This window comes from Streptomyces sp. NPDC008125, from assembly GCF_042957125.1.
In the GTDB taxonomy this organism is placed as follows: domain Bacteria; phylum Actinomycetota; class Actinomycetes; order Streptomycetales; family Streptomycetaceae; genus Streptomyces.
Genome location: NZ_JBIBHR010000010.1, coordinates 228,112 through 284,820 on the forward strand (window position 1 = coordinate 228,112; position 56,709 = coordinate 284,820).

The 56,709-nt window shown below is 71.6% G+C and carries 45 protein-coding genes (1 of these 45 only partly in view); 21 read left to right on the forward strand and 24 right to left on the reverse strand.

Annotated features, from left to right (window positions below; all coding sequences use genetic code 11):
* A protein-coding gene (locus ACFZAX_RS19190) for a DUF4191 domain-containing protein (RefSeq protein ID WP_327175343.1) crosses the window boundary here: on the forward strand, positions 1-368 show its 3' portion. Its footprint begins 340 nt before the window's first position; the window shows 368 of its 708 coding nt (coding positions 341-708); its start codon lies beyond the left edge, outside the window; the stop codon is at positions 366-368.
* Between the two features lie 339 nt (positions 369-707).
* Here ACFZAX_RS19190 and ACFZAX_RS19195 read toward each other — a convergent pair whose 3' ends face one another.
* Positions 708-1,175 (reverse strand): RDD family protein, encoded by a 468-nt coding sequence (locus ACFZAX_RS19195; protein ID WP_390962854.1) that lies wholly within the window; start codon positions 1,173-1,175, stop codon positions 708-710.
* A 220-nt stretch (positions 1,176-1,395) separates the two neighbouring features.
* Here ACFZAX_RS19195 and glnA (ACFZAX_RS19200) point away from each other — a divergent pair, with 220 nt between their 5' ends.
* Positions 1,396-2,805 (forward strand): type I glutamate--ammonia ligase, encoded by a 1,410-nt coding sequence (glnA, locus tag ACFZAX_RS19200; protein ID WP_390962856.1) that lies wholly within the window; start codon positions 1,396-1,398, stop codon positions 2,803-2,805.
* Positions 2,806-2,919: 114 nt separating this feature from the next.
* On the opposite strand, the gene ACFZAX_RS19205 is transcribed toward glnA (ACFZAX_RS19200), so the two are convergent.
* Both ACFZAX_RS19205 and ACFZAX_RS19210 read right to left on the reverse strand, forming a co-directional pair.
* Positions 2,920-3,723: a hypothetical protein gene (locus tag ACFZAX_RS19205; RefSeq protein ID WP_390962858.1), complete on the reverse strand. Its 804-nt coding sequence runs from the start codon at positions 3,721-3,723 to the stop codon at positions 2,920-2,922.
* A gap of 115 nt (positions 3,724-3,838) precedes the next feature.
* Complete coding sequence (locus ACFZAX_RS19210; RefSeq protein ID WP_390962860.1) at positions 3,839-4,150, reverse strand: hypothetical protein; 312 nt, start codon at positions 4,148-4,150, stop codon at positions 3,839-3,841.
* A gap of 132 nt (positions 4,151-4,282) precedes the next feature.
* On the opposite strand from ACFZAX_RS19210, the gene ACFZAX_RS19215 reads away from it, so the two are divergent.
* Entirely contained in the window at positions 4,283-4,648 is a 366-nt protein-coding gene (locus ACFZAX_RS19215; RefSeq protein ID WP_390962862.1) for an ArsC/Spx/MgsR family protein, read from the forward strand.
* Between the two features lie 406 nt (positions 4,649-5,054).
* Here the strand turns inward: ACFZAX_RS19215 and ACFZAX_RS19220 are convergent, their stop codons facing one another.
* Positions 5,055-5,975 carry a Gfo/Idh/MocA family oxidoreductase gene (locus ACFZAX_RS19220; RefSeq protein ID WP_390962864.1) on the reverse strand — a complete coding sequence of 307 codons (921 nt, stop codon included), beginning with the start codon at positions 5,973-5,975 and terminating at the stop codon, positions 5,055-5,057.
* A 278-nt stretch (positions 5,976-6,253) separates the two neighbouring features.
* Here ACFZAX_RS19220 and glnII point away from each other — a divergent pair, with 278 nt between their 5' ends.
* Complete coding sequence (gene glnII, locus ACFZAX_RS19225; protein WP_390962866.1) at positions 6,254-7,273, forward strand: glutamine synthetase; 1,020 nt, start codon at positions 6,254-6,256, stop codon at positions 7,271-7,273.
* Between the two features lie 126 nt (positions 7,274-7,399).
* Here the strand turns inward: glnII and ACFZAX_RS19230 are convergent, their stop codons facing one another.
* A complete protein-coding gene (locus tag ACFZAX_RS19230) occupies positions 7,400-7,693 on the reverse strand; it encodes a hypothetical protein (protein WP_390962868.1) in 294 nt (97 codons plus the stop codon).
* 113 nt (positions 7,694-7,806) lie between these two features.
* Here ACFZAX_RS19230 and ACFZAX_RS19235 point away from each other — a divergent pair, with 113 nt between their 5' ends.
* The 5 genes from ACFZAX_RS19235 to ACFZAX_RS19255 all read left to right on the forward strand — a co-directional run bounded on the left by ACFZAX_RS19235 (position 7,807) and on the right by ACFZAX_RS19255 (position 12,708).
* On the forward strand, positions 7,807-8,715 hold the full coding sequence (locus ACFZAX_RS19235) for a DUF6891 domain-containing protein (RefSeq protein WP_390962870.1): 909 nt from the start codon (positions 7,807-7,809) through the stop codon (positions 8,713-8,715).
* A 329-nt stretch (positions 8,716-9,044) separates the two neighbouring features.
* A complete protein-coding gene (locus tag ACFZAX_RS19240; protein ID WP_390962872.1) occupies positions 9,045-9,704 on the forward strand; it encodes a winged helix-turn-helix domain-containing protein in 660 nt (219 codons plus the stop codon).
* 164 nt (positions 9,705-9,868) lie between these two features.
* Entirely contained in the window at positions 9,869-10,810 is a 942-nt protein-coding gene (locus ACFZAX_RS19245) for a metal-dependent hydrolase (protein ID WP_390962874.1), read from the forward strand.
* A gap of 3 nt (positions 10,811-10,813) precedes the next feature.
* Positions 10,814-11,935 (forward strand): 2Fe-2S iron-sulfur cluster-binding protein, encoded by a 1,122-nt coding sequence (locus ACFZAX_RS19250; RefSeq protein WP_390962876.1) that lies wholly within the window; start codon positions 10,814-10,816, stop codon positions 11,933-11,935.
* Between the two features lie 50 nt (positions 11,936-11,985).
* Positions 11,986-12,708: a TetR family transcriptional regulator gene (locus ACFZAX_RS19255; protein WP_390962878.1), complete on the forward strand. Its 723-nt coding sequence runs from the start codon at positions 11,986-11,988 to the stop codon at positions 12,706-12,708.
* Between the two features lie 30 nt (positions 12,709-12,738).
* On the opposite strand, the gene ACFZAX_RS19260 is transcribed toward ACFZAX_RS19255, so the two are convergent.
* The 9 genes from ACFZAX_RS19260 to ACFZAX_RS19300 form a co-directional block, all read right to left on the reverse strand.
* On the reverse strand, positions 12,739-13,089 hold the full coding sequence (locus tag ACFZAX_RS19260; RefSeq protein ID WP_390962880.1) for a 5-carboxymethyl-2-hydroxymuconate Delta-isomerase: 351 nt from the start codon (positions 13,087-13,089) through the stop codon (positions 12,739-12,741).
* Positions 13,090-13,199: 110 nt separating this feature from the next.
* On the reverse strand, positions 13,200-15,275 hold the full coding sequence (locus tag ACFZAX_RS19265) for an NB-ARC domain-containing protein (RefSeq protein ID WP_390963034.1): 2,076 nt from the start codon (positions 15,273-15,275) through the stop codon (positions 13,200-13,202).
* A gap of 203 nt (positions 15,276-15,478) precedes the next feature.
* The gene (gene pulA / locus ACFZAX_RS19270) at positions 15,479-20,788 is read right to left on the reverse strand and encodes a pullulanase-type alpha-1,6-glucosidase (RefSeq protein WP_390962882.1); all 5,310 of its coding nucleotides are present in this window, start codon (positions 20,786-20,788) and stop codon (positions 15,479-15,481) included.
* Positions 20,789-20,900: 112 nt separating this feature from the next.
* The gene (locus ACFZAX_RS19275; protein ID WP_390962884.1) at positions 20,901-22,634 is read right to left on the reverse strand and encodes a carbohydrate-binding module family 20 domain-containing protein; all 1,734 of its coding nucleotides are present in this window, start codon (positions 22,632-22,634) and stop codon (positions 20,901-20,903) included.
* 493 nt (positions 22,635-23,127) lie between these two features.
* Positions 23,128-24,213, reverse strand: coding sequence for a substrate-binding domain-containing protein (locus tag ACFZAX_RS19280; protein ID WP_390962886.1), 1,086 nt, complete (start codon positions 24,211-24,213; stop codon positions 23,128-23,130).
* Positions 24,198-25,874: an alpha-amylase family glycosyl hydrolase gene (locus tag ACFZAX_RS19285; protein ID WP_390962888.1), complete on the reverse strand. Its 1,677-nt coding sequence runs from the start codon at positions 25,872-25,874 to the stop codon at positions 24,198-24,200. The genes ACFZAX_RS19280 and ACFZAX_RS19285 overlap by 16 nt, the downstream gene beginning before the upstream one ends.
* Before the next feature lie 142 nt (positions 25,875-26,016).
* Positions 26,017-26,895: an ABC transporter permease subunit gene (locus ACFZAX_RS19290; RefSeq protein WP_390962890.1), complete on the reverse strand. Its 879-nt coding sequence runs from the start codon at positions 26,893-26,895 to the stop codon at positions 26,017-26,019.
* A complete protein-coding gene (locus ACFZAX_RS19295; protein WP_328722079.1) occupies positions 26,892-27,905 on the reverse strand; it encodes a sugar ABC transporter permease in 1,014 nt (337 codons plus the stop codon). Before ACFZAX_RS19295 ends, ACFZAX_RS19290 begins: the two co-directional genes overlap by 4 nt.
* Before the next feature lie 19 nt (positions 27,906-27,924).
* Positions 27,925-29,199, reverse strand: coding sequence for an extracellular solute-binding protein (locus ACFZAX_RS19300; RefSeq protein WP_390962892.1), 1,275 nt, complete (start codon positions 29,197-29,199; stop codon positions 27,925-27,927).
* Positions 29,200-29,571: 372 nt separating this feature from the next.
* Between ACFZAX_RS19300 and ACFZAX_RS19305 the strand changes: the two genes are divergently transcribed.
* Together ACFZAX_RS19305 and ACFZAX_RS19310 are read left to right on the forward strand one after the other, a co-directional pair.
* Positions 29,572-30,594, forward strand: coding sequence for a substrate-binding domain-containing protein (locus tag ACFZAX_RS19305; protein WP_390962893.1), 1,023 nt, complete (start codon positions 29,572-29,574; stop codon positions 30,592-30,594).
* Positions 30,595-30,703: 109 nt separating this feature from the next.
* Positions 30,704-31,750: a phosphatase PAP2 family protein gene (locus tag ACFZAX_RS19310; RefSeq protein WP_390962895.1), complete on the forward strand. Its 1,047-nt coding sequence runs from the start codon at positions 30,704-30,706 to the stop codon at positions 31,748-31,750.
* A 136-nt stretch (positions 31,751-31,886) separates the two neighbouring features.
* On the opposite strand, the gene ACFZAX_RS19315 is transcribed toward ACFZAX_RS19310, so the two are convergent.
* The 4 genes from ACFZAX_RS19315 to ACFZAX_RS19330 all read right to left on the reverse strand — a co-directional run bounded on the left by ACFZAX_RS19315 (position 31,887) and on the right by ACFZAX_RS19330 (position 38,681).
* Positions 31,887-34,898, reverse strand: coding sequence for a bifunctional [glutamine synthetase] adenylyltransferase/[glutamine synthetase]-adenylyl-L-tyrosine phosphorylase (locus ACFZAX_RS19315; RefSeq protein WP_390962897.1), 3,012 nt, complete (start codon positions 34,896-34,898; stop codon positions 31,887-31,889).
* A gap of 224 nt (positions 34,899-35,122) precedes the next feature.
* Complete coding sequence (locus ACFZAX_RS19320) at positions 35,123-35,941, reverse strand: isocitrate lyase/phosphoenolpyruvate mutase family protein (protein ID WP_390962899.1); 819 nt, start codon at positions 35,939-35,941, stop codon at positions 35,123-35,125.
* Between the two features lie 146 nt (positions 35,942-36,087).
* Positions 36,088-36,909, reverse strand: coding sequence for a putative protein N(5)-glutamine methyltransferase (locus ACFZAX_RS19325; protein ID WP_390962901.1), 822 nt, complete (start codon positions 36,907-36,909; stop codon positions 36,088-36,090).
* A 272-nt stretch (positions 36,910-37,181) separates the two neighbouring features.
* Positions 37,182-38,681, reverse strand: a complete 1,500-nt coding sequence (locus ACFZAX_RS19330) for an MFS transporter (protein WP_390963036.1) — start codon at positions 38,679-38,681, stop codon at positions 37,182-37,184.
* Between the two features lie 320 nt (positions 38,682-39,001).
* On the opposite strand from ACFZAX_RS19330, the gene ACFZAX_RS19335 reads away from it, so the two are divergent.
* The gene (locus ACFZAX_RS19335) at positions 39,002-39,592 is read left to right on the forward strand and encodes a TetR family transcriptional regulator (protein ID WP_390962903.1); all 591 of its coding nucleotides are present in this window, start codon (positions 39,002-39,004) and stop codon (positions 39,590-39,592) included.
* A 13-nt stretch (positions 39,593-39,605) separates the two neighbouring features.
* Here ACFZAX_RS19335 and ACFZAX_RS19340 read toward each other — a convergent pair whose 3' ends face one another.
* Positions 39,606-39,980, reverse strand: a complete 375-nt coding sequence (locus ACFZAX_RS19340; RefSeq protein ID WP_390962905.1) for a DUF2568 domain-containing protein — start codon at positions 39,978-39,980, stop codon at positions 39,606-39,608.
* A gap of 369 nt (positions 39,981-40,349) precedes the next feature.
* Here ACFZAX_RS19340 and ACFZAX_RS19345 point away from each other — a divergent pair, with 369 nt between their 5' ends.
* Complete coding sequence (locus ACFZAX_RS19345; RefSeq protein WP_390962907.1) at positions 40,350-40,739, forward strand: hypothetical protein; 390 nt, start codon at positions 40,350-40,352, stop codon at positions 40,737-40,739.
* Positions 40,740-41,343: 604 nt separating this feature from the next.
* Complete coding sequence (locus ACFZAX_RS19350; protein WP_390962909.1) at positions 41,344-41,778, forward strand: pentapeptide repeat-containing protein; 435 nt, start codon at positions 41,344-41,346, stop codon at positions 41,776-41,778.
* Between the two features lie 264 nt (positions 41,779-42,042).
* Here the strand turns inward: ACFZAX_RS19350 and glnA (ACFZAX_RS19355) are convergent, their stop codons facing one another.
* A complete protein-coding gene (gene glnA / locus ACFZAX_RS19355) occupies positions 42,043-43,404 on the reverse strand; it encodes a type I glutamate--ammonia ligase (protein WP_266703648.1) in 1,362 nt (453 codons plus the stop codon).
* A gap of 243 nt (positions 43,405-43,647) precedes the next feature.
* On the opposite strand from glnA (ACFZAX_RS19355), the gene ACFZAX_RS19360 reads away from it, so the two are divergent.
* The 4 genes from ACFZAX_RS19360 to ACFZAX_RS19375 all read left to right on the forward strand — a co-directional run bounded on the left by ACFZAX_RS19360 (position 43,648) and on the right by ACFZAX_RS19375 (position 47,668).
* Positions 43,648-44,349 carry a DUF3105 domain-containing protein gene (locus tag ACFZAX_RS19360; RefSeq protein WP_390962912.1) on the forward strand — a complete coding sequence of 234 codons (702 nt, stop codon included), beginning with the start codon at positions 43,648-43,650 and terminating at the stop codon, positions 44,347-44,349.
* A complete protein-coding gene (locus ACFZAX_RS19365) occupies positions 44,346-45,185 on the forward strand; it encodes a DUF305 domain-containing protein (RefSeq protein ID WP_390962914.1) in 840 nt (279 codons plus the stop codon). Before ACFZAX_RS19360 ends, ACFZAX_RS19365 begins: the two co-directional genes overlap by 4 nt.
* A 194-nt stretch (positions 45,186-45,379) precedes the next feature.
* Complete coding sequence (locus tag ACFZAX_RS19370) at positions 45,380-45,805, forward strand: CBS domain-containing protein (protein ID WP_390962916.1); 426 nt, start codon at positions 45,380-45,382, stop codon at positions 45,803-45,805.
* Positions 45,806-45,898: 93 nt separating this feature from the next.
* On the forward strand, positions 45,899-47,668 hold the full coding sequence (locus ACFZAX_RS19375; RefSeq protein ID WP_390962917.1) for an NAD+ synthase: 1,770 nt from the start codon (positions 45,899-45,901) through the stop codon (positions 47,666-47,668).
* A gap of 127 nt (positions 47,669-47,795) precedes the next feature.
* Here the strand turns inward: ACFZAX_RS19375 and ACFZAX_RS19380 are convergent, their stop codons facing one another.
* The 4 genes from ACFZAX_RS19380 to ACFZAX_RS19395 all read right to left on the reverse strand — a co-directional run bounded on the left by ACFZAX_RS19380 (position 47,796) and on the right by ACFZAX_RS19395 (position 53,350).
* A complete protein-coding gene (locus tag ACFZAX_RS19380) occupies positions 47,796-49,019 on the reverse strand; it encodes an MFS transporter (RefSeq protein ID WP_390962919.1) in 1,224 nt (407 codons plus the stop codon).
* Positions 49,020-49,371: 352 nt separating this feature from the next.
* Complete coding sequence (locus tag ACFZAX_RS19385) at positions 49,372-50,397, reverse strand: endonuclease/exonuclease/phosphatase family protein (protein ID WP_390962921.1); 1,026 nt, start codon at positions 50,395-50,397, stop codon at positions 49,372-49,374.
* A gap of 243 nt (positions 50,398-50,640) precedes the next feature.
* A complete protein-coding gene (locus tag ACFZAX_RS19390; RefSeq protein WP_390962923.1) occupies positions 50,641-51,501 on the reverse strand; it encodes a TetR/AcrR family transcriptional regulator C-terminal ligand-binding domain-containing protein in 861 nt (286 codons plus the stop codon).
* 238 nt (positions 51,502-51,739) lie between these two features.
* A complete protein-coding gene (locus tag ACFZAX_RS19395) occupies positions 51,740-53,350 on the reverse strand; it encodes a DHA2 family efflux MFS transporter permease subunit (protein WP_390962925.1) in 1,611 nt (536 codons plus the stop codon).
* A 218-nt stretch (positions 53,351-53,568) separates the two neighbouring features.
* Between ACFZAX_RS19395 and panB the strand changes: the two genes are divergently transcribed.
* From panB to ACFZAX_RS19410, 3 genes are all read left to right on the forward strand, one after another.
* A complete protein-coding gene (gene panB, locus ACFZAX_RS19400) occupies positions 53,569-54,459 on the forward strand; it encodes a 3-methyl-2-oxobutanoate hydroxymethyltransferase (RefSeq protein ID WP_390962927.1) in 891 nt (296 codons plus the stop codon).
* Positions 54,460-54,717: 258 nt separating this feature from the next.
* Positions 54,718-55,737: an ATP-binding cassette domain-containing protein gene (locus ACFZAX_RS19405; protein ID WP_390962929.1), complete on the forward strand. Its 1,020-nt coding sequence runs from the start codon at positions 54,718-54,720 to the stop codon at positions 55,735-55,737.
* Positions 55,734-56,582: an ABC transporter permease gene (locus ACFZAX_RS19410; RefSeq protein WP_390962932.1), complete on the forward strand. Its 849-nt coding sequence runs from the start codon at positions 55,734-55,736 to the stop codon at positions 56,580-56,582. Before ACFZAX_RS19405 ends, ACFZAX_RS19410 begins: the two co-directional genes overlap by 4 nt.
* Positions 56,583-56,709 lie beyond the last annotated feature (127 nt).

Genomic DNA, 56,709 nt, shown 5'->3' on the forward strand with positions numbered 1-56,709 from the left:
CGGCGGTCGCGATGAACCGCAGCCAGGACGTCGTCCACCGCGCGGTCGGCAAGGCCGGCATCGTGCTGGTGGCCGAGGGCAACCCGAACCGGGTGAAGAGCCTGCTGGCCGCCGAGAAGAAGCGGATGGCACGCATCGTCGTCGACGTCCCCGTGCACGACATCATCGTGGGCGACGGCGAGGGCCAGGTGCCGCTGAAGAAGGTGCGCACCAAGATGCTGAAGTACCCGCGCATCCTCAGCGGTCCGCAGGTCACGGCGGCCAACGACCGCCTGCGGGCGATGGGCGACCTGATGAGCAACATGCCCCTGCCGAAGGGTCCCATGCCCAAGGGCATGCGGATGCCGCGCGGCGGAAAGATGCGCTGACCAGCACCTCGCAGCACTCTCGGTTCCACTTTTCTCGCCGCGCGGGCGCGGCACACCGGATCGCACGGTCCGCGCCCAGACGTCACACCTCACATCAAGGGGCGGCCCCGACCCGACCGGTCGGGGCCGCCCCTCTTCGCATGGCAGGTGGTGCGGGCACGGGCCCGCGGGGCCGGTCACACCCCCGCACACCTCCGGCGTCCACATGGTGAACGGGCCGGGTCAGCGTACGGATGTGGTTGTCCGGATGGCGGAACGCTCCCGGTCCTTCTTCCGGGGCCGGCGGGAGCAGCCCGGGCCCCGGGGTGCCAAGGGTTACGCCGGGGGCTCCCAGGGAGGTCAGAAGCGGACCTGGACGGACCGGGAGAGCCGGTCGTGCAGTCCGCGCCCGTCGCGGTCCCAGATGAGAGCCGGGATCACCAGGACCAGCAGCAGGCTCCGCACGAGGACGCGCACCAGACCGGACCGGCCGCCGTCCTGGGAGACGACCCGCAGGCGCAGCAGGCGCTTGCCGGGAGTGAATCCGAGCGTGCCGACGGTGAGGAGGCTCATGACCAGGAAAACGAGCAACGCCCAGTTACCGGCGGCCTGTTGGTCACCGGGAGCGATGAGCCCGTATGCGATGACCAGGCACAGCGCCCAGTCGATGAAGATCGCTCCGAAGCGGCGGCCGAGCGGGGCCACGGACCCCGGGCCCCGCTCGGGCAGGCCGAGGCGCTTGCCCCGGTAGCCGAAGTCGACGCCCATCTCCTCGGCGGCGGCCTGGGGGCCGGAGAGCCACGATCCGATTGCTTGCCTGTTGTCCACCCGACCACGGTACTGCGAGCGGGTTTGTTCCCTGCCGCCCGGGGCACGGGATGAGGCGTTGGGGTGTCCCCCACCGCGCGCCCGGTTAACTTGGGCGAAACAAATGGGTCATGCTTGGGAAATCCCGTCTGCCTAAGGTCGCCCTCAACGTGCGCCACCGCACTGGCGACACACACGAGCTACAACCCCGTCCCTCCGGGCCGGGAGTAGGAGGAGTTGGATGTTCCAGAACGCCGACGAAGTGCAGAAGTACGTCGCGGACAACGACGTGAAGTTCATCGACGTCCGCTTCTGCGACCTGCCCGGTGTGATGCAGCACTTCACCATCCCGGCAGCGAGCTTCGACCCGGCCGAGGAACTCGCCTTCGACGGTTCGTCGATCCGCGGCTTCCAGGCCATCCACGAGTCCGACATGGCGCTCCGCGCCGACCTGTCGACCGCCCGGGTGGACCCCTTCCGCCGCGACAAGACGGTCAACATCAACTTCTTCATCCACGACCCGATCACCGGCGAGCAGTACAGCCGTGACCCGCGGAACGTGGCCAAGAAGGCCGAGGCGTACCTCGCCTCCACCGGCTTCGCCGACACCGCCTACTTCGGTCCCGAGGCCGAGTTCTACGTCTTCGACAACGTCCGCTTCCAGACGTCGGCGAACGAGAGCTTCTACCACATCGACTCCGAGGCCGGCGCCTGGAACACCGGTGCGGTCGAGAACAACCGCGGGTACAAGGTCCGTTACAAGGGCGGCTACTTCCCGACCCCGCCGGTCGACCACTTCGCCGACCTGCGTGCCGAGATCTCCCTGGAGCTGGACAAGAACGGCCTCCAGGTCGAGCGCCAGCACCACGAGGTCGGCACCGCCGGCCAGGCCGAGATCAACTACAAGTTCAACACGCTGCTCGCCGCGGCCGACGACCTGATGCTCTTCAAGTACATCGTGAAGAACGTCGCCTGGCGCAACGGCAAGACCGCGACCTTCATGCCGAAGCCGATCTTCGGCGACAACGGCTCGGGCATGCACGTGCACCAGTCGCTGTGGCAGGGCGGCACGCCGCTCTTCTACGACGAGCAGGGTTACGCCGGCCTGTCGGACATGGCCCGCTACTACATCGGCGGCATCCTCAAGCACGCTCCGTCGCTGCTGGCCTTCACCAACCCGACGGTGAACTCGTACCACCGCCTGGTCCCCGGCTTCGAGGCCCCGGTCAACATGGTGTACTCGCAGCGCAACCGCTCCGCCGCGATGCGCATCCCGATCACCGGCTCGAACCCGAAGGCCAAGCGCGTCGAGTTCCGCGCCCCGGACCCGTCCTCGAACCCGTACCTCGCGTTCGCGGCGCTCCTGATGGCCGGCCTCGACGGCGTCAAGAACAAGATCGAGCCGGCCGAGCCGATCGACAAGGACCTGTACGAGCTGGCTCCGGAGGAGCACGCCAACGTCCAGCAGGTCCCGACCTCGCTCCCGGCCGTCCTCGAGGCGCTGGAGCAGGACAACGAGTACCTCCAGGCCGGCGGTGTCTTCACCACCGACCTGATCGAGACGTGGATCGACTACAAGCGCACCCACGAGATCGCCCCGATCCAGCTGCGGCCGCACCCGCACGAGTTCGAGCTGTACTTCGACCTCTAAGGAGCGGCTCCCGGTCTCCCCGGGGCGGATTCCGATCGAAACGGAGCGTCGTCTCCACCCCTCGGCGGGTGGAGGCGGCGCTCCTTTCTGCGTCCGTCCGTCCGGACGTCACCGTCAGCCCAGCTCGATGACCGGCCGGACGGAGAAGTCCTCGTACTGGTCCTCGCCGTCGGGCGAGTGCAGGAACTCCGCGACCTGGGGGTTGTGGTTGGCGGTGGCCAGGGGCAGCCGGCCCAGGAAGGTGCCGTAGCCGCCGCAGACGGCCTCGCCGCCGTCACCGCCGTGGACGTGGCCGGGGTCGCCGGTCATCTCCGCCTCGTACACGTCGTGGCCGATGGACAGGCCGAAGGCGTTGGGCAGGCGGTGCGGGCCGAGCCCCTCTCCGTACGGCGAGCAGTGGGAGGGGTACGTGTCGCCCCAGCGGAACAGGTTCTCGGCGCCGGCGCCGCAGGCGTGCTCCCACTCGTCGGGGGTGGGCGGGCGCAGGCCCCGGGTGGCGAGCAGGCCGGGGACCTCGGACGGCACGTCGGACAGTGACTCGGCCTCCACCGCCATGAGGACGGTGGGGAGGGTGACCGTGCGACGGGGTGTCAGGACCTCGGCCAGGTGGGCGGAGAGGCCGGCGTCGAAGCCGAAGCCGCCCGCGACGGTCTCCTCGCGGTAGGAGCGGAGCTGTTCGGCGGTCGGAATCCACGCCGCCACGTCGAATCCGATCCGCACCTCGCCGCCGGGTATAAGGGCGAACCGCTGCCCGTCCCGTTCGATCACCGCGCGGTGCGGGACCGGGCCCCGCGCCGGGTCGCTCTCCCACTCGGCCAGGGTGCCGCCCGCCTGGCGGGCGGCCTCCTCGGCGCGGTGGTGCGCGGTGGCCCCGTCCAGGGCACACCAGTCGTCGAAGGTCAGGGTGGCGAGTGACATGCCATGCCTGGAGTCTGTCAGCCACCGCCGACAACCGGTCGGCGGCCGGACAGCCGTGCCCCGCACCCCCGGAGAGCAGGGGATGCGGGGCACAGCCTCCTGTGGAACGGAGCCGTCAGCGGCCGTAGCGGATCAGGGTGCGGACCATGCGGCAGGTGAGGTCGGACGGCGGGTGGATGCCGAGGCGCTCGGCGGCGCGGCGGATGCGGTGGTTGCTGGCGCTGGAGGGCTGGTAGACGCCGGAGTCGAGCAGCGCGATCGTCAGCCGCATGGCCTTCAGGCGGCGGTTGTGGGCGATGTACCACTCGCGGGGGCGGCCCGGCGGGAGCGCCTTCTTGGGCGTCGGCGCGGTGAACGGGAGCATCGGTCGGAACGGGTCGTGGAGCGTCGGGTCGAGCGGCTTGGTCGTGACTGCGGCAACGGCCATCAGCAACCTCCTGGCGCGGTGGTGGAACCCTCACGAACTACCTCCATTTTACCGCCTCGCACTGACAATCGCCCCTGGCCAGAGGGGATTTCAGCCCTTGCTCCGGGACTCTTGCGCCGTATCCTCGGTGCCATGGAGATCTGGATCAATCCGCGTTGCTCGAAGTGCCGGAGCGCCGTTTCGCTGCTGGACGCGGAGAGGGCGTCGTACACCGTGCGCAGGTATCTGGAGGACGTGCCGACGCCGGACGAGATCCGGGCTGTGCTGGACCGGCTCGGGCTGGAGCCGTGGGACATCACCCGGACCGGGGAGGCCGTCGCGAAGGAGCTGGGGATCGGCGACTGGCCCCGGGAGGCGGCGGAACGCGACCGCTGGATCGGGGCGCTCTCCGCCGAACCGGCGCTGATCCAGCGGCCGATCATCACCGCGGACGACGGCACGGCCGTGGTGGCGCGCTCGGAGGAGGCGGTACGGGAGGCGTTGGGGCGTACGGAGTGACCGGCGCACTCCCACCCGGACGTCAGCCGTCGGGTTCACGCGCCTCGGGCAGCCGGTGACTGCTCCTTCGCCGAGCACCACCGGCGCAGGGCGCGTTCGTTCCTGCCGTTGCTCGGCGAGCCGGTTCCGAGGAGCCCCGCGTCGCTCGACGCCTGGATCGACGGCCACTGCCTCGCCGTGTTCGAGAAGTCCTGGAAGACCTGCCCCGACGTCAGGCCGTGCCTAGGGCACTGAAGGAGCTGCCCGGTGCACCGTCGCCGGCGGCCGACGGGTCGGTGCTCCGCGTCGAGCGGCTCACCGGCCTCCCCGGCCGCCTGTCGCGCGACGGCGGCTGAGACCGGGGCCCGCAGGCCCGTCCCCCAGGGCTTCAGGGCGTCAGGGCTTCAGGGCTTCAGGCGTCAGGGCTTCAGACGCGGTCCGCCGGGCCCAGCTGCGCTTCGGCCTCCGCCAGCAGCTCGGTCAGGCGCGTCCCGAACCGTACGTCGCACGGGTGCGGTTCACCGGTGCGTACGGCTTCCGCCAGCGCGTCGACGGCTCCGGCGAAGGCGTCCAGGGCGCTGCCCCAGCGGGGCAGGGTGGCGACGCCGTGCTCGCCGCGGAGTTCGATGTCGGTGCCGACCGCGCCGAGCGGGGCGGCGAGGCCGAGGGTGGCGGTGCTGGAGGCGCCGGAGGTGTGGCGGAGCACCAGGTGCACGGTGTCGGACGGGCCCCGGACGGCGGTCAGCCCGGTGACGTCACCGAGGACCGGGAGAAGTACGGAGAGGACGTGCGGGCCCACGTCCCAGAGGCCACCCTTGTCGCCGCGCCACGGGGAGGCGGCGTACTCGCTGGTGGATCCGGGGGCGAAGAGGGCGCCGAGCCACTGGCCGCGTGCGGTGAACCACCCGTCCATCGCGGCCTGTTCGGCGATCCAGGCGGCCGTGGCGGGGGCGAAGCGCAGGGTGCAGAAGACGACGGAGGCGACGCCGGCCCGGGCGGCGGCGTCGGCGACCTCGTGGGCGCCTGCCGCGGTGGTGGCGACGGGCTTGTCGAGCAGGAGGTGGCATCCGGCGGCGGCTGCGCGGGCCGCGATCGGGGCCTGTACGTCCGGCGGCAGCGCGATGGCGACGGCGTCGCTGGCGGCGAGCAGTGCGTCGAGGCCGTCGTCGCCGGTGAAGGCGGGGACTCCGTGGGCGTCGGCCAGGGCGGTCGCCGCTTCGGGGCGGCGGCCCCACACCCCGGTCGGCTCGACGCCGGGGTGGGCGGCCAGGGCAGGGGCGTGGGTCTTGCGGGCCCAGGGTCCGGTGCCGAGCAGTCCGATGCGCAGGGGGGTCGCGGAAGTCGTCATGGGTACCAGTGTGCGGCCCGGGTCGCGTACGACCCGAGGGCGCAGCCCCGTATACGACGAGCTCGCCGGGGGGTGCGGGCGGCGGGGCGCGCGGCTGCCGTCGTGGCGCGTACCCGTACGGCCGGGGGCGCCGGAGGGCGGGGCGGACCGCGGCTGTGACGGGGTTCACGCGCGGATAACGCCGGTAACACGGGGTTCACACTGGGGCAACGGATGGGAAATCGCGTCTTGCCAAGCTGCGCGCATAGACCTCGCAGCACCCGCAAAGGATGGCTTACGTGACGTTCAAGGCTGAGTACATCTGGATAGACGGCACCGAGCCGACCGCCAAGCTGCGCTCGAAGACGCGCATCCTGGCCGACGGCGCGGAGCTGCCCATCTGGGGCTTCGACGGTTCGAGCACCAACCAGGCCGAGGGCCACGCCTCCGACCGCGTGCTGAAGCCGGTCTTCACCTGCCCGGACCCGATCCGCGGCGGTGACGACGTCCTGGTCCTGTGCGAGGTCTTCAACATCGACATGACGCCGCACCCGACCAACACCCGTGCCGCGCTGCGTCCGGTGGCCGAGCGCTTCGCCTCGCAGGAGCCGATCTTCGGCATCGAGCAGGAGTACACCTTCTTCTCCGGCCACCGTCCGCTCGGCTTCCCCGAGGGCGGCTTCCCGGCCGCGCAGGGCGGCTACTACTGCGGTGTCGGCTCCGACGAGATCTTCGGCCGCGAGATCGTCGAGAAGCACCTCGACAACTGCCTCAAGGCCGGTCTCGGCATCTCCGGCATCAACGCCGAGGTCATGCCCGGTCAGTGGGAGTTCCAGGTCGGCCCGCTGTCCCCGCTGGAGGTCTCCGACCAGCTGTGGATCGCCCGCTGGCTGCTCTACCGCACCGCCGAGGACTTCAACGTCTCCGCCACCCTCGACCCGAAGCCGGTCAAGGGCGACTGGAACGGCGCCGGTGCGCACACCAACTTCTCCACCAAGGCGATGCGTGAGGGCTACGACCCGATCATCACCGCCTGCGAGTCGCTGGGCGAGGGTTCGAAGCCGCTCGACCACGTCAAGAACTACGGCGCCGGCATCGACGAGCGTCTGACCGGTCTGCACGAGACCGCCCCGTGGAACGAGTACAGCTACGGCGTCTCCGACCGCGGTGCCTCGGTCCGTATCCCGTGGCAGGTCGAGCAGGACCGGAAGGGCTACATCGAGGACCGTCGTCCGAACGCCAACGTCGACCCCTACGTCGTCACGCGGCTGATCGTCGACACCTGCTGCACCGCGCTGGAGAAGGCCGACCAGGGCTGATCCCCCGCACCTCCCCGTACGACGAGGCGCCCACCGGGTTTCCGGTGGGCGCCTCGTCGTACGTACGGGCGCACGAGCCGCGTACGGGAAGTACGGGGCAGCCGCACGGGGAGTACGGGGCAGCCCTCACGCGGCCGGTGGCGTGCCGTACCCGTCCAGGTGGAGCCTCAGCGCGCAGGGGTCCTCGGCCACGACGTGGACCCGCTGCCCCCAGTGTTCGGTGAGCCGGTGCGCGACGTCGAGGAGCCGACGGCGTTCCTCCGGCGAGTACGCGGGGAAGCGGACCCAGCCGCGTTCGGCGATCACGGTGCCGAGGTCGTGGAAGAGCGTGGCCCTGGCGCGCTGCTCCTCGTCCTCGGTCAGGGGGGTGGGGTCGCCGTCCACGGGCTGCCACCGGACGTTGTACAGGTCTCGGATCACCGGTCGCTCACCCTTCGTTCGGTGCGTGGGGGCCCGTCGTCGGCGCGCTCTCCGCGGGCAGGCTACCGGTCGGCGGGCGGGGCGCTGTCGGTGGTGCGTGCCAGAGTGGCCCCATGCTGGAGATCAAGGTGGAGACCGAGGGCCGACAGACGTACATGCGCCCGACGCCTGACGGGTTGACGGACCTGGTGCTCGGGATCGGCGGGCCAAAGAACCGGTTCCTGGTGGTGCAGCGGGTGCCGGACCGGCCCGGACGGTTCATCCAGGTCTGGCACGAGGGGGACGGCCCGTACGAGCTGGAGTACCGCGCGGGCGGCCCCACCGACCACTACCGGGCCGCGGTGGCCACCCCGGAGCGGGTCGCCGAGGCCATGGTCGGCTGGGCGCGGCGGACGGAGGACTGGGACGCCGGGATCGGCTGGGAGTCCCTGGGGCTGCCCGCGGCGGAGCCCGTACCCGCTCCGGAACCGGAGGTCCTGGCGCGGCTGGAGGAGGCCGTCCGCGATGAACTCCGGGGCGGATTCGGCACGGTGGAGACGCTGACCGGGTGGGCAGCCGACTGCCTGACGAAGGACGGGGTGTCGCCCGTCACCCAGGAGCAGGCGCGGGCCGTCGTCGAGCGGCTCTGGCTGGAGCGGGTGGAGGAACAGGAGCGGTGGACGGGGGTGAGCGACGCCGACCGGCTGGAGCGCGCGTTCGCCGCCCTGGGCGCGGCCGGTCTGACCGCCCGGCAGAACTTCACCTGCTGCCGCTCCTGCGGGATGGGCGAGGTAGGGGCGGAGGACGAGTCGGCGCGCGGTTTCGTCTTCTTCCACTCCCAGGGCACCGCGAGCGCGGCGGCGGGCCACGGACTCGCGCTGTACTACGGCGGGTTCGACGACTCCGAGGAGACCACCACCGCGGTAGGGGGCGAGGTGGCGGCGGCGCTCCGGGACGCCGGGCTGACCGTGGAGTGGGACGGCAACCCGTCGAAGGCGATCGAACTGCCGCTGCCCGACTGGCGGAAGCGGCTGGTGGGCTGAGGAGTCGGGCCAGGTCGGGGCGGGTGCGGGCGCGGTCGGGGGGCCGGGTGTGAGAAGCGCGACGCAAAGGGTCCGTATCGACGGGTGAGAGGAGACTGCTGCCGCGCCGCATTCTCTGCTTCAATGGGCTCATGGCCGGCTTCCAGTACACCTCATCGGGTCGCAGCGACCTTGAGCCGTTCTGGCCTTCCCGTCAGCACCACGACTTCGACCGGGTGTGTTGCCGCGCGAGGAACGCGCAGGCCCTCTAAAGCCGCTCACCCCGGTCTTCGGCCCGCGCGCACGACGTACGTCCCTCGACGACTCCTCGCGCGAAAGAGCTGACCCTCATGGCGAACGCCCGTACTCTCTCCGCCTCCGCCGCCACCGCGGCATCGGCGGCCCCCGCTGCGGCCACCACCACCGCCCGCACCCACTCCTCCAACCGCCGGCTCCGTGCCGTCGACCGTGACGACGTCGTCCGGCTCACGGACATGGCCGACTTTCTGCCCCCGGGAGCCACCTGGCTGCCCGCGCCGCAGCACTCCCTGCCCACCCTGCCGGGGCGGCCGCCCATGATCGGCTACCTCGTCCTCGTACCGGCCGACCAGCAGGCCGCTCTCGCCGGCGCGTTCCCGGACGCCCGGCCCTTCGCCGCGGGAGCGCTCCCGCAGGGCGCGCTCGCCCCGCAGGCCGTGGTGCGCGAGGCTCCGGCCGCGTCCACGCCGGACGGTGCGGTGCTCATCGACTCCACCCGGCGCATCGCGACCGTGGACGGAGTGGCGCTCGACCTCACCTACCTGGAGTTCGAACTCCTCGCCCATCTGGTCGCCCATCCCCACCGGGTGCACACCCGCGACCAGTTGGTGACCACCGTCTGGGGCTACGGTCACGTCGGCGACGGCCGGACCGTGGACGTCCACGTCGCCCGGCTGCGCCGCAAGCTGGGCGTCCAGCACCGCCACTCGATCCAGACCGTCCGGCGGGTGGGCTACAAGTACGCCCCCTGACGGGGCCGTTGCACGAACGGGCCCCGGTCCGCGCGGATTCGTACCGCGCGCGCCGGGGCCTCCTGCCGTCCCCGGCCGGCCTCGGACGCCCGCACGCGCGACCGCGCCGAGGAAGGGTCCGCACGCATCTGTTCCTGCGCCGTACCCATCAGTACATTGACACCATGTCCAACAAGCAGCCGACGGCGGTCACTTCGGAGCGGACGCCGCTCAAGCCCCGCAACGTCTCGTTCGACTGGGAGAACACCCCGCTGCACTGGGTGCCCGGCGACCCCTTCGCCGCCCACACGATCAACGTCCTCCATCTGCTGCTGCCGGCCGGGGAGCGCTGGTTCATCCATGTGTACCGGCAGGTGCTGCCGTACATCCGCGACGAACGGCTCCGCGCGGACGTCATCGGGTTCATCGGCCAGGAGGCGGTGCACTCGCAGGCGCACGACGACGTCCTGCCGCACCTGAAGAGGCTGGGGATCGACCCGACGCCGTACACCGCGCAGGTGGACTGGTTCTTCGAGAAGCTGCTCGGCGACCGGACGCTTCCACCCGGGCGGGCGCGGGAGTGGTGGCTCAGGGAGCGGGTGGCGACGATAGCGGCGATCGAGCACTACACGGCGTTCCTCGGCGACTGGATACTCAACGCGGACGCCCTCGACCGGCGGGGCGCCGACCCCACGATGCTGGACCTGCTGCGCTGGCACGGCGCCGAGGAGGTCGAGCACCGCTCGGTGGCGTTCGAGGTGTTCCTGCACGTGGACGGCGGCTACCGGCGCCGGGTGCGGACCTGGGCCACCGCCTTCTCCGCGATGGTCTTCCTGTGGCAGCGCGGGATCCGCTTCTTCGTGGAGAACGACCCGGGCCTCCCCGACGGCCGGGCGTCGTTCCGGGCCTTCCACGCCTGCGGAAAGCAGGGCACCCTGCCCCCGGCCGCGGACATCCTGCGTTCCGTCCCCGACTACCTGAGCCGCCGCTACCACCCCTCGCGGACCGGCAGCACCGCCCAGGCCGTCGACTATCTCGCCCGCTCGCCCGCGGCGCGAGGCGGTGCCCCGCGATTGGCGGCCGGACACCACCCAGCCGCCGAGACCCGTACGACGGGAGACCACTGACCCATGGCCCTGCCCCTGTCCTTGTTCCGCCCCCGCACCGTGCTGCTGATCGCCGGCGCCGGTGCCGCGCTGCTCGCCCGGCGGGCGCTGCGCGAGCGGGTCGCCGCCTCCCCGCTCTGGCCGATGCCCGCCCTGGAGGAACCCACCTCCGGACGGTCGGGGCGCGGCGCCACCACCACCCGGCGGCTGCTGATCACCGAGCGCACCTCGCCCGCCGAGGGGGTGGTCCAGCTGCGGCTGGAGGGACCCGGGTTGCCCCGGTGGGAGCCGGGAGCCCATCTCGACCTGGTGCTGCCCTCCGGCGCGATCCGGCAGTACAGCCTCTGCGGCGACCCGGCGGACCCGGGGACGTACACGGTGGCGGTCCGGCTGGACGAGGACGGGCGGGGCGGCTCCCGGGAGGTGCACGCCCAGCTCCACGAGGGCGAGGAGGTCGGGGCACGGGCTCCCCGCAACCGCTTCCCGCTGGTCGGGGCGGAGGGCTACCTCTTCGTCGCGGGCGGCATCGGGATCACCCCGGTCCTGCCGATGCTTCGGGCGGTCGCCGCCTCCGGAGCGCCCTGGCGGCTGCTGTACGGGGGCCGGTCGCGGGCCGCCATGCCCTTCCTCGACGAGATCGAGAAGCTCGGCGCGGACGGGGACCGGGTGACGGTCGTCCCGCAGGACACGGCCGGGCACCCGGACGTCGCCGGGGCTCTCGCCGCGCTCGCGCCGGGGACCGCCGTCTACGTGTGCGGCCCCGGCCCCCTGATGGACGCCGTCGCCGCCGCCCTGCCGGACGGGTGCGCCCTGCACCTGGAACGGTTCGCGCCCAGGACGCCCACCGGGGACGAGGCGTCCAGCGCCGGCCACGGCACGGACTCCGGCGGTTTCGAGGTGGAGTTGCGGCGCTCGGGCCGGACGGTGAACGTCGCGGCCGGACAGTCGGTGCTGGCGGCCGTGCGCGAAGAACTGCCCCATGTCTCGTACTCCTGCGAGCAGGGCTTCTGCGGCACCTGCCAACAGCGGGTGCTGGACGGCGAGATCGACCACCGGGACGAGCTGCTGACGGACGCGGAGCGCGACGACTCGATGCTGATCTGCGTCTCCCGGTGCCGGAGCGGGCGGCTGGTCCTCGATCTGTAGGTCGGCCGGGCCGGTCCCACCGCCCCCCGCACCCCGGTTAGGCTGTTCGCATGACCACCGGGGTGCGGCGCCGAATGGGTGTCGACGAGCGCAGACAGCAGTTGATCGGCGTCGCACTGGAGTTGTTCAGCAGCCGCTCCCCCGACGAGGTGTCGATCGACGAGATCGCCGCCGCCGCGGGCATCTCCCGGCCGCTGGTGTACCACTATTTCCCCGGCAAGCAGAGCCTGTACGAGGCCGCGCTGCGCCGGGCCGCCGACGAGCTGGCGGAGCGGTTCGTGGAACCGCACGAAGGCCCGCTGGGCACCCGTCTGTTGAGGGTGATGGGCCGGTTCTTCGACTTCGTGGAGGATCACGGTCCCGGCTTCTCCGCGCTCATGCGGGGCGGCCCGGCGGCCGGTTCCTCCACCACCAACGCCATGATCGACGGGGTGCGGCAGGCCGCGTACGAGCAGATACTCGCCCACCTCAATGTCGAGGCCCCCTCCGCCCGGCTGGAGTTGGTGGTACGCACCTGGGTGTCGCTCGCCGAGGCGACGGCGCTGCTCTGGCTGGACGGCAAGCGCGTCCCCCGCGCAGAGCTGGAGCTCCAGCTGGTGCACGACTTCGCGGCGCTGGCCGCCGTGAGTGCCGCGTACGACCAGGAGTTGGCCACCATCGTGCTGCGGGTCATCGAACAGGAGCCCCCGGACGGCCCGTTCGGCGAACTGCTCGTCCGCCTCGGCATGCTGACCGCCGGGGCGCCCGCCGTCCCCCCGCAGCGGCAGCCGTGACGGGCGGCCACCGCGGGACGGACCGGGGGGTCAGTTCCTGCGGTACGAGGGATCGAGGTCGCGGGTCTCGACCGACGTGTCGATCCGGTGCCCGTCGGCCGGCTTGAGGTGCTCGCCCAGCAGCGCGAGCACGGACTCGGTGAGCTGCGCCCGCACCTCCGGGGTACGGCCGGGCTGTATGGCGATGAGGACGTGGACGACCGAACCGTCGAGGGCCTGCTCCCCGACCAGCGTCTCGTCGACCCGGCGGAGCCTGGTCTTGCAGGCCGCGGCCGAGGTGGTGATCGTCCGGGCGATCAGCGGGTGCAGCTCGGTGGCGAAGCCCCGGCTGTCGAAGGCGTCCTCGAGTCCGGCGGAGTAGTCGATGGTGATGTGAGGCATCAGGCGCTCCCGTTGCGGGTGGGGCGGGCATGGTCGTCGCCAACTCTGACGGGGTGCGCCCGCGCCGCACAAGCGTGTCTCACCGGGCGCCCCACCCCCCGCCCACGCTCTCAGATGCGGGACCCGTCCCACAGCGCAGCGGCCAGCCCCGCCTCGGCGCTCTCGGTGCGGGCGCTCTCGAAGGCCCGCTGGTAGGCGGCGTCTCCGACGGCCTCCCGGGCCTGGCGCTCGCAGGTCTCCCGCACCGGGGCGATGTCGGGGGTGCCGCGCTGGGGGTGGCCGACCATCCGCCAGTACACCTGCCCGGTGCCGTACACCCGGGCGGCGCGGGCGCCTTGGCCCTGGGCGGCGATGGCGGAGGCGAGGATGTCCAGGCCGAGGGCGATGCCGAAACTGTCGCGCAGGCGGTGCTTGCCCTGGAGCATGGTGCGGGCATGCGCGACCGAGGCGTCCGGGCGGCCCTGGAGCAGGGCGATCAGGGCGAGTTGGTAGTCGGCGTAGCTGCGGGTCCAGTGCTCGTCGTGCTCCTCGCAGGCTGCTCTGAGGGCGGTGGCGGCTTCGGCGGCCTCGTCGAGCCGGCCGAGGCCGCTGAGGGAGAAGACCGTGATGAGGTGGCAGCGCAGGCGGTAGGCGGATTCGACCGGTCTCGCCCCGGTCAGGCGCAGGGCGCGGTCGGCGGCGGCGAGGGCGGTCCGCGGTTCGCCCTTCATGATGTGGGTGAGACCGGCCAGGTAGGTCGAGTTGAGGATGCCTTCGTCGTCGCTGTCGGTCTCGGCGTGGGCCGTGCACTGGGCGCCGAGCCGATCGGCGGCCTCGAAGTCGCCCTGGAGCAGGGCCGCGACGCCCATGACCCAGAGCAGCCGGGTGCGGTCGGGGCCGTCGACGGGGCCGCCTTCCAGGGCGCGCCGGGCGTAGCTCCGGGCGGCGGTGAGGTGGCCGCAGCAGCCCCAGAAGAAGCCGACTCGGCCGGCCATCTCCTGGGCGGCGCGGATGTCGTGGACCAGCAGGTGGTCGAGGGCGGCGCAGAGGTCGAGGTGGCTGTCGGAGACCTTGTGGTACCAGGCGACCTGGTCGCGGCCGGTCCAGCCGGTGTGGGCGCGGCGGGCCAGGCAGAGGAAGCGGGCGGCGTGCCGGCGGGCGGCGCCGGCCACTTCCTCGGCGCCGAGTTCGACGAGCCACATGCGGCCGTACTCGCGCAGGGTGTCGAGCATGTGGTGGCGTTCGCCGTCGCGTTTGACGACGGACTTGGCGACGAGTCCCCGCAGCGCTTCGGTGACCCCGTCGGGGGTGAGCGGACCGCCGGCGCAGACCTCCCGGGCGGCCTCTTCGTCGAAGTCGCCGCGGAGCGGGGTGAGGCGGGCCCACAGGAGGCGTTCGAGCGGGGTGCAGAGCTCGTGGCTCCAGCCGATGGTGGTGATGAGGGCGCGGTGGCGGCGGGGGCGGGGGGAGTCGTCGCTGAGGACGTCCAGGCGGGAGCCGAGGCGGTCGGCGATCTGGCTCAGGGTGTGGCGGCGGGCGGAGGCGGCGGCCAGTTCCAGGGCGAGCGGGAGTCCTTCGAGGCGGCGGCAGATCTCGTCGGCGGCCTTGGTGTCGGCGGGGCGCCGGAAGGTGATGCCGGGGGCGGAGGCGCGTACCCGGTCGCGGAAGAGGGTGAGTGCGTCGTTCCCGCCCTCGTAGGGCAGCGGGGGGACTTCCACGATGTTCTCGCCGCGGACGCCGAGGGGCTGTCTGCTGGTGGCGACGACGGTCAGGCCGGGGGCGATGGTGAGGAGCTCGCCGAGGAGGTGGGCGGTGGGGGCGCGCAGGTGTTCGCAGGAGTCGAGAACCAGCAGCATGTTCTTGTCGGCGAGCCATTCGCAGAGCGCGTCGACGGGCATCCGCAGGGCGTGGTCGGCGAGGCCGACGGCGTCGGAGACGGTGGGCAGCAGCAGGTCGTCGTCGTAGAGGGGGGAGAGGTCGGCCCAGCGGACGCCGTCCTGGTAGCGGTGGCCGACGAGGCGGGTGGCGCGTCCGGCGAGGCGGGACTTGCCGACGCCACCGGGGCCGACGAGCGTGGTCATGCGGTGCGGGGTGAGCCGGTGGCCGACGAGGTAGTAGGGCGTCAATGCCGATTCGAGGCGCAGGAGTTCGACGTTGCGGCCGATGAAACTGCTCGTCTCCTCGGGCAGGTTTCCCACGATCTTCATCATCACCGTCCGGCGTGCTCGGGCCTGGTGCGCCGACGGGGTGGACGGTGTCCGCCACCCGGCCGGACCGGCCGGCCCCGGCGCCTCTCCCCCGGGGGAGCGGCGCCGTGACCGGCCGGAGTTTCCGCGGAGTTACGGTGCTCGGCGCCGGGCCGCTGCGGCTCCGTCGCCGACGCGTGCGGTCACACCGTAGCCCGTCGGTGTCAGCGATGTGAAAACACGGCGACGGTCCGTCCGGGGACGGTGAAGCCGCCGGATTCCGCGTCGTACCGGGACTGCTTGACGGCAGGGTCGGCGCCCGTCGCCTGCACGGGGTGCAGGGCGTACTTCTTGCCCGCCGCCGTGTCCACCTTCTGGGTGGTGGTGGAGGGGGTGGCGTTGATGACGACGACCAGGTCGCCCAGGGTCATGGTGATGACGCCGGGGGTCTCGTTCTTGCCCGAGAGCGGGAAGGCGAGGGTGGACTGGACCTGGGAGGCGGAGGTGAGGGCGAACGCCTTCTCGGTGCTCCGGATCTTCAGCAGGTCCTGGTAGGCGGCGGACGCGCCGTTGATCTGCGCGCAGCCGGGGGTGAGGCCGGGGTTGGTCAGCAGCGGTGCGGCGTACGGCCACTTGTCCTGGTTGTCCGCGGCGGGCGGCAGGCCCCGGCCGAAGCCGTTGCCGTCCTGGCAGTTCCAGTGGATGGCGTTGTACCAGTCGCCGCTGTCGAAGGAGTTGCGGTCCAGGGACTTGGAGCGCAGCTGGTCGGTGCCCGCCTGGGAGAGCGAGGGCCCCTGGGAGAGGGTGGAGATGCCCATGGCGAGGACCTGCATCCTGGCCCGGTCCGCGGGCGGGGTGTCCGCGGGGAGCTTGAACGCGAGGGCGTCGTAGAGGCTCTCGTTGTCGTGGGCGTCGGAGTAGGCGAGGGCGTCGCCGGGCGCGGCCGCGTATCCGGCGGGCCGGCCGTTGTAGTCGACGCCGGCGCCGGTGACCTCGTTGCCGGAGGTGTCGGTGAAGGTGTAGCCGGCGAGGCTGCCGGAGAGGCCGACCTTGATCAGGTCCTGGTAGTGCAGGAGGCGGGCCTTCTGCTCGGCCTCGGTGCCGTTGGCGGTGGAGTCGTTGGGGTCGGTGTAGAGGCCGGAGGCGAAGCCCTGGACGCCGGGGTCGCTGTCGAAGGGGCCGCCGCCGCGCACGGCGTCGCGGGCGCGGTCGTCGAAGGTGGCGATGCCGGTGCCGGCCATGTTCTTCTGGGTGGCCTGGACGAAGCGGGCGTCGTCGGCGATCTCGCCGAAGTTCCAGCCCTCGCCGTAGAGGATGATCTTCTTTCCGTCGACGCCGTCCTTGGCGGGCGTCAGCGCGTCGAGCGCCTTGCGCACGGCGAGGATGTTCGCCTTGGGGTGGTGGCCCATCAGGTCGAAGCGGAAGCCGTCGACCTTGTACTGCTCGGCCCACGTGACGATCGAGTCCACGACGAGCTTGCCCATCATGGCGTTCTCGGGCGCGGTGTTGGCGCAGCAGCTGGAGTTGGCGACGGATCCGTCGTCCATGAGGCGCTGGTAGTAGCCGGGCACGATCCGGTCGAGGACGGACTTGTCGTCCTGGCCGGAGGCGACGGTGTGGTTGTAGACGACGTCCATGACGGTGCGCAGTCCGGCGTCGTTGAGGCCCTGGACCATTTCCCGGAACTCGACGGTGCGCCCGGTGCCGTTCGGGTCGGAGGCGTAGGAGCCCTCCGGGACGGTGTAGTGCAGCGGGTCGTAGCCCCAGTTGAAGCCGTCCTCGGCGGCGGCGGCCGTGACGCAGGCCTGCTGCTCCGTGGAGTCGGGGGCGTAGACCTTGAGGTCACAGGCGGGCTGCTGCTGGTCGGACTTCTTCTCGGAGATGGTGCCGATGTCGAAGGCGGGCAGCAGGTGCACGTAGGAGGTGCCGGAGCCGGCGAGCTCCTTGAGGTGCTTCATGCCGTCGGAGCCGGTGTCCGTGAAGGCGAGGTACTCGCCCGGGTGCTTCGAGGTGGGGTCCGCGATGGAGAAGTCGCGGATCTGGAGCTCCTGGATCTGCGCGTTGCCGATCGGGACGGCGGCGGGCTTCTTCTGGGTGGACCAGCCGGCGGGCGCGAGCTTCGGGTCGGCGAGGTCGACGACGAGGCTGCGGGCGGAGTCGGTGGTCAGCGCGGTGGAGTAGGGGTCGGTGACCTTGTTGGTGACGAGCTTCTGGACGGTGGGCGCCCAGACCTGGACGACGTAGCGGTAGGGCTTGCCGCTCCACGACTTGGTCCCCTTCACGGACCAGATGCCGGTGGTGTCGTCACGCCGCATCGGGACGGTCCTGCCGTCCAGTTCGAGCGCGACGGTACGGGCGGTGGGAGCCCATACGGAGAGCGTGGGCGTGCCCTTGTCGAAGACGGGGCCGAGGGAGCCGCCGGTGGCCTTGGGGTACAGGCTGTCGAGCACCCCGGGGATCTGTACGCCGGTGGCGGCGAGGAGGGCGCCGTTGGCGGCGCGCTGGGTGGCGATCAGCTGGCCGCGCAGGGACGCGCGGATCCGGTCGCGGTCGCGGGCGTCGACCTGGAACGCCGGGTAGTCCTTGAGGTGCGGGTACTTCGCCTTCTGCGCGTCGGTCAGGGTGGCCGGGTCGAGCCGCAGCCACTGGCCCTCGGAGGAGAGCGCCCCGTCGACGACGGAGATCCCGCCGTCCGGGGCGTAGACGAGCTGCTCGCTGGTGGCGGCGGTGGCCTTGACCTTCCAGACGACGGTGTCGGCGTCGATCCACTGCGCCTCGGCCTTGGTCAGGTCGGGGGCGGGGACCCCGGCGGCTGCCGGGAGGAGGTAGCTCGCGGTGCCGCCGAGCATCCAGACCTCGAAGCCCTTGCCGGCGAAGTCGAGGGACTGGTCGCTCGGGAGGTCCTTCTCGTCCCCCTTGTGGAGGATGTAGCTGAGCGAGGTGGCGCCCTCGGCGAGCGGGACCTCGAAAGTGACGCCGTAGGCGTCCTTCTTCACCGGCTGGAGCGGCTTGGCCCAGTCGGTCGGATCCTTGGCCCCGGTCCAGGTGTGCAGGCCCCAGCCGTCGTAGTTCCCGTCCTCGCGGTGGTAGTGCAGGACGGCCTTGGTGGTGTCGGTGGAGGGGCCGGCGCCGTCGGGGACCTCGGTGACCTGGCCGTCGTCGCCCTGGGTGACCCAGACCTGGCCGGTGGTGGAGAGGTCGACGGTGCGCTGGGGGCCGTCGGCGGTGCCGTCCTTCTCGACGGTGTACGGGACGGTGGAGGTGCCCTCGGCCGGCCTGAGCCAGGCGAACGCCCCGTACGCGTCACGGCCGGTGAACCCGGCGGTGGTGTCGCCGGACTTCAGCTGCCACCCGTCGTAGTCGCCGTCCGCGCGCCGGTAGTGGACGACGGCGTAGTCGCGCTCGACGGCCACCGGCTTGGCGGCGGGGGGCGCCTGGCCCGCGGTGGTGGAGGCGAGCGCACGGGAGGTACGGCCGGTGCGGTCCACGACGACGGCCTTGTACCGCAGGGGTGTTCCGGCGGCGACGGTGTCGTCGACGACCTGGGTGACCTTGTACGGGGCGTGGTCGGCTGTGCCGAGGGTGCGCCACGTGCCGTTGCCGGTCTGGGCGGCGAACACCACGCGGTCGAGCTGGCCGCCGGTGACGTCGGCGGAGATCTCCACGGTGCCGGTCGCGCCGGCCGCCGGGGCCTTCAGGGTGAGCGAGGGCTTGGTGGCGGGGGCGGCGAGGGCCTGGTCGGCGCGGAGCACGATGCTGGACAGGGCGGGCACCGTGACGGTGACCTTCTTGTCGGCTCCGCTGCGCACATGGGCAAAACCGCCGTAGATGGTACGGAAGTTCATCCGGGCGGACTCGGTGGTGAGCTCGACGGTCCGGGGTCCGGTGCCGTTGTTGACGGCGACGAGGTACTCGTTGGAGTGCTTGGCGTCGATGCGGGAGTACGCGTAGACGGAGCCTTCGGCGTAGCGCTCGGTCTGGACGCCGTCCCTCAGGGCCGGGTTGTCCTTGGTGAGCTTGGAGAGCGCGGCGATCGACCGGTACAGCGGGTGCGTGGGGTCGTACGCGTCGGAGGCGTGCGTACGGTCGGTGCCGAGCTGGTCGTCGTCGAGGTAGTCGGCGATCCCGGTGGCGAAGAGGGGCTGGCGGGCGTCCTTGTCGCCGCCGGCGCCGGTGTAGCCCTGCTCGTCACCGGAGTAGACGACCGGGTTGCCGCGGCCGAGGAACATCAGCTCGTTGGCGAGCTTGTCGCGCTTGACCAGTTCGGCGTCGGAGGCGTTCGGGTTGTCCTGCTTCAGGAAGGTCCCGATGCGGCCCATGTCGTGGTTGCCGAGGAAGGTGACCTGCTCGTAGGCGTTCGCCTTGTCGGTGGTGTACCGGTAGTCGTCGGCGTAGAGCGCGGCGAGCTCGGCGGCGGGGGCGCCCTGGGAGGCGTACTGGCGGGCGGCCTCCTGGAAGGGGAAGTCCAGCGTCGCGTCGAGCCGGCCCTGGGTCACGTACGGCGAGGTGATCGCGGTGTCGGCGGAGTAGACCTCGCCGAACATGAAGAAGTCGTCGCGGCCGTGCTTCGCGGCGTACGCGTCGAGGGCGGTGGCCCACTGGGTCCAGAAGTCCAGGTCGACGTGTTTGACGGTGTCGATGCGGAACCCGTCGATGGCGAAGTCGCGGACCCACTTCTCGTAGATCTTCTCCATGCCGGAGACGACCTCGGGGCGCTCGGTCCACAGGTCGTCGAGCCCGGAGAAGTCGCCGTACTCGGTGGACTCGCCGGCGTAGGTGGAGTCGCCCCGGTTGTGGTACATCGTGGGGTCGTTGAGCCAGGACGGGACCTTGGACCCGGTCACCTTCGGGGTGTACGGGAAGGAGTCCGCGTCCACCTTCGCCATGCCGTCGCTGTCGTCGAAGGGGCGGCCCTCGGTGTCGAGGTACGGGTAGGCGCCCTTCGGCCGGTAGCCGTAGGTCTTCTCGGTGTAGTCGACGGTGTCGGCCGTGTGGTTGGCGATGACGTCGAAGAAGACCTTCATGCCCTTGCCGTGGGCCTTGTCGATCAGCTTCTCCAGGTCGGCGTTGGTGCCGAAGTGGGGGTCGACCTGGGTGAAGTCGGTGATCCAGTAACCGTGGTAGCCGGCCGAGGCGTCGGCTCCGGTGCCCTGCACCGGGCGGTTCTTGAAGATCGGGGCGAGCCAGATCGCGGTGGTGCCGAGGCCCTTGATGTAGTCGAGCCGGTTGGTGAGCCCCTTGAGGTCGCCGCCCTGGTAGAAGCCCTTGTCCGTGGGGTCGTACCCGGTCTCCGGGCGGGAGCCGGTCAGGCCGCCCCTGTCGTTGGAGGTGTCGCCGTTGGCGAACCGGTCGGGCATGACGAAGTAGAACTGCTCGCGGGTGAGGTCCTGGCGGGACGACTCCTTGGCGAGGGACGCGTCCGAGGGCGGGGACGGTGGTCTGGTCGCGGCGGACGCTGTCGCCGCCGGTACGACGGGCAGCAGCGCGGCGCACAGCGCGGCGACGGCTCCCCGGCGGAGGGTGGTTCGGGACACGGAGGGCTCTCCTCGGACGGTGGTGGGGTGGTACGGCCGGCCCGGCGGGGGCGGCACGGAAAGGGGCGGGCCGGGAGGCGTAGAAACGCACTCCCGGCCCGCCCCAGGTCGTTCAGCTGCGCCAGACGTCGCTGGTCAGCGCGGTCTTTCCGGTGGCGGGCACGGTGGCGGTGCGGTTGGCGCCGCTCTCCCAGGTGACGTTCCCGGCGGCGTCCTTGCGGAGGTACTTGTACTGGAAGGAGGTGCCGGCGGGCAGGGCCACGTCGAGCTTCCAGACGGGGTAGGTGGCCGGGTCGAGCTTCAGGGCGCTGTTCGGGTCCCAGTTGCCGAGGGCCGGCTGGTTGCCGGTGACGTAGATGTTCTGGCCGAGGCTGGTGGTGGCGTTGACGCCGAAGGCCGCCCCGGAGGCGGTGGTGCCCGTGCCGGGGTCCGTGCCGGGCCCGGTGCCCGTACCGGTGCAGGTGCGGGCGTTGACGTGCAGGGCGAGGGCGGTGTCGGCGCCGAGGGTGGCGGTGAACTGGCCGCTGGAGTTGACCGTCACGGCGTTGCCGGTCTGCACGTCGCAGTAGGAGCCGGCGGGCAGCCCGGTCTGGAAGGTCCGGGTCAGCGAGGAAGTCTCGTGGTTGATCGCGACGTACGCCTTGGCGCCGCGGCCGAAGGCTATCTGGTCGGCGCCGTTGTCCCACCAGTTGGTGACGGCCTCGCCGCGGGCGGTGTTGCGGAAGGCCACCATCGAGGAGATCTGCGGCCAGGCGTGCTGGCACTTCCAGCCGTCGGTGTAACAGGCGTTCACCTGCCCGCCGTTGGGCGGTCCGGCGTCGACGTCGCTGAACTCGTAGCCGGAGTGCACGTCCGGGGAGCCGTACGGGTAGGCCAGCATGAAGACGTTGGCCAGCGTGTAGGAGGCGCCCGCCTTGTAGTTGAGGGTGTCGCCGCCGCGCTCGGTGTCGTGGTTGTCGACGAAGACCGCCGACTGGGCGGAGGACATGAAGCCCCAGCCCTCGCCGTAGTTCTTCAGGTTGGCGAGGTTCTCGTTGAGGAAGGTCTGCTTGAGGCCGCGGGCATAGCGGAACTCCTGGACGTCCCCGGTGCCGGTGTACTCGGAGGGCTGGACGGCCTCGCCGGCCCCGTAGATGGCCTCCTGCTTCCAGTACACGCCGGGGTTGCTCAGCCGGGACTTGATGTTGGCGAGGTCGGCGGCCGGCATGTGCTTGGCCGCGTCGATCCGGAACCCGTCGACGCCGAGGGAGAGCAGATCGTTCATGTACCCGGCGATCTTGCCGCGTACGTACTCCTCACCGGTGTCCAGGTCGGCGAGGCCCACGAGTTCGCAGTTCTGGACGTTGGCGCGGTTGCCGTAGTTGCTGATCTGCGCCTGGCAGTCGTTCATGTCGTTGACCGAGTAGAGGCCCGGGTAGTCGTACTTCGTGTACGAGGACCCGCCGGTGCCGGTGCCCGAGCCCGCCGACATGTGGTTGATGACGGTGTCGGCGACGACCTTCACCCCGGCGTTGTGGCAGGTGGCGACCATGTTCGCGAAGGCGGTCCGGTCGCCGAGCCGGCCGGCGATCTTGTAGCTGACCGGCTGGTAGGAGGTCCACCACTGGCCGCCCTGGATGTGCTCCATCGGCGGGGAGACCTGGACGAAGCCGTAGCCGGCCGGACCGAGGGTGCTGGTGCACGCCTGCGCCACGGAGGCGAACTTCCACTCGAACAGGACGGCGGTGACGTCCTTGGTTCCCGGCGCGGCCGCCTGGGCGGTACCGGCTCCGACGCCTGCGGGGACGACCAGCGCGGCGACTCCGGCCGCGAGGGCGAGCGCGGCGGACAACGGTCTGCGTGCCATGTTCTTCCTCCTGCTGTGGGGGAAACGCGGGTGACCGAGCAGCCTCACGTGACAACGCGCCGTGCCGGAAGGCTTGAATGTTCTTGCAGCAAGACTGGAAACCCAGTCGCAGCGCAGACCGTACGAGCCCGCCAGGCCGCGGTCAACCCTTTGGACATGACCCGCTCACATCCGTGAAACGCTGCATTTTTCTGCCTGCAAGGACTTACGCAAGATATTGCGAGCCTGTTACGTTCTTGGTGACTCCGGTCCGGCCGGCCGGGGGTCCGCGCTCAGGCGCCGGGCCCCACGCGCCCGGCCGGCCGGGCCGGTCGACGCGGATGAGAGGCGCCGGGAGTCACACTCCCCGCCGGCCCGGACCTGGGCCGATTCCCGGCGCCTCTCCTCGGCGTTCGCAGGACCCGCACCGGGTCCGCGCCGCGCCGCACCTTCGTACCGGGGGCACAGGGCCCCCGTGCGGCACGCGACCCCCCTCCGGCCGCGCGCCGCCCGTTCATGCCCCCCGTACCACCCGTACCGCCCGCGCCGCGCGCAGCGCCGCGGTCGAACCGCGCACGACCAGCTCCGGCTGGAACACGTACTCCGTGCGCTGCACGGGACTTCCGGCGATCTCCTCCAGCAGCGCCCCCACCGCGGCGGCGGCCATCGCCTGCACCGGCTGGCGCACGGTGGTCAGCGGCGGGTCGGTGAAGGCGATCAGCTGCGAGTCGTCGAAGCCGACCACGGAGACGTCGCGCGGGACCTCCAGGCCCCTCCCCCGGGCCGCGCGCACCACGCCCAGCGCCATCAGGTCGCTGCCGCAGACGATGCCCGTGCACCCCTGGTCGAGCAGCGCACCGGCCGCCACCTGGCCGCCCTCCACGCCGAACAGCGTGGAGCAGACCAGGAGTTCGGCCTCGTCGCGGGTCATCCCCAGGGTGCGGACCGCCGCGTCGAGGAACCCGTCCCGCTTGCGGCGGGAGGGCACGTAGCGCTGCGGCCCGACCGCCAGGCCGATCCGTCGGTGCCCCAGGGCCGCGAGGTGGCCGACGGCCATCCGGACGGCGGCGGCGTCGTCCGGCGAGACGAACGGGGCGCTGATGCGCTCGTTGTACCCGTTGATCAGGACGAAGGGGACGCCGCGCTCGGAGAGTTCGGCGTACCTCGACGGGTCGGCCGACAGGTCGGCGTGCAGCCCGGACAGGAACACGATGCCGTCGACGCCCCGCTCGACGAGCTGTTCGACGAGCTCGTCCTCGGTGGCGCCGCCCGGCAGCTGGGTACAGAGCACCGGGGTGTAGCCGTGCCCGGCCAGGACCTGCTCGACCGACTGCGCGAAGGCCGGGAAGATCGGGTTGACGAGTTCAGGTGTCATCAACCCGATCAGCCCGGCGCTCCGCCGGCGCAGCCGCACGGGACGTTCGTAGCCGAGGATGTCCAGCGCCGCCAGCACCCGCTGCCGGGTGCTGTCGGCGACGCCCGGTTTGCCATTGAGCACCCGGCTGACGGTGGCCTCGCTGACCGCGGCCTGCCCGGCGATGTCGGAGAGCCGCAGCGCCGAGCCCGTCCGGGGTGCGGGGACGGTCACACCGTCCACCACACCGTGGTGTCGGCGGGGACCTCGGCCGAGCCGCCCTCGACGGTGACCGGGGCGCTGGAGAGCAGCACCGTGCCGGGCGCGGGGATTCGCACCGGGGCGCCGGTCGTGTTGACGGTGCAGACGAAACCGGGGCGGGCGAAGGCGAGGACGCCCTCGGAGCCGTCCAGCCACTCCACGTCCGTACCGGCGCCGAGGCCCGGGAGGTCGCGGCGGGCCGCGATGGCGGAGCGGTACAGCTCCAGGGTGGAGCCCTCCACGCCGGTCTGCGCCTCGATGGACAGCTCGCCCCAGCCCTCGGGCTGCGGGAGCCAGCTGCCGCCGTCGCCGAAGCCGTAGCTGCTGCCCTCGCGGGTCCACGGGATCGGGACGCGGCAGCCGTCGCGGTAGCCGTCCTGGCCGTCGGCGCGGAAGAACGACGGGTCCTGGCGGGCCTCGTCGGGCAGGTCGGTGACGTCCGGCAGGCCGAGCTCCTCGCCCTGGTAGACGTAGGCGGAGCCGGGCAGCGCCAGCATCAGCAGGGTCGCGGCGCGGGCGCGGCGCAGGCCCGTCTCCCGGTCGCCGGGGGTGCGGATCTGGGTGCCCAGGCCCGGCTCGTTGGCGAAGCGGGTGGCGTGCCGGGTGACGTCGTGGTTGGAGAGCACCCAGGTGGTGGGGGCGCCGACCGGACGCATCGCGGCGAGCGAGGAGTCGATGACGGTACGCAGCGCGTCGGCGTCCCAGTCGGTCGACAGGTACTGGAAGTTGAAGGCCTGGTGCATCTCGTCGGGGCGCACGTAGTTGGCGGTGCGCTCGACGGTCGGGGTCCACGCCTCGGCGACGGCGATGCGCTCGCCCGGGTACTCGTCGAGGATGGTGCGCCAGCTGCGGTAGATGGCGTGCACGCCGTCCTGGTCGAAGAACGGCATGACGTCGTTGCCGAGCAGCTTGAGCTGGTCGTGCGAGCCGAGGTCGGGCAGGCCCTCGGCCTTGACCAGGCCGTGCGCGACGTCCACGCGGAAGCCGTCGACGCCCATGTCGAGCCAGAAGCGCAGGATCGAGCGGAACTCGTCGGCGACGGCCGGGTGCTCCCAGTTGAAGTCGGGCTGCTCGGGCGCGAAGAGGTGGAGGTACCACTCGCCGGGGGTGCCGTCCGCGTTCGTGGTCCGGGTCCACGCCGGGCCGCCGAAGATGGACTCCCAGTCGTTCGGCGGGAGTTCGCCCCTCTCGCCCTTGCCCGCGCGGAAGTGGTAGCGCTCGCGCAGGGCGGAGCCGGGGCCCTCGGCCAGCGCGCGCTTGAACCACTCGTGCTGGTCGGAGGAGTGGTTGGGGACCAGGTCGACGATGATGCGCAGGCCCAGGGCGTGGGCCTCGCGGATGAGGGCGTCGGCGTCGAGGAGGTTGCCGAACATCGGGTCGATGGCCCGGTAGTCGGCGACGTCGTAACCGGCGTCGGCCTGGGGGGAGGCGTAGAAGGGGCTCAGCCAGACGGCGTCGACGCCGAGGTCCCGGAGGTACGGGAGCCGTGCGGTGACGCCCGCGAGGTCGCCCATGCCGTCACCGTTGCCGTCGGCGAAGCTCCGTGGATAGACCTGGTAGATCACCGCATCCTGCCACCAGCCGGTGCGGTTGTCCGGGGCGTCGTCGGACGTGCCGGTGGAGGGGGCAGCGAGGTGCTGGGTCATGTCGTCCCTGGGGTGTCTGGGTGGGGAGCGGCACCGGGGTCCCGGTCGGGGGGTCCGGCGCCGCCGTGACGAATGCGGTGACGCGTGGGGGTGGGTGACGGTTCGGCGGTGTCCGCGGGTCAGGGTCGGGCACCGCCTCCGGTCAGCCCTTGACTGCTCCGGCCGACATTCCGGTGACCAGGTGCTTCTGCGCGAACAGGAAGACCAGGGCCGCCGGGATGGCGATGAGGACCGACGCGGCGGTCATGGGGCCCCACTGGGCTCCGTACTGGTTGACGAACTTCTGCAGTCCGCCGGCGAGCGTGAGGTTCTCGTCACCGACCATGAACGCGGAGGCGTACGCGACCTCTCCCCAGGCGGTGATGAAGGAGTAGAACGCGGTGACCGCGAGGCCGGGCTTGGCCAGCGGCAGGACGAGTCGCCAGAACGTGCCGAACGGGGTGAGGCCGTCGACCTGCCCGGACTCGTCGATCTCGCGCGGGATCGTGTCGAAGAAGCCCTTCATCATCCAGGCGCAGAACGGCACCGAGATGGTGAGGTAGGTGATCACGAGGCCGGCGGGCTGGTTGAGCAGTCCGAGGGTCGCCATGATGTTGTAGATCGGCACGATCAGCACGGCGACCGGGAACATCTGCGTGATCAGCAGGGTCCACATCAGGCCGCGCTTGCCGGGGAAGCGGAAGCGGCTGACCGCGTAGCCGGTGGTGGCGGAGACGAAGACGCCGAGGACCGTGGAGAGACCCGCGACCAGCACCGAGTTGCCGAACCAGGTGACGAACTCGGTGTCCTTGATCAGGTTGGTGTAGTTGACGAACGTCGTCTCCTTGAAGAAGTCCGTCGTCGTCGCGTACTTGGCCGGCTTCAGCGAGGTCAGCAGGACCCAGAGCACCGGGAAGACCGCGATCACCGAAGTGATGATCAGCGTGACGTGCAGCGCCACGGAGGCGAGCGGAGAACGCTGCCCGCGCAGGCGCGGGGTGCGCGCTGCCCGGCGCCCTCGGGTGGGGGTGAGGGTGGTCACCAGACATCTCCCTGCTTGCGGAGCACTCGCCGGTAGACCGCGGCGAAGATCATGAGGAGGACGAGGATCAGCACGCCCCAGGTGGAGGACTGTGCGAAGTCGCGCGGGCTGATCTCGAAGGAGAACTTGTACGCCTGGGTGACGAGGATCTGGGTCGACTCACCGGGGCCGCCCCGCGTGAGCAGGAAGATCACCGGGAACATGTTGAAGGTCCAGATCGTGGAGAGCAGGACCACCGTCGTGGAGACCGGAGCGAGCCCCGGCACGGTGATGTGCCGGAAACGCTGCCAGGCGGTGGCGCCGTCCATCTCGGCCGCTTCGTACTGCTCCGCGGGTATGGACTGCAGACCGCCGAGCAGGGCGACCATCATGAAGGGGACGCCGAGCCAGACGTTGACGGCGATCACGGAGAACTTCGCCCAGGTGGGGTCGTTCAGCCAGGGGACGCCGTCGATGCCGACACCGCCGAGCATCGCGTTGAGGATGCCGCGCTCGTCGTTGAAGAGGAAGCGCCAGGCGAAGACGGAAACGAAACCGGGCACGGCCCAGGGAAGGATCAGGGCCATGCGGTAGGCGGAGCGGCCGACGATGCGCCGGTTCAGGATGTTGGCGAGCGCCATGCCGAGGCAGAACGTGATGCTCACGCAGGCGATCGTCCACACCAGTGTCCAGCCGAGCGTGGACATGAACTCGCCGCCGGTGAGCGCGTCCTTGTAGTTGTCCAGGCCGACGAACTTGTAGGTCGCGGGGATCTCGTTGACGCCGATGGAACGCGCCACGTTGCGCTCGTTGGCGTCGGTCAGCGACAGCCAGACGCCGCGGACCAGCGGATAGCCGATGATCACGCCGATGACGAGCACCACCGGGGCCACCATGACCCAGGCGTACCAGTGCGTGGACAGAGAGCGCCGGAGCTTGCCCGGCGTCGGGGTGCCAGTAGCGCGGCTCCGGCCGCGGGCGACGTCGTCGCCCGCGGCCTTTGCCACCGACTGGCTGGTGTGGACAGCCATCAGTCGGCCAACCTTCCTGTTACTTCCAGCCCTTGAGGAGCTTGCGGTACGCGTCGCCGCTGTCCTTCGCGGCCTTCTCCGGAGTGGTCTGGCCGGTGAGGACCTCGGTGTACTGCGTGACCAGCGGGGCGAAGAGGCTGCCGCCCTCGGGGATCCACGGGCGCTCGACGGAGGTCTCGACGACCGGCTTGAAGAAGTTCACGATCTCGCTGTCGACGGCTTCCTTGCGGGCGTACGCCGAGGTGCGGGTCGGGAGCAGGTTCAGCTCACCGGCGGCCGTGGCCTGGGCGTCGACGGAGGTCATGTAGTCGACGAAGGCGTAGGAGGCGTCGAGGTTCTTCGAGCCCGCGTACACCGCGAGGTTGTGACCACCCTGCGGGGCACCCTGGGCGACGGAGCCCGCCGGGACGCTGGTGATGCCGAGGTTGGCGGCGTCCTTGAACTGGTCACCGGTCAGCGTGTCGGCCACGGCCCACGGGCCGTTGATCATCATGGCGACGTCGCCGGACTTGAACGACTGCATCATGTTGTCCCAGCCGTCCGTGGCGTCCGTCTTGGCGGCACCGGAGTCGACCAGGTCCTTGACGACCTTGAACGCCTTGACGGCCTCGGGGTCGTCGATCCTGACGGTCTTGCTGTCGGCGTCGACCAGGTCGCCGCCCTCGCCGTACAGGAAGGAGAGGAAGTAGTACGCGTCGTCGCCACGGAGGTAGAGGCCGGTCTTGCCGGTCTTCTCCTTGATGGCGGCGGAGGCGGTCTTCAGCTCGGCGATCGTGGTCGGGACCTTGACACCGGCCTTAGCGAACATGGCCTTGTTGTAGAAGATGCCCATGGAGTCGATGACCTGCGGCACGGCGTACGTCTTGCCGTCGTACTTGGTCGACGCGACGGCCTGCTTGAGGAAGTCGCCCTGGTCCCGGAGGGCCGGGGTGCCGTCCAGCGGGGCGAGGTAGCCGAGGTTAGCGAAGTCCGGGGTCCAGGCGACCTCGGAGCGGATCACGTCGGGGGCGCCGGTGCCGGCCTGGGCCGCGTTCTTGAACTTGTTCTGCGCGTCACCGAAGGGCACGTTGACGTACTTGACGTCGACCTCGGGGTGCAGCTTCTCAAAGCCTTCGGCGATCTTCTTGAAGACCTTGTCCTCACTGCCGACGCTGGAGGTGTCCCACCAGGTGACGGTGCCGGAGAGCTCGCCCGAGCTCTTGCTGCCGCTGCCGGACTTGTCGTCGCTGCCGCACGCGGTCGCCGCGAGCGCCAGGGCCGCGACCAGGACGGTGGCCGTTATGCCACGTCGCATGTGAACTCCTTCAACTGCCGTACCGCTCCGTCGCGGCGCCGGGTCGACCAGGAACGTAACAAGGATGAAAGAAGTCCGAAAGAGCTTGCGGAACTTTTCTGCAAGACGCGGCGATCGTTACATGCGCGTGTCCTCAAGGTTGCCGTCGTGATGCTTGACGCGGACTGCATACCCCTGCTGCCGCAGGCCACACACGGGGTCGGGTTGGTGTGACGATCCGACTGCAAGGGGCGCAGGGGTGACCGCAAGACCTTGCAAGATATTGCCGGGGCCACCCCGTGGCGACGTCGGTATCCGCGCCGGAAGCACCGCGAGCGGCTTGAACCCGGGCCCTGTGGGCAATCCGGGAGACGCCCGGTACAGTCCCCTTTCATGACCGCACGGCTTGCCGATATCGCAACTCAGGCGGGGGTCAGCGAAGCGACGGTCAGCCGGGTCCTGAACGGCAAGCCCGGTGTAGCGGCGGCCACCCGCGAATCCGTCCTCGCGGCACTCGACGTCCTCGGGTACGAACGCCCCGTCCGCCTGCGCCGGCGCAGCGCCGGCCTGGTCGGCCTGATCACGCCGGAGCTGGAGAACCCGATCTTCCCGGCGCTGGCCCAGGTGATCGGTCAGGCGCTGACCCGCCAGGGGTACACCCCGGTGCTGGCGACCCAGACCCCCGGCGGCTCCACCGAGGACGAGCTCACCGAGATGCTCGTCGACCGGGGCGTCTCGGGCATCATCTTCGTCTCCGGGCTGCACGCCGACACCTCGGCCGACATGGGGCGTTACGAGCAGTTGCGGGCGCAGGGCGTCCCGTACGTGCTCGTCAACGGATTCTCCTCGAAGGTCCGGGCGCCGTTCATCTCGCCGGACGACCGGGCGGCGATGCGGCTGGCGGTGACACACCTGGTGTCGCTCGGCCACACCCGGATCGGCCTCGCGGTCGGCCCCAAGCGCTTCGTGCCGGTGCTCCGCAAGATCGAGGGCTTCCACGCGACGATGCGGGAGCAGCTCGGCCTGAGCGAGGAGCAGGTCGAGGAGCTGGTGCAGCACTCCCTGTACACCCTGGAGGGCGGCCAGGCGGCGGCCACGGCACTGATGGAGCGCGGGTGCACCGCGGTCGTCTGCGCGAGCGACATGATGGCGCTGGGCGCGATCCGGGCGGCCCGCCGCCTCTCGCGGCAGGTGCCGCGCGACCTCTCGGTGGTCGGTTACGACGATTCGCCGCTCATAGCCTTCACGGATCCGCCGCTGACCACCATCCGGCAGCCGGTGACCGCCATGGGCCAGGCCGCCGTACGGACGTTGCTGGAGGAGATCGGCGGTACGCCTGCCCCGCACAGCGAGTTCGTCTTCATGCCCGAGCTCGTCGTCCGCGGTTCGACCGCGGCGGGGCCGGGCCCCTCCTGACACCTCTCCCGATGATGGCACCCTCGTCCGCAAGGTGCAGGACGTGCGACCGGAACCCGACCGGAGGATGATCGGGCGGTGGGGGGCGTATCTGGCAGACTCTGTGCCCATGGGTGATTCTCAGGTGAGTACACAGGAAGGCCCGTCGGTGGCCTGTCCGTCACCCACCAAGGACATGACGGACAGCACGGACGGAAACGGCAGGAAAGGCCTGACGGCGCGACTGCGCACGACGCGGTCACCGCGCCGGCCACGCCTGTGGTTCGAAATCCTTCTGATCGGGGTCAGTTACTGGCTCTACTCGCTGGTGCGCAACGCCGTCCCGGAACAGCGGTCGGCCGCGCTGCGGAACGCCGACCGGGTCTGGTCCTTCGAGAACTCGCTCGGCGCCGGCTTCGAACACAGCGTCAATCACGCCGTGAACTCGGTGACATGGCTCATCGTGTCGATGAACTACTACTACGCGACACTGCACTTCATCGTCACCATCGCCGTGCTGGTGTGGCTGTTCCGCCGTCACCCGGGCCGTTACGCCGCGACCAGACTGGTGCTCTTCGCGACCACGGGCGTCGCGCTGCTCGGCTATTACCTGGTCCCGCTGGCACCACCCCGTCTCATGAACGGCGGCCACTTCGTCGACACGGTGCTGGTGCACCACACCTGGGGCTCGATGGCCTCGGGCAACCTCAAGAACATGTCGAACCAGTACGCGGCGATGCCGTCGATGCACATCGGCTGGTCGCTCTGGTGCGGGCTGACGATCTTCGCCCTCGCCTCGGTGCCGTGGGTCCGCGTGCTGGGGCTGCTCTACCCGGTCGCCACCCTCACGGTGATCGTGGCGACCGCCAACCACTTCTGGCTGGACGCCGTGGGTGGCGTGGTCTGCCTGAGCTTCGGCTTCGCCGTCGCGACCCTCGTCTACGGCACGCTTCCGTACCGCCTGCCGCGCCGGGTGGAGCCGCCCCGGACGCCCCTGCGGACCCGGCTCGTGGGGCTCGGTACGGCCCGGGGCGCGGGCGCGGTGAGCCGTGCCGCGCGGTGGTCCTCCTACCGGGCGGGGAAGGCCGGCGCCCCGGCGCCCGTGCCCGGGCCTCCGGCCGCTTCCGCGGCGACGGAACCGGCGGCTGAGGCGCGGGGCGCGTCCGGGACGCGCTGAGGGGCCTGCGGGGCCGGTCACGCGCGCCCTGCCCCGGGCCGCGCGCCCTCGTGCTCCTCGAACGCCCGCGGGACGCCTTCAGGACGCCTGCAGAACGCCCGCGGACGCCTTCGGGACGCCCGCCGGAGGCCCGCGCTCACGCCCCGTAGAACCGCTCGTCCACCACCGCGCGCGCCCGGCGGGTGATGCGCCGGTAGTCGTCGAGCATGGTCCCCGCGGTACTCGGTTCGTAGCCGAGGTAGCGGCCTACCGCGGCGAGCTCGCGGGGTGCGGACGGGAAGGTGTCCCCCGGGCGTCCGCGCACCAGCATCACGGCGTTGCGGACCCGGGTGGCCAGCACCCACGCCTCGTCCAGGATGCTCACTTCCTCGGCCGGGATCAGACCGGCCGCGCCGCACGCGGCCAGTGCCTCGCGCGTCCGGGTCGTACGGAGACCGGGCTCGGCCCGGCCGTGCTGCATCTGCATCAGCTGCACGGTCCACTCCACGTCGCTGAGGCCGCCCCGGCCGAGCTTGGTGTGGAGGGTGGGGTCCGCGCCGCGCGGCAGGCGTTCGGACTCCATCCGGGCCTTGAGCCGGCGGATCTCGCGCACCGCGTCGTCACCGAGCCCCTCCGCCGGGTAGCGGAACGGGTCGATCAGCTCGATGAAGGCGCGTCCGAGGTCCTCGTCGCCCGCCACCGGTTCGGCGCGGAGCAGGGCCTGGCTCTCCCAGACGAGCGACCAGCGGCGGTAGTACGCCTCGTACGACTTGAGGGAGCGGACCATCGGGCCGCTCTTGCCCTCGGGCCGCAGGTCGGCGTCGATGAGCAGCGGCGGGTCGGCGGTGGGCAGCTGGAGGAGCCTGCGCATCTCGGCGATGACCGTGTTGGCGGCGCGGGCCGCCTCCTCGTCGCTCACCCCCTCGCGGGGGGCGTGCACGAAGAGCACGTCCGCGTCGGAGCCGTAACCGAGCTCGTGCCCGCCGAAGCGGCCCATGCCGATGACGGCGAAGCGGGTCGGCAGCGTGTCGCCCCACTGCGCGCGGACGGCGGCGCGCAGGGCGCCGGCCAGGGTGGCGGCGTTGAGGTCGGTGACGGCGGAGCCGATCCGGTCGGCGAGGGCGCCGTGGTCGGGCTCGGCGGGGTTCTCCTCGGTGCCGTAGCTGCCGATGAGGTCCGCGGCCGTCGTACGGAAGAGTTCGCGCCGGCGCACGCCGCGTACGACGGCGACCGCGGACTCCGCGTCGGGCGCCCGGCCGACGGCGGCCAGCACCTCCTGGTCCAGGTTCTCCCGGCTGCGTGGGGCGAGGCCCCCGGGGTCGCCGAGGATGGCGACGGCCTCCGGCGCCCGCATCAGCAGGTCCGGGGCGAGCCGCCCGGCGGAGAGCACCCGGGCGAGGTTCTCGGCCGCCGCGCCCTCGTCGCGGAGCAGCCGCAGGTACCAGGGGGTGCGGCCCAGCGCGTCGGAGACCTGGCGGAAGCCGAGGAGTCCGGCGTCCGGGTCGGCGGAGTCGGCGAACCAGCCGAGCAGCACCGGCAGCAGGGTCCGCTGGATCGCCGCCTTGCGGGAGACCCCGGACGACAGGGCCTCCAGGTGCCGGAGCGCGGCGGCCGGGTCGGCGTACCCGAGGGCTTCGAGGCGGGTGCCCGCCGCCTTGGCGGAGAGGCGGCTCTCGCCGGGCGCGAGCTGGGCGACGGCGTCGAGCAGTGGCCGGTAGAAGAGCTTCTCGTGCAGCTTGCGGACGACCGAGGCGTGCCGTTTCCACGCCCGGTTCAGCTCGGTCACCGGGTCGGTGCGCAGTCCCAGCGAGCGGCCGAGGCGCCGCAGGTCGGCCTCGGCCTCGGGGACGAGGTGGGTGCGGCGCAGCCGGTAGAGCTGGATGCGGTGCTCCATGAGGCGCAGGAAGCGGTACGCGTCGTCGAGCTGGGCGGCGTCCGCGCGGCCCACGTAACCGCCCTCGGCGAGCGCCCGCAGCGCCTCCAGGGTGGTGCCGCTGTGCAGGGTGGCGTCGCTGCGGCCGTGCACCAGCTGGAGCAGTTGCACGGCGAACTCGACGTCGCGCAGTCCGCCGGGGCCGAGCTTCAGTTCCCGGTCGACCCGGTCGGCCGGGATGTTGTCGACGACGCGGCGGCGCATCTTCTGCACGTCCGGGACGAAGTTCTCCCGGTCGGCGGCGTGCCACACGAGGGGGGCGACGGCCTCCACGTACGCGGCCCCGAGCTCGGGGTCGCCGGCCACCGGGCGGGCCTTGAGCAGCGCCTGGAACTCCCAGGTCTTGGCCCAGCGCTGGTAGTAGGCGAGGTGCGAGGAGAGGGTGCGCACCAGGGGGCCGTTGCGGCCCTCGGGCCGGAGGTTGGCGTCGACGGGCCAGATGGTTCCCTCGACGGTGGTGTCGGAGCAGATCCGCATCATGTGGGAGGCGAGCCGGCCGGCCGCCCGCATCGCCGCCGTCTCGTTCTCCGCGGTGGCGCCCGCGTCGACGGGCTCGCCGACGAAGATGACGTCGACGTCGGAGACGTAGTTCAGCTCGTGGCCGCCGCACTTGCCCATCGCGACGACGGCGAGGCGGCAGACCGCCGCGTCCTGCGGGTTCGCGGTACGGGCGATGGCGAGCGCGGCCCGCAGGGTCGCCGTCGCGAGGTCGGCCAGCTCGGCGGCGGTCTGGGCGAGGTCGGTGGTGCCGCAGACGTCCCTGGCCGCTATGGCCAGCAGGCAGCGGCGGTAGCCGACGCGCAGCGAGTCGGGGTCCGTGGCCTCGGCGAGGCAGCGCTCGAACTCGGGCACCCCGGGGTGCAGGTCGGCCGCCTCGTAGGTGACCAGTTGTTTCCAGTCGTCCGGGTGGCGGGCGAGGTGGTCGCCGAGGGCCTCGGAGGCGCCGAGGACACCGAGCAGTCGGTCCCGGAGCGGCTTCGCGGTCACCAGGGTGTCGAGCAGCAGCCGCTGCTCGTCCTCCGGCTGCGCCTCGACGATCCGTACGAGGCCCCGCAGCGCCAGGTCCGGGTCGGCGGAGGCGCCGAGCGCCTCCACGAGGACCGGGTCGGACCGTACGGCCGTGAGCGCGGGCAGCTGCAGCAGCCGCTCAGCGCCCGAGGGGTCCGTGAAGCCGTGGCGCAACAGCCTGCTGAACGTGCTGCTCCTGCGCCCCGGAACCGGTACCGGCGTCGTCATACCGTGCTCTCCTGCCCCGCGTACCCCGCGTGTGGTGGGGGTTCGAGCGTAGCCCTGTGCCGGGGAGTTCGTCCCGGGGGCGGGGGGACGGTCGCGATCCCGCTGCGGCGGCGGGGTGCGCGCCGGGGCACCGCCCCGTGGCCAGAGGCGCCGGGGCTCGTGGAGCTGGGGGCTGACCGTGGGGGCCGACGGCTGCCGGGCCGCACCTCCCGGCCCGTCCGGGGTCAGTGGGGTGCGGAGAACAGCGCGTCGAGGTCCGGGAAGGCCATGCCTCCGGCGAGCGAGTGGTAGGCGCCGGTGCCGAGGAGCTCCTGCGCGGTGCGGCGGGCGGCGGCGTAGGCGACCTGTGCCACGCCCGGTCCGAGGCTGACGCGGGCCACGCCGAGGGTGCCGAGTTCGGCGACCGTCGGGGCGCCGGGACCGGCCATGATGTTCAGCGGTACGGCGATGTCCCGGGCCAGCGCGGCGATGGTGGCGGTGTCGGTGACGCCGGGGACGAAGATGCCGTCCGCGCCCGCGTCGACGTACGTCCGCGCCCGGGCCAGGGTTTCCTTCAGCCGGGTGTCCGGGTCGCCGATCCCGAGGAGGAAGGTATCGACACGGGCGTTGAGGAACAGGTCCGCGCCGGCCCGGTCGGCGGTCCGCCGGGCGGCGGCCAGCCGTGTCGCGAGTTCTGCCGGCGGTCGGGTGCCGTCCTCGATGTTGACGCCGACGGCGCCGGCCGCGAGCACTCCGGCGACGGTCTCGGCGACACCGGCGGCGTCCGTGCCGTATCCGCCCTCGATGTCGGCGGTGACCGGGACCGCGACGGCGGTGACGATGCGGCCGATCAGTTCCAGCGCCCGGTCCCGGGTGAGGACGTCGCCGTCCGGCGACCCCAGGGACCAGGCGGCGCCGGCACTGGTCGTGGCGATCGCGGAGGCACCTGCGGCCTCGATGACGCGGGCGCTCGCGACGTCCCAGGCGTTGGCGAGCGCGAGAGGTTCAGTCGGGGTGTGCAGGGAGCGGAAGAGGCGGGCGTGGTTCGGCTGTGCGGGGCTCATGCACGCAGTCAAACACCGCTCGCCGCCCCCCTGCTGGCGAGAATCCGACACGGACGTCCGCCTGAGGACCAGCGCCTGCGAGCCCGGGCCCTTCAGCGGATCCGGGCCCTTGAGCGGATCCGGGCCCTTCAGCGGATCCGGGCCCTTCAGCGCGGCCGGGTGCCGATGAGGACGGTGGCCCAGAGCTCGTCGGAGGTCGCGATCCGTGCGGCGAGACCGCCGCCGCGGACGGTGGCGAGCGCGGTGTCCGCCTGGCGTTCGCTGGTCTCCATGAGAAGGCTGCCGCCCGGCGCGAGCCACTCGGGGGCGGCGGCGACCACGCGGCGCATCACGTCCAGGCCGTCGTCGCCCCCGTCGAGGGCGACGAGCGGTTCGTGGTCGCGGGCCTCGGACGGCAGCAACGCCACGTCGCCGGTGGGCACGTACGGGACGTTGGCGAGGAGTACGTCGACCCGGCCGCGCAGCCCGGCGGGCAGCGCGGCGAAGAGGTCGCCCTCGTGGACCTGGCCGACGCCGTCGAGGTTGCGCCGGGCGCACCGTACCGCCGCCGGTTCGACGTCGCAGGCGTGCAGTTCCACCCGCCCGAGGACCTGGGCGAGGGCGGCGCCGAGGGCACCGGAGCCGCAGCAGAGGTCGACGACGAGGGGGACCCGCGCGGTGTGGTTCGCCGCGCCGTGCCAGGTGTCCCCGAGGGTGGCGGCGGCCTGGTCGACGAGGAACTCGCTGCGGCGGCGGGGTACGAAGACGCCGGGGTCGACGGCGACCCGCAGACCGTGGAACCCGGCCCAGCCGAGGACGTGTTCGAGGGGCAGCCCCTCGGCGCGGCGCCGGACCATGGCGGCGGCCTCGGCCGGGGAAGCGGCGGTGGAGAGGATCAGTTCCGCTTCGTCCTCGGCGAAGACACAGCCGGCGGAGCGGAGCGCGGTGACGATCGTGGAACGGGAGAGCGGAGGGGGAAGTACCGACATGGCGGAGCCTTTCGGGAGCCGATGGGCGCTCCGCGTTCGCTCACGTCCGGTGGACGTCGCGACCGTACGGGGTGAGCACCCAGCCTGACGCAGCGTTGATGGGGGCTCACCTCCTCGGTCCGGTCCCCGTGCGGGGACGGTCCCCCGTGTGGGGACGGTTCCCCTGTGCGGGGGTGCCGGTCACATTACCGCAGTCTCCCGGGTGCGGACGCGCCCCGTGCCCGCACCGGATCGGGGTGCGGGCACGGGACGCGAAGAGCCCCGGCTGCCCGTCAGAGGTCCACGCTGTCGCGGAGCTTCGTCGGGGTCAGGAAGCATGCCGCCGGCACACCGACGACCGCGATGCACGCGGCGATGAGGAAGATGTGGCCGGTCGCGTCTCCGTAGGCCGCGCGGACCACCTCCTGGATCTGCGGCGGCATCGCCTTCAGGTTGAGCGTGGAGCCGCCGGAGGAGGAGGCGGCCGGATCGATGCCGAGCTTCTTCAGCCCGTCCGTGATCTCCGTGGTGACCTGGGCGGCGAGTACCGCGCCGAGCACGGAGACGCCCATGGTGCCGCCGAGCGACCGGAAGAAGGTGATCGCACCGCTGGCCGCGCCGAGTTCCCTGAGCGGGACGGTGTTCTGGAGGACCAGCACGAGGTTCTGCATCGACATGCCGACCCCGGCGCCGACCGCGAACATGCCCGCCCCCACGAAGACCAGGTTCGTCGTGTGGTCGATGGTCGACAGCGCGAGGAAGCCGAGGGTGAGGACGATGACACCGGTGAGGATGAACGGTTTGACCTTGCCGGTACGGGAGACGAGCCGGCCCGCGATCGTGGAGGAGAGCAGCACGCCGAACATCAGCGGGACGGTGAGCAGTCCGGACTGGATCGGCGAGTAGCCGCGGCCGGTCTGGAAGTACTGGCCGAGGAAGACGGCGCCGCCGAACATGGCCATGCCGACGGAGAGGCTCGCGACGATGGCGAGCGCGGGGTCCCGGCGGCGGACGACGTGGAGGGGTACGACGGGCTCCTTGACCCGCGCCTCCACGAACACGGCCGCGCCGAGGATCACCAGGCTGCCGGCGACCATCGCGGCGGACTGCCAGGAGATCCAGTCGAAGTCGTCGCCGACGAAGGTGACCCAGAGCAGCAGCAGGCTGACGCCGGCGGCTATCAGGGAGGCGCCGAGGTAGTCGACCTTGGCGTCGGGGCGGCGCTTCTCCACCAGGTGCAGGGTGCGGGCCAGCATCACGAAGGCGACCAGGGTGAACGGCACGGTGGTGAAGAAGCACCAACGCCAGCCGAGCCACGAGGTGTCGGTGATGAATCCGCCGAGCAGCGGGCCGCCGACGGTGGCGACTGCCATGACGCCGCCGAGGTAACCGTTGTACCGACCGCGCTCCTTGGGGCTGATCATCGCCCCGATGATCACCTGGACGAGCACCTGCACCGCACCCATGCCCAGGCCCTGGATGACCCGGAAGGCGATCAACTGACCGGTGGACTGGGCGAACCCGCAGGCGACGGAGGAGATCACGAAGAGGCAGATGGCGGTCTGCAGCAGCAGCTTCTTGCTGAAGAGGTCGGCGAGCTTGCCCCAGACCGGCGTGGAGGCGGTGGACGCCAGCAGGGTGGCGGTGACCACCCAGGTGTACTGGGACTGCGTGCCATTGAGCGCTCCGATGATCTGCGGGAGCGCCACCGAGACGACGGTACTGCTGGTCAGGGCGACGAAGAGCACGAGAAGCAGACCGCTCAGCGCCCGTAGCACCTCGCGGTGCGTCATCGGCACGGCTTCGGCCGGTGTGGCCGTTTCTTCGCTCACGCGCAACCTCCGGATTCTCGTGGGGAGATGAACGAACATCGACGGCCGCACGCCCCGGCGGCAGGCGGACGGGTGCACGCCCCCGTGAACTCCGGTTCCCCTCAGTGGTGTTCACGGCCCACACCGGAGGACGCCGCTCCGCACGGCGGAGCGACGCACCCCACACCCCGGTCGCGCGCGCTGAACGACAGGAACGAGATGACAGGAACACTTCACCATACATGCACCATGGGCAATCTTGCCGTGTGCGCAATAATCAACGGCCAAGCGACAATGGCCCGATGGAGAACTCTGTGGGGCTGCGGGAGCGCAAGAAGGAAGCCACCCGCCAAGCGGTGCACGAGGCCACACTGCGGCTGACCGTCGAGCACGGCTTCGACCACGTCACGGTGGAAGCGGTCGCGGACGCGGCCGGCATCTCGCGCAGGACCTTCTCCAACTACTTCACCAACAAGGAGGACGCCCTCCTCCACGGGGAGGAACGGCGGACAAGGGCGCTGGTCCGCCTGGTGCGCGACCGCCCGGCCGAAGAACCCGCCTGGACCGCCCTGCGCGGCGCGATGCTCCAGTTCGCGACCCAAGCCCCGCCCTGGAACCGCGAATGGGCCGTCCACACCCGTCTCGCCCTGCGCCACCCCTCGCTGCTGGCACGCCAGTTGGCCAACCACGCGGCACTCGAACGCGACCTGGCCGAAGCCGTGGCCGACCGCCCCGGCCCCACCGCCCGGCCGGTACGCCCCCTGATCCTGGCGGCGGGCTTCCTCTCGTCCCTGCGGATCGCGATGCGCACCTGGATCGAGGAGGCCCCGGACCGCGAACCGTCCGAGCTGATCGCGGAGGCCCTGGAGGAGATGGGGCGCAGCTTCGAGTAGGTGGCGCCCGGGCTCAGCCCGCCCGTGGGGCACGGGCGCGGGCCCGCCGGTCCATGGCCAGCAGCGCGGTGTTGACCACCACCACGGCGGCGTACGACAGGGCCGGCCAGGCGCCGCCGAGGTCGGACAGCGCGGCCACGGCGCACGCGAAGACCAGCACCTTGACCCCCGCCACCCCCGCGGCCGGCAGCGTGAACCGCGCCTTGGGCGAGGCGAACATCCCCCAGACGACCGCCGCCACCACGGGAAGCCCCACGGCGAAGGCGACCCGCAGCACGGTGTTCTCCGAGGCGTTCCACCCCCACCGCGCGAACTCGGCGATCGCCACCACCTCGACGAAGAACGCCAGCAACTCGTTGACCGCGCGCACAGGGGCGGGGAGTCTCATCAGGGGCCTTCCGGCAGGGAGGGGCGGGTGTCGGGACCAAGACTCCTCGGGCGCGTACGGGGTTGCCCCGGCGGGGGCCGGATACCCCGTAACCGCTCCTCGCCTTCGCCCTGCAGGGGCAACCCCGTGCCCGCCCGACATGCGCGGAGGGCGGCCCCCGCTCTCCCCGGCCGTTCCGGATCGAGCGGAGACACACCGGCCTCGACGACACCGCCCTGCGAACTACGGGCGTCTCAGTAGTGCCAACGATTCCTGCCGGACGAGAAGCCGCAGGTGATCGCCCGCCCGGCCTCGTCCGTGGTGGTCGCACCCACATCGGTGTTCCGGCAGAACTGCCCGGCGCGGTAGCAGTTGCCCGCGTTGGAGCGAATGCTGCAGGTCGCCGTCTCGGCCGAGCCGCCACCCGTGGCCGTGCTCCCACCCGAACCACTGCTACTGCCGCTGCTCTTCGACGTACCCCCGCCCGAGCTGCTGCCCCCGGAGGACGACGACCCGCCGCTCGTGGACGTACCGCCGGACGAGCTGTCGGCCGACGAGGCGCTCGGCGGGTTCGCGCAGGACTCGCCCACGCCCACGATCTTGAAGGCGACCTTCGTGGACGTGCTGTACGTTCCCGCGGACGGACTCTGCGAGCACACCTTCCAGTTGGAGGTGTGCACCACGGAACGGCGCAGTTCGCTCGCGTCGGAGTACGTCACCGACGCGACGTGGTGGGAGCGCGCGTCCGCCACGGCCTTCGCGAGGTTCCATCCGCCGTAGCTGCCCACCGTCGCCTGGACGGCCGGCTTCTTCGCAGGAGTCGCGGACGGCGACGGCGAAGCCGTGACGGTCGGCGAAGCCGAAGCCGACGCGGACACGGACGCGCTCGGGGACGCCGTGGCAGAAGCCGTGGGCCGCGTGCTCACCGAAGCCGAACCGGTGTCCTGATCCCCGTCCGAGCACCCCGCGAGACTCACGGCGAGGGCCACCAGCCCGACCACCAGGCCCCCGTAGGCCCGGCGGCCCTTCCTCATGTTGTTCCCCATGCCCTGGGCACCGTTCGATCCTGACGATCCCGGCGCATACCGAAGAGACATGCCACCCCCCTGGGTTCTCGTTCTCAGCACTGGCGCGAACCACGCGTCGGCGCATGCCGACCTGGGTTGCGCACCGGAAGACGATGCGCGCGCCACTGCGGAGGACAGGATAGAGGAGATCCAGAGGATTATATGAGGATCTTGTGAAACGAGGTTTCGTGGACGCGTACACGCGAGCGCACCGGCGACCGGATCGAGTGCAGGGACCGGGGAGACAGGCGGCCGACGGGCTCGAACTGTGGGAAATCCGGGCGACGGCCACCGCCCCGGCTGGCACTCTGGCGCACATGACCACGGCACCGACCGCGAGACAACGACTTGCCGCACTCCACCGCTATGCGGCCGTGCACCGCGAGGACTTCGCCCTCCAGAACCTTGCTTCGGCCCGCACGTCACAACTGCGCTTCAGCGGCTGCTCGTTCAGAGGTGCTGATCTGCGCCACGCCGACCTGGACGGATGTTCGTTCACGTTCTGCGACTTCACCGGCGCGGACCTGCGCGGGGCTTCCCTGCGCGAGGTCAGACTGGCCGGATGCGACTTGCGGGGTGCCGACCTGCGCGACACCGATCTGACCGACGCCACCTTCGGCAGCGTGAACACGGGCGCGCCCCCGCACGGGCTGACGAACGTCGTCGGTGCCCGGTTCGAGGGAGCGTCACTGCGCAATGTTCGAGCGGAGGACGTCACCGGGTGGCCCGCCGGGCACGGTGCGAACGAATAGACCTCCGCCTGGAGATGGCTAAAGATGCGCTCCATCACCGCATCCGCCTCCTCGGCAGATGACGGGACAAGGGTGCCCCCCCAGATGAGCGGAGAATCTCACGTCTGCCTCTCCCGAATGCGGCACGCTCGGAGTGAGGCTCCCGCCACCAGGAACTGCGCCGGTCATGACGACGGGCGGACCGCGTCCGATGGACCGCGACCCGCCCGCGCAATGCTTCCTGCAGCCTCTGGCCGGTCTCCTGACCAGCCTTCCGACCAGCCCCTACAGCACCGGCAGCAGCGCCTTCCGCTCGAACGCGGTGACCTCGCTGCGGTACTCCTCCCACTCGCGCTTCTTGTTGCGGAGGAAGAAGTCGAAGACGTGCTCGCCCAGCGTCTCCGCGACGAGTTCGCTCTTCTCCATCAGGGAGATGGCCTCGCCGAGGTTCTGCGGGAGGGGCTCGATGCCCATCGCGCGGCGCTCGGAGTCGGAGAGGGCCCAGACGTCGTCGTCGGCGCCGGCCGGGAGTTCGTAGCCCTCCTCGATGCCCTTGAGGCCCGCCGCGAGGAGGACCGCGTACGTGAGGTAGGGGTTGGCGCCGGAGTCGATGGAGCGGACCTCGACGCGCGCGGAACCGTTCTTGCCGGGCTTGTACATCGGGACGCGGATGAGCGCGGAGCGGTTGTTGTGGCCCCAGCAGATGTACGAGGGTGCTTCGCCGCCCGCGCCGGCGCTGCGGGCGGAGCCGCCCCAGATGCGCTTGTAGGAGTTGACCCACTGGTTGGTGACGGCGGAGATCTCGGCGGCGTGGCGGAGCAGGCCGGCGATGAAGGAGCGGCCGACCTTGGAGAGCTGGTACTCGGCACCGGACTCGTAGAAGGCGTTGCGGTCGCCCTCGAAGAGGGAGAGGTGGGTGTGCATGCCCGAACCCGGGTACTCCGAAAACGGCTTCGGCATGAAGGTGGCCTGCACGCCCTGCTCCAGCGCGACCTGCTTCATGACGAGGCGGAACGTCATGATGTTGTCGGCGGTGGAGAGCGCGTCGGCGTACCGCAGGTCGATCTCCTGCTGGCCGGGGGCGCCCTCGTGGTGGCTGAACTCGACCGAGATACCCATCGATTCGAGCATGGTGATCGCCTGGCGGCGGAAGTCCATGCCGACGTTCTGCGGGGTGTGGTCGAAGTAGCCCGAGCTGTCGGCCGGGGTGGGCCGGGTGCCGTCGACCGGCTTGTCCTTCAGCAGGAAGAACTCGATCTCGGGGTGGGTGTAGAAGGTGAAACCGAGGTCGGACGTCTTCGCGAGGATGCGCTTGAGGACGAAGCGGGGGTCCGCGAAGGACGGCGAGCCGTCCGGCATCAGGATGTCGCAGAACATGCGGGCGGTGCCGGGGGCCTCCGCGCGCCAGGGCAGGATCTGGAAGGTGCCCGGGTCCGGCTTGGCGATCATGTCCGATTCGTAGACGCGGGCGAAGCCCTCGATCGCCGAACCGTCGAAGCCGATGCCCTCGTCGAAGGCCTGTTCCAGCTCGGCCGGAGCCACGGCGACGGACTTGAGGAACCCGAGGACATCGGTGAACCACAGTCGTACGAACCGGATGTCACGTTCCTCAAGCGTCCTGAGGACGAATTCCTGCTGCTTGTCCATAGCCACATCCTTGCAGTTCAGACGGTCCGCGCACCACCGCCCGGGGTAGGGGAGTCACTCCAGTATCACGACCCGGGATTTCACCCAGATTACGCACACGGTGTGAGAGAGAGCACGCGGCCACCCACTACGATCGGCGGCCCCCATGTGCTGGGGCACGTGCGCACGCGCAACCGACTCTCGCACAGGGGTTCGTGCGACTCGTTCGCTCCCTCCCTGCTCCTCCCAGAAGGACTCGACATCATGAGCCTTTCCCCGCCGCCTCCCCAGGTTCCGACGCCCCCGGCCCCGCTCCCCCAGCGGCGCCGCCCGGTGCGCGGCAGGGTCCTGGCCATAGCGGCCGGCGTGGCCGTCGTCGCAGGTCTGGTGGGGTTCGGCGGCTCCGGGGTGCTGGACGGCCCGGCCTCACGGGCCGATCTGGTGACCACCGCGGCCGAGGACTCCAAGCCGGGCGGTACGGAGCCCTCGCGGGCGGCCGGCGCGGCGGCGGTACCGGCGATTCCGGGCGTGAAGTCCTGGGACGCGAGCCGACTGACCCGCAACCACGTGACCCACGAGGTCCACTACCCGATGGCACCTCCGGTGGGCGGGGACCACGACCCGACCTGGATGAACTGCGACGGCGACGTATACAAAACGCCGCTCGCGAACGTGAACGCCGTCCACTCCCTGGAACACGGCGCGGTGTGGATCACGTACAACGGCAGCGCGTCCACCGACGCGGTGCGCACGCTCGCCGCCCGGGTCAGGGCGACCTCGTTCACTCTGCTCAGCCCCTATCCCGGCCAGTCGGGCGCCGTCATGCTCAGCGCCTGGGGGAAGCAGCTCACGGTGGACGGTCCGGACGACGCGCGGGTGGACCGGTTCCTCTCCGCTTACGTTCAGGGCCCGCAGACCCCGGAGCCCGGCGCGCCGTGCACGGGCGGTCTGGCGGCTCCCCGATGACCGGCGGTACGGCGCGTACGACGCGCCCGCGCTGGGTCGCGGCGGGGGTGCTGGCGGTCGCGGTGCTGGTCGGAGGCGGTACGGCGGCGCTCGTGACCGCCCGCTCCGACGGTGCGCGGGAGGACGGCGAGCAGCGGGCGCAGGGGTACGGGCAGGGGTCCGGGCCCGGGCAGGGGCTTCCTGCCGTCGACTCGGCGGACGCCGGGTTCGCGCAGGACATGGCCGTCCACCATCAGCAGGCGGTGGACATGTCGTTCGTGGTGCGGGACGGCACGCGCGACGAGGACGTGCGCCGGCTCGCGTACGACATCGCCCGCACCCAGTCCAACCAGCGCGGGATGCTGCTGGGCTGGCTCGACCTGTGGGGGCTGCCGAAGGTCGCCCCGCCCGGACGGCCCACGGCGTGGATGGGCGCCCAGGACGCCCCGTCCTCGCCGGGCGGCACGGAGCGGGCGGCCGGCACGGACCCCGACATGGCCGGGATGGCCGGCATGGAGGGTATGGAGGGCATGGACCACGCGCAGGACATGACCGGGGCGAACGGCACGGGGCAGGGCGCGGCCCGTCCCGGGGCCGGTACGCGGATGGCCGGCATGGCCACCCGCGCTGAGCTGAAGCAGCTCGGCGCCGCGCGGGGGCGGGCCGCCGAGGTGCTGTTCCTCCAGCTGATGACCGACCACCACAAGAGCGGCATCGCCATGGCCCGCAGCTGCGCGGAGCGGTGCGCGGTACCGGCCGAGCGGCGACTCGCGCAGGGCATGGTGGACGCCCAGCAGGCCGAGCTCGACCTGATGGCACAACTGCTGGCCGAACGGGGGGCGCACCCCCGCCGCTGAGAGCCTGCCGCACCCGCCCCTCACCGCCCGTACGGCCCCGAGCCCACGGACGAGTGAGGGGCGCATCGCGTTCCGCTTTCACTCGAATGGGTGATATCGGTCGGCGGTGACGCGTGCTGCCGAGGACGATGGGGGATGGACTCGGGGCCGTACGGGGGTGTGCTCAGGCACGGATCGGTTCGCAGGAGGACCCCATGACCACGGCGAAGGACATCATGCATCCCGGCGCCACCTGGATTCCGGCGCACGAGACGCTCGACCGCGCCGCCCAGATGATGCGCGACCACGAGGTGGGCTCGCTGCCCGTCTCGGCCGAGGGCGCGAAGGACCGGATGGTCGGGATCATCACCGACCGGGACATCGTCGTCGCCTGTGTGGCGAGCGGTCACGATCCCTCGGAGGTGACGGCGGGCGACCTCTGCCACGGAACCCCGCGCTGGATCGACTCCGGCGCCGGGGTGGACGCGGTGCTGGAGGAGATGCGGTCCCACCGCATCCGGCGGCTCCCGGTCGTCGAGAACAAGAAGCTGGTCGGCATGATCAGCGAGGCCGACCTGGCGCAGCACCTCAGCGGGGACCAGATCGCCGACTGGGCGGGCCAGGTGTACGCGCGGGGCTGACCAGCCCGGCGCGGGGCCGGTCAACTTCCTTGCTCAGGAGCGGAATCATTGACCCCCAGGACATCGCGTCAGTAAGACGATTACACTGCGGGCGTGCCTCAACTACGCCTCGCACTCAACCAGATCGACTCGACGGTCGGCGATCTCACCGGCAACGCCGACACGATCGTCCGCTGGACCCGGCACGCCGCCGAGCTGGGTGCCCACCTCGTGGCCTTCCCCGAGATGGTGCTGACCGGCTATCCCGTGGAGGACCTGGCGCTGCGGTCGTCCTTCGTCGAGGCCTCGCGGTCGGCGCTGCGTGCGCTCGCCGCCCGGCTCGACGCGGAGGGGTTCGGCGAACTGCCGGTGGTCGTCGGCCATCTCGACCGCTCCGAGCACGCGGCTGCCCGGTACGGCCAGCCCGCCGGTTCGCCGCGCAACGCGGCTGCGGTGCTGCACAAGGGGCGGATCGCGCTGAGCTTCGCCAAGCACCACCTGCCCAACTACGGGGTGTTCGACGAGTTCCGGTACTTCGTGCCGGGCGACTCGATGCCGATCGTGCGGGTGCACGGCATCGATGTGGCGCTCGCCATCTGTGAGGACCTCTGGCAGGACGGCGGGCGCGTCCCCGCGGCCCGCGCGGCGGGCGCCGGGCTGCTGCTGTCGATCAACGCCTCGCCGTACGAGCGGGACAAGGACGACACCCGCCTCGAACTGGTCCGCAGGCGGGCCCGGGAGGCCGGGTGCACCACCGCGTACCTGGCCATGATCGGCGGCCAGGACGAGCTGGTCTTCGACGGCGACTCCCTCGTGGTGGACGCGGAGGGCGAAGTGATCGCCCGCGCACCGCAGTTCGCGGAGGGCAGCGTGATCCTCGACCTCGAACTGCCGGCCGCGGCGGCCGAGCCGCCGTCCGGCGAGGTGAACGACGGGCTCCGCATCGACCACGTCGTCCTCTCCGCGGAACCGCTCCCGGCGTACGTCCCCGAGCTGGCGGGCGGGTACGCCGAGCGGCTCGACGACGACGAGGAGCTGTACTCCGCGCTGGTCGTGGGGCTGCGCGCGTACGCCGCGAAGAACGGTTTCAGCAGTGTGCTGGTGGGGCTCTCCGGCGGCATCGACTCGGCGCTCGTCGCTGTGCTCGCCTGCGACGCGCTGGGGGCGTCGAACGTCCATGGCGTCTCGATGCCGTCGAAGTACTCCTCGGACCATTCCCGGGACGACGCGGCCGAGCTGGCCCGGCGTACCGGGCTGAACTACCGCACCGTACCGATCGAGCCGATGTTCGACGCGTTCATGGGGTCGCTGGAGCTCACCGGGCTCGCCGAGGAGAACCTCCAGTCGCGGCTGCGCGGCACCACGCTGATGGCGCTCTCCAACCAGGAGGGCCGGATCGTGCTCGCGCCGGGCAACAAGTCGGAGCTGGCGGTGGGCTATTCGACGCTGTACGGGGACTCGGTGGGGGCGTACGGGCCGATCAAGGACGTCTACAAGACGTCGGTCTTCCGGCTGGCGAGGTGGCGCAACCGGGCCGCCGAGGAGCGGGGCCGGATCCCGCCGATCCCGGAGGCGTCGATCACCAAGCCGCCCAGCGCCGAGCTTCGGCCGGGGCAGGTGGACACCGACTCGCTGCCGGACTACGAGGTGCTGGACCGGATTCTGGAGCTGTACGTCGACCGGGACCAGGGCCGGGACGCGATCGTCGCGGCGGGCTTCGACGAGGAGCTGGTGGTCCGGACGCTGCGGCTGGTCGACACCGCCGAGTACAAGCGGCGGCAGTACCCGCCGGGCACGAAGATCTCGCCCAAGGGGTTCGGCAAGGACCGGCGGCTGCCGGTCACGAACCACTGGCGCGAGGCGCCCGCGAAGGACCTTCCGTAGAGCGCGGACGGGCCGGACCGCGGGCGCGACGCGGTCCGGTGCGTCCGGCCGGACCGCGGGCGCGACGCCGTCCGGTGCGTCCGGTGCGTCCGGTGCGTCCGGTGCCGAGTCGCCGGGCGGAGCCGGCTCACTCCCCCGGCGCGGTACGCAGGGCCTCCCGGCTGGTCGCAGGCGCCTCCGCCCCGCCGGCCACGACGCGCGACGGGTCGCGGTCGCGGTCCAGGACGGTCGCGGTGACCGCGATACCGAGGCCCACGACGGCGAGGGCCGCGCCGACCGGAGCGGGCGAGGTCCAGCCCCAGCCCGCCGAGATGGCCGCGCCGCCGAGCCAGGCGCCGCCCGCGTTGGCCAGGTTGAACGCCGAGTGGTTGGAGGCGGAGGCCAGGGTGGGGGCGTCCTTCGCCTTGCGCATCACCAGCATCTGGAGCGGGGTCGTCGTCATGAAGCCGACCGCTCCGAGCAGGACCACCATCACCAGCGCCAGCCACTGCACGTGCACGGTGAACGGAAAGAGCAGCAGGACGACGGTGAGCGCGCCCAGGGAGCCGAAGAGCGTCGGCCGCAGCGCGCGGTCGGTGAGCGGTCCGGCGGCGAGCGCGCCGAGGGTCATGCCGATGCCGAACAGGGCCAGTACGAGGGTGACCGAGGACTCGCCGAAGCCCATCGCCTCGGTGGTCATGGACGAGAGGTAGGAGTACACGGCGAACACGCCGCCGAAGCCGAAGACGGCGGTGAGCAGGCCGAGGATCACCTGTCGGTTGCCGAGCGCCCGCAGTTCGTGGCGTACGTCCTGGTGCTCGGCGACCGGGATCTGCGGGATCAGCCGGGCCAGGGCGGCCAGGGAGAGCAGCCCGATCACGGCCACCACGACGAACGTCGCCCGCCAGCCGAGGTGCTGGCCCAGCAGGGTCGCCGCCGGTACGCCGACGATGTTGGCCACGGTGAGGCCGAGGAACATGCGTGCGACGGCCCGTGCCTGCCGGCCCTCCGGGACCAGGCGGGCGGCGACGACCGCGCCGACGCCGAAGAACGCGCCGTGCGGCAAGCCCGCGATCAGGCGGCCGGCGACCAGCCAGCCGAAGCCGGGGGCGAAGGCGGAGGCGGCGTTGCCGAGGACGAAGAGCGACATCAGCAGCAGGAGCATCCGCTTGCGCGGGATGCGGGAGCCGAGGGCCGTGAGCAGCGGGGCGCCGAGCACGACGCCGATCGCATAGGCGGAGACGAGGTAACCGGCGGTGGGTACCGAGGTACCCAGGTCGTCCGCGACATTGGGCAGCAGCCCCATCATCACGAACTCGGTGGTGCCTATGCCGAAGGCGCTCACCGCCAGGGCGAGCAAGGCCAGAGGCATGGGGAAGGAACCTTTCAGCAGGAGGGCGCGCGCCTGGGTCCGGGAGCGGACGGTACGACCGTACGGGGACGTGGCGCAGCGGTCGGCCGCGCGGACGTGCGCGCGGACCGGGCGGAGAGGGGACGTGCGGAGGTCGAAGGACGGGCGGCGGTGCTCCGGCGGCTCTGCCAGGCATACTCAGGTCAGCAACCTGAACAAAGTGTGGCAGACGATCCGTTCCTGGAGGTGAACGGGTCGTTTCGGCGGAGTTCGGCCCGGGCGTCGGCCGGGCCCCGGCCGGTCACCACGGCCCCGCCCCGCCGGCTCGCGCGGAGCCACGCGCCGCTGACGCTCGCCGCTCGTACGGGCGCGGTCAGAGCTGGACGCGGGCGGCGATCGGCAGGTGGTCGCTGTCGGTCGCGGCGAGCGTCCACGAGGACATCGGCTCCACGCCCCGGACCATGATCTGGTCGATGCGGGCCATGGGGAACGCGGCGGGCCAGCTGAAGCCGAAGCCGTCGCCGGCGGCGCCCTGGGTGGACCGCATCTGCGAGGTGACGGCCCGCAGGGCGCGGTCGTTCATGGTGCCGTTGAGGTCGCCGAGGAGGACGACCCGGCTCAGCGGCTCGTCGGAGATGGCCTCGCCGAGGGCGTCGGCGCTGTTGTCGCGCTGGTTGGCGGTGAACCCTGCGTGCAGCTTGACGCGGACGGACGGCAGGTGGGCGACGTACACGGCGACCTTGCCGCCGGGGGCGGTGACGGTGGACCGCATGGCCCGGACCCAGCCCATCTTGATGTCCACGGGGCGGGTGTTGCTGAGCGGGTACTTGCTCCAGAGGCCGACGGTGCCCTGGACCGAGTGGTACGGGTAGGGCCCGTCGAGCGCCTTCTCGTACGCGGTGACCTGGCTGCTCGGGAGTTCCTGGAGGGCCACCACGTCCGCGCCGGAGCCGGCGACCTGTTCGGCGGTGCCGGCCGGGTCGGGGTTGCCTGCGTTCACGTTGTGCGTGGCGACGGTGAGGTTGCCGCCGGGGCCCGACTTGTCGTCGAGCAGCAGGCCGCCGAAGAGATTGAGCCACACCATCAGGGGCAGCAGCAGGGCGAGGAGCGCTGTGGCGGAGCGCCGCAGGAGGCCGAGGATCAGCAGGACGGGGAGGAGGACCCCGATCCACGGCAGGAAGGTCTCCGTGAGGCTGCCGAGGTTGCCGAGCCGGTTGGGGATCTCCGCGTGGAAGACCATCACCAGCGTCACCAGGACCGAGCAGGCCGCGATCACGATGCCGCGCCGCCAGATGCCCCGGTCCGCCTTCAGGCGGGCCAGAACCGCCCGGAAGCGGGAGGCGGCACGCGGCGGCTCCGCGTTGTCGTTGCCGGTGTCCGCTCCGTACGCCTGCACCATCGCGCTTCCTCACTGCGTTGCCCTGCATGTCGCCGCGTTCTCGACCCTAGGGGATCGGCGACCGTTTTCCCTCCGCCGGTGTCGGCGGCACGGAGAAGAGGACGACCGGAACGGGGCCATGGGTTCCGCTTTGTGCCGGACCGTCCGGGCCTGTGACCGACCCCTCATTTCCGGCCGGGCCGGTCCGGCGCGTCGGCGCTCGCGTCCGGCGGTGCCCGGGACGGCGGCGGAGGGCGGTACGGGTCAGCGCCGGGCAACGTCGCCCGGCGCGTCGCCGGGACCGGAGGCGTCCCCGGGACCGGACACCGGGGCCAGGCCCTGCATGAGGGCGTCGATGACCCGGTCGACCAGGTCCTCCGGCAGCGGCGCGTCGCGGCGGTGCAGCGTCCGTACGAGCATCGCGCCGACGAGCAGGTCGTCCATCAGCTCGACGTCGAGGTCGTCCCGTAGCTCGCCCGCGGCGACGGCGCGGCGGACCGCGGCGACCATGGCGGCCCGGCGCGGCGCGACGACGGTGTTCTGGTACTCGGTCCAGAGCCGGGGGTGGCTCTTCATCTGCGCGAACACGTTGTGCAGCAGGACCGACGAGCGCTGCGCCAGCCCCCGGGTGCGGTGGGACTCCATGAGCAGGCGCAGGTCGGCGAGTCCGGCGGTGCCGGAGACGACGGGGTCCGGCGGTTCCATGTCGCGGAGCACGTCGAGGAAAAGCTCTTCCTTGCCGTTCCAGCGGCGGTAGATGGTGGCCTTGCCGACCTTGGCGGTACGGGCGATGCGTTCGATGGAGAGTCCGGCAAGGGGTTCACCGGCCTCCAGGAGGGCGATGACGGCGTCCAGGATGGCCCGCTCGGCGGCAGCGCTGCGAGGGCGGCCCGGACCCCGGTCGTGGTCGTGCACCCGGGCGTGCTCCGGCCCGTGCGCCGGGTCCCCCTCCGGACCCGACTCCGGGCCCCGCTCCGGACCCGACTCCGGACTCGGCTCCGCGCTCGACTCCGGGCCCGGCTCCGGGACCCGCTCCGGGCTCGCCTGCGGACCTGGCGCCGAGCCCTGTTCCGGGCCTGGTTCCCGACCGTGCTCCAGGCCCTGCTCGCGCTCCTGATGCCGCACCTGATTCCGCCTCTCCTCGCCCGTCCGACCGCTGCAACGATTCTCGCCGACCGGAAGCCCGCCTTCCCGCCGGGCCCGGCGGGAACCGTTCGGGCGGCGCCGGGCCCGGCGCCTGCCGTTCGGGCGCGGCGGAGATCCGGACCGCCGCGAAGGCCCGGGCCCCGGGGCGTACGCCGGTGGGGGCCCGGGCCGGGATCGCGTGGGCTCAGCCGCTGTCGCCCTGTTCCGGCGGCCCTGTTCAGCGGCCCTGTTCGGCCGGGACCGGTGCGGGCTGCTCGGGGGCCTGCGGCCGGGGACCGGCGGCGGACTTTCCGGGCAGGAACAGCGCGACGACCACGGCGCCGACCAGCGCGATGGCGGCGGAGCCGAGGGCGGCGACGTGCATGGCGCCGATGAAGGCGTCGGAGGCCGCCGCCGCGAGCGGCTTGCCGGCCGGGCCGAGCTTGGCGGCGACGCCGAGCGTGGCCTCGATCGACTCTCCGGCGACGTCCCGGGCCCCGGCGGGTACGGCCGAGAGGTGGCCCTCGATGTCACCGCGGTAGACGGTGGAGAGCACCGAGCCGAGCACGGCGATGCCGAGCGCCCCGCCGACCTGGCGGAAGGTGTTGTTGATGGCGGAGCCCGCACCGGCCTTCTCGCGGGGCAGTGTCTGCATGATGGCGACGGTGACCGGCGGCATGATGTGCGCCATTCCGGTGCCCTGGACGAAGAAGACCACGCACAGCACCCAGACGGGCGTGTCGGCGTCGAAGGCCGCGAAGGCGGCGAGCCCGCCGGCGACCAGGAGCAGGCCCACGGTGCAGACCGCGCGGACGCCGAAGCGCTGGACGACGATCCGGGCGCGCGGCGAGAAGATCATCTGCGCGGCGGCGAGCGGCAGGACCAGCAGTCCGGACTGGAGCGCGGTGTAACCGCGCACGCTCTGGAGGTAGAAGGCGGAGAAGAAGGTGACGCCCATGAGCGCGAAGAAGACCAGCGCGATGGCGGCGACGGCGGCGGAGAACGCCGGCTTCTTGAAGTGCGAGACGTCGAGCGCGGGGTGCTCGACGCGCTTCTCGTACAGGACGAAGGCGATCAGGACGGCAACGCCGCCGACGACCGGGGCGAGCACGGTGACGTCGGTGAAGTCGGCGAGTTCGCCGCCCCGGATGATGCCGTAGACGAGCAGGACCAGGCCCACGACGGACAGGACGACGCCCACCGGGTCGAGCCGGCCGGGCTTGGGGTCGCGCGAGTCCGGTACGAGGATCACCATCGCGACCAGGGCGACGAGGCCCACGGGCACATTGACGAGGAAGATCGAGCCCCACCAGAAGTGCTCCAGCAGGAGTCCGCCGGTGATCGGGCCGATGGCGATGCCCAGGCCGACGCCGCCGGCCCAGATGCCGATGGCCTTGGGCTGTTCGGCGGGCTCGAAGACGTTCATCAGGATGGCGAGGGTGGCCGGCATCACGAAGGCGGCACCGAGACCCATCACCGCACGCCAGGAGATGAGCTGCCCGGGCGTGTCGGAGAAGGCGGCGAGCGCGGATCCGACGACGAAGACGGTGATGCCGCAGAGCAGCACCCGCTTGCGGCCGAGGCGGTCGCCGAGCAGACCGGCGGTGAAGAGCAGGCCGGCGAAGACGAGCGTGTAGGAGTTGATCGCCCACTCCAGCTCGCTCTGGGTGGCGCCGATCCCGTCCGGCGCGGGACTGGCGATCGTCTTGACCGCGACGTTCAGGATCGAGTTGTCCAGCACCACGATGAGCAGGCTGAACATGAGCACGGCGAGAATGGCCCAACGGCGACGGTGGACCGCCTCCGGGACACGGGACACGGCGGCAGGCGCGCCGGACGGTATGGACATGACGGAAAGCCTAGCGTCATTTCGATACGAGACCGTCTCGTATTGTAAAGTCTTTACCCTTCCCGACGCGTCTCCGCCCGGCCCTCCGGGCCCGCACCGACGATCCGGTGGAAGGCGAACCGTGGGCCCACTTCCCGCGCACCACCGGGGGATGCCACCATGGAAGGGATCCGGGGACGCCGTCAGGGCGCCTCGAGATGACGAAGGAGCCGTTGGCCATGTCGCTCAACGCTGCGCAGAATCAGTCTGCCCACCCCCCTGTTGTGCCCTCCCCCACCGACAGCGGCAAGGCGCTGTACGGAGGCAAGGGCACTCGCCGCATCACCGTCCACGACATCGCCGCCGCCACCGCGCGCGGCGAGAAGTGGCCCATGCTGACCGCCTACGACGCGATGACCGCGTCCGTCTTCGACGAGGCCGGCATCCCGGTCCTGCTCGTCGGCGACTCCATGGGGAACTGCCATCTCGGTTACGACACCACCGTGCCGGTCACGATGGACGAGATGACCCTGCTCTCGGCCGCCGTCGTACGGGGCACCAAGCGCGCCCTCGTCGTCGGCGACCTGCCCTTCGGCTCGTACCAGGAGGGCCCCGTCCAGGCGCTCCGCAGCGCGACCCGGCTGGTCAAGGAGGCCGGGGTCGGCGCCGTGAAGCTGGAGGGCGGCGAACGCAGCCACGAACAGATCCGGCTGCTGGTCGAGTCCGGCATCCCGGTCATGGGCCACATCGGCCTCACCCCGCAGTCGGTCAACTCCATGGGGTACCGGGTGCAGGGGCGCGGCGAGGAGGCCGCGCAGCAGCTGCTGCGGGACGCCAAGGCCGTACAGGACGCGGGAGCGTTCGCGGTCGTCCTGGAGCTGGTGCCCGCCGAGCTGGCCGCCGAGGTCACCCGCACCCTGCACATCCCGACCGTCGGGATCGGCGCCGGCAAGGAGACCGACGCCCAGGTGCTCGTCTACACCGACATGGTCGGGCTCACGGGCGGCAAGGTGCCGCGCTTCACCAAGCAGTACGCGAACCTGCGCCAGGTCCTCGGTGACGCGGCGAAGGAGTTCGCGGGCGAGGTCGTCGGCGGCGCCTTCCCGGCGCCGGAGCACACCTTCCACTGACGGCACGGGCGGGCCCCGCCCCCGTGCCGCCCCCCGCGGACGGTACGGACGGGCCCGCCCCACTCCACCCTCCGGCCGTGCGGGCCGCATCCGCCGCGCCGGTCACACAGCCACCTCCGGCACCACCGTCAGCCCGCCGACTTCCCCCATCGGCGGGCTGACGCACGCCCGGCGCATGCCCGGCACGCGGCTGCCCGTGACGGCCCGACGGACGGCTGTCGGCGATATATCGGTGAGCTGTCGGTCGGGTCTGGTCCCATGGTGGACATGACGCGAAACGACATGAACCCCGGGCGCGGAATCGCCATCGAAGTACGGGGGCTGGTGAAGCACTACGGCACCACCAAGGCACTCGACGGTGTCGACCTCGATGTACGCGAGGGCACCGTGCTCGGTGTGCTCGGCCCGAACGGCGCGGGCAAGACGACGCTCGTACGCGCCCTCTCCACGCTCATCGTGCCGGACGCGGGTCACGCGACGGTCGCCGGCTACGACGTGGTCAAGCAGCCCCGGCAGCTGCGCCGCACGATCGGCCTGACCGGGCAGTACGCCTCCGTCGACGAGAAGCTCTCCGGCTGGGAGAACCTCTACATGATCGGCCGGCTCCTCGACCTGTCCCGCAAGGAGGCCCGCAGCCGCGCGGACGAGCTTCTGGAGCGGTTCTCGCTCACCGAGGCCGCCCGCCGCCCCGCGATGGACTACTCCGGCGGCATGCGGCGCCGGCTCGACCTGGCCGCCTCCATGATCGGCCGCCCGGCCGTCCTCTACTTGGACGAGCCGACGACGGGGCTCGACCCCCGTACCCGCAACGAGGTCTGGGACGAGGTGCAGCGGATGGTCGCCGAAGGGGCGACCGTGCTGCTCACCACCCAGTACATGGAGGAGGCCGAGCAGCTCGCCGGCGAGCTGACGGTGATCGACAAGGGCCGCATCATCGCGCGCGGCGGCGTCGACGAACTGAAGGCGAAGGTCGGCGGCCGGACCCTCCAGATCCGTCCGTCCGACCCGGCCGACCTGCAGGCGATGGCCCGGGCGCTCCACGAGGCCGGCCTCGACGGGGTCTCCGGCGCGCAGGCGGTCCCGGACGAGGGCCTGCTGTACGTACCGATCCTGAGCGACGAGCAACTGACCGCCGTCATCGGCCTGCTGGGCGCCCGGGGCTTCTCCCTCGCCCACGTCGCCACCGCACTGCCCAGCCTGGACGAGGTCTTCCTCGCCATCACCGGCGGCAAGACCACGTCCGCCGCCGCTCCGACCGACGAGGAGGTCGCCGCATGAGCACGACCACGCTGACGAAGTCCCCCATCGACCGGGCGCCGGTCCGGCCGTCGGGCGACGAGGGGAGGATCGGGCTCCGCGCCAACCTGCGCCACATCGGGGCGCTGACCCGGCGCAACCTGCTCCAGATCAAGAAGGATCCGGAGTCGATGTTCGACGCGCTCCTGATGCCGGTGATCTTCACGCTGCTCTTCACGTACGTGTTCGGCGGCTCGGTCGGCGGCTCCCTCGGCGGCGGCCGGGAGGAGTACCTCAACTACCTGATCCCCGGCCTGATGGCCATGATGGGGATGAACATCGCCTCCGCCGTGGGCACCGGGGTCAACGACGACTTCCGCAAGGGCGTCATGGACCGGTTCCGCACGATGCCGATCGCCCGGTCCTCGGTGCTGATCGCGAAGATCGTGGTGGAGCTGGGCCGGATGATGGTCGCCACCGTCATCCTGCTGGCGATGGGTTTCGCGCTCGGCATGGAGATCCAGACCTCGTTCCTCGGTCTGCTCGAAGCCGTCGCTCTGTCGGCGGTGTTCGGCGCCGCCATCATGTGGATCTTCATCCTGCTCGGGCTGGCCATGAAGACGGCCCAGGCGGTCCAGGCGACGGGAATGCTGGTGCTGATGCCCCTTCAGTTCGGATCCTCCATCTTCGCGCCGACCCAGACGATGCCGGGCTGGCTCCAGACGTTCACCGAGTACAACCCGCTGTCGAACCTCGCCGATGCGGCGCGCGGCCTGATGATGGGCGGCCCGATCGCCCACTCGGTCTGGGTGACCCTCGCGTGGGCCGGCATCATCACGGTCGTGATGGCGCCGCTCGCCGTCGCCAAGTTCCGCAAGGCCACCTGACGGCCGGGGCCCGCGCCGCCCCCCCCCCCCCCCCCCCCGCGCCGCCCGCCCCCCGCCCGCGCCCCCCCCCCCCCCCCGCCCCCGCGGGCCCGCCCCCCCCCCCCGCCGGCCCCCCCCCGCCCCCCCC

Excerpts from the sequence above, each read along its gene's own strand:
- glnA (WP_390962856.1), top strand. The coding sequence starts at position 1,396 with ATGTTCCAGAACGCCGACGAAGTGCAGAAGTACGTCGCGGACAACGAC.
- ACFZAX_RS19205 (WP_390962858.1), bottom strand. The coding sequence starts at position 3,723 with ATGTCACTCGCCACCCTGACCTTCGACGACTGGTGTGCCCTGGACGGG.
- ACFZAX_RS19210 (WP_390962860.1), bottom strand. The coding sequence starts at position 4,150 with ATGGCCGTTGCCGCAGTCACGACCAAGCCGCTCGACCCGACGCTCCAC.
- ACFZAX_RS19215 (WP_390962862.1), top strand. The coding sequence starts at position 4,283 with ATGGAGATCTGGATCAATCCGCGTTGCTCGAAGTGCCGGAGCGCCGTT.
- ACFZAX_RS19220 (WP_390962864.1), bottom strand. The coding sequence starts at position 5,975 with ATGACGACTTCCGCGACCCCCCTGCGCATCGGACTGCTCGGCACCGGA.
- ACFZAX_RS19235 (WP_390962870.1), top strand. The coding sequence starts at position 7,807 with ATGCTGGAGATCAAGGTGGAGACCGAGGGCCGACAGACGTACATGCGC.
- ACFZAX_RS19240 (WP_390962872.1), top strand. The coding sequence starts at position 9,045 with ATGGCGAACGCCCGTACTCTCTCCGCCTCCGCCGCCACCGCGGCATCG.
- ACFZAX_RS19245 (WP_390962874.1), top strand. The coding sequence starts at position 9,869 with ATGTCCAACAAGCAGCCGACGGCGGTCACTTCGGAGCGGACGCCGCTC.
- ACFZAX_RS19250 (WP_390962876.1), top strand. The coding sequence starts at position 10,814 with ATGGCCCTGCCCCTGTCCTTGTTCCGCCCCCGCACCGTGCTGCTGATC.
- ACFZAX_RS19255 (WP_390962878.1), top strand. The coding sequence starts at position 11,986 with ATGACCACCGGGGTGCGGCGCCGAATGGGTGTCGACGAGCGCAGACAG.
- ACFZAX_RS19260 (WP_390962880.1), bottom strand. The coding sequence starts at position 13,089 with ATGCCTCACATCACCATCGACTACTCCGCCGGACTCGAGGACGCCTTC.
- ACFZAX_RS19265 (WP_390963034.1), bottom strand. The coding sequence starts at position 15,275 with ATGAAGATCGTGGGAAACCTGCCCGAGGAGACGAGCAGTTTCATCGGC.
- ACFZAX_RS19275 (WP_390962884.1), bottom strand. The coding sequence starts at position 22,634 with ATGGCACGCAGACCGTTGTCCGCCGCGCTCGCCCTCGCGGCCGGAGTC.
- ACFZAX_RS19285 (WP_390962888.1), bottom strand. The coding sequence starts at position 25,874 with ATGACCCAGCACCTCGCTGCCCCCTCCACCGGCACGTCCGACGACGCC.
- ACFZAX_RS19295 (WP_328722079.1), bottom strand. The coding sequence starts at position 27,905 with ATGGCTGTCCACACCAGCCAGTCGGTGGCAAAGGCCGCGGGCGACGAC.
- ACFZAX_RS19300 (WP_390962892.1), bottom strand. The coding sequence starts at position 29,199 with ATGCGACGTGGCATAACGGCCACCGTCCTGGTCGCGGCCCTGGCGCTC.
- ACFZAX_RS19305 (WP_390962893.1), top strand. The coding sequence starts at position 29,572 with ATGACCGCACGGCTTGCCGATATCGCAACTCAGGCGGGGGTCAGCGAA.
- ACFZAX_RS19310 (WP_390962895.1), top strand. The coding sequence starts at position 30,704 with ATGGGTGATTCTCAGGTGAGTACACAGGAAGGCCCGTCGGTGGCCTGT.
- ACFZAX_RS19315 (WP_390962897.1), bottom strand. The coding sequence starts at position 34,898 with ATGACGACGCCGGTACCGGTTCCGGGGCGCAGGAGCAGCACGTTCAGC.
- ACFZAX_RS19320 (WP_390962899.1), bottom strand. The coding sequence starts at position 35,941 with ATGAGCCCCGCACAGCCGAACCACGCCCGCCTCTTCCGCTCCCTGCAC.
- ACFZAX_RS19325 (WP_390962901.1), bottom strand. The coding sequence starts at position 36,909 with ATGTCGGTACTTCCCCCTCCGCTCTCCCGTTCCACGATCGTCACCGCG.
- ACFZAX_RS19330 (WP_390963036.1), bottom strand. The coding sequence starts at position 38,681 with ATGACGCACCGCGAGGTGCTACGGGCGCTGAGCGGTCTGCTTCTCGTG.
- ACFZAX_RS19335 (WP_390962903.1), top strand. The coding sequence starts at position 39,002 with ATGGAGAACTCTGTGGGGCTGCGGGAGCGCAAGAAGGAAGCCACCCGC.
- ACFZAX_RS19340 (WP_390962905.1), bottom strand. The coding sequence starts at position 39,980 with ATGAGACTCCCCGCCCCTGTGCGCGCGGTCAACGAGTTGCTGGCGTTC.
- ACFZAX_RS19345 (WP_390962907.1), top strand. The coding sequence starts at position 40,350 with ATGCTGCAGGTCGCCGTCTCGGCCGAGCCGCCACCCGTGGCCGTGCTC.
- ACFZAX_RS19350 (WP_390962909.1), top strand. The coding sequence starts at position 41,344 with ATGACCACGGCACCGACCGCGAGACAACGACTTGCCGCACTCCACCGC.
- glnA (WP_266703648.1), bottom strand. The coding sequence starts at position 43,404 with ATGGACAAGCAGCAGGAATTCGTCCTCAGGACGCTTGAGGAACGTGAC.
- ACFZAX_RS19360 (WP_390962912.1), top strand. The coding sequence starts at position 43,648 with ATGAGCCTTTCCCCGCCGCCTCCCCAGGTTCCGACGCCCCCGGCCCCG.
- ACFZAX_RS19365 (WP_390962914.1), top strand. The coding sequence starts at position 44,346 with ATGACCGGCGGTACGGCGCGTACGACGCGCCCGCGCTGGGTCGCGGCG.
- ACFZAX_RS19370 (WP_390962916.1), top strand. The coding sequence starts at position 45,380 with ATGACCACGGCGAAGGACATCATGCATCCCGGCGCCACCTGGATTCCG.
- ACFZAX_RS19380 (WP_390962919.1), bottom strand. The coding sequence starts at position 49,019 with ATGCCTCTGGCCTTGCTCGCCCTGGCGGTGAGCGCCTTCGGCATAGGC.
- ACFZAX_RS19385 (WP_390962921.1), bottom strand. The coding sequence starts at position 50,397 with ATGGTGCAGGCGTACGGAGCGGACACCGGCAACGACAACGCGGAGCCG.
- ACFZAX_RS19395 (WP_390962925.1), bottom strand. The coding sequence starts at position 53,350 with ATGTCCATACCGTCCGGCGCGCCTGCCGCCGTGTCCCGTGTCCCGGAG.
- panB (WP_390962927.1), top strand. The coding sequence starts at position 53,569 with ATGTCGCTCAACGCTGCGCAGAATCAGTCTGCCCACCCCCCTGTTGTG.
- ACFZAX_RS19405 (WP_390962929.1), top strand. The coding sequence starts at position 54,718 with ATGGTGGACATGACGCGAAACGACATGAACCCCGGGCGCGGAATCGCC.
- ACFZAX_RS19410 (WP_390962932.1), top strand. The coding sequence starts at position 55,734 with ATGAGCACGACCACGCTGACGAAGTCCCCCATCGACCGGGCGCCGGTC.